Source organism: Sphingobacterium sp. BIGb0116, assembly GCF_024808035.1.
GTDB classification, from domain to species: Bacteria; Bacteroidota; Bacteroidia; order Sphingobacteriales; family Sphingobacteriaceae; genus Sphingobacterium; species Sphingobacterium paramultivorum.
On sequence record NZ_JANUDT010000003.1, the window covers coordinates 346,029 to 403,699 of the forward strand.

A 57,671-nucleotide genomic window follows, 5' to 3' on the forward strand; every position below is an offset into this window, starting at 1 on the left:
GTGCGTAATTCTATTTTTTGAATTTGCTCAGTTCTTAATTGGGATATATTCAGATTGTTAGCATTATAGGTTTTTGTTTTTTGTCGCAGAAATGTCTTTTTGCGTTATCACTTGACAAGTCAGACTACCACAAACTAAAGGATATCATTATATTAGACTGATATTATTGAAAAGTATGCTATCTATGAACAGGTTTTTCCAAAATTACAATACGGGGAAACGTATTATCCTTCACTTGTGTTTTTGGTTTTTGGTTTTGGGAATGCAATTCATTTCCTATCAGCGGATAGATATTGATAATTCCTGGATTTTGTTTGTAAAGGATGTATTTTCTTTGTTGACAATATTTTATGTGACAGCATATATCATCATCCCGCGATGGTTTATTCCAGGGAAGTTTGTGTTATGTATATTATGGTTGTTGTTTATTTACGCCTGGTGGTCGTTTCTAAGTTACTTTGCTGCACTATTAACGTTGAAATATCTAACACCAGATATTCGCCTGTCAAGCTATCTTGAAATAATATTAAGTCAAGGCATCTTTGGTGCTTTTCGCCTTTCTTCCATTAGCGATTATTTGTTGGATTTTATTTTTTTGGTGGCGCTGCCATTGACCGTAAAAATTGTACAGGCATTTATGTCTGTCAGAAATTCAAAAATGAAACTTGAATTGAAAAATTCAGCACTGGAATTGAACAATGTCCAGTTGGAACTTGCCTTTCTAAAATACCAGATTAACCCACATTTTTTACTTAACACACTTTATAGCATCTATGTGCTGGTATCCGATCATGATGAAAGAGGCGGCGAAAGTATGATGCGTTTAAGCAGTATTATGGTGTATTTACTGCATGAAAGTAATCAACCCAGGATAGAAATTAGCCGCGAATTTCAATTGCTAAAGGATTATGTTGAATTGGAAAAGTTACGCTATAGCGAGACCGTGCAGATCAAATTAAATCTGGCGGCTGAAGACGAAAACAGCATGATGGTTCCTTTGATCTTTTTTCCGTTTGTAGAAAATGCATTTAAACACGGCCCTCGGCTAAGTTCTTCGGCGGGATGGATATCCATAGACATTAAAGTGAGGGATGATAAGGTATATATGCACGTGGCTAATGCGTATAGAGAACTTTCAAAACCAGAAAATTATATCGGTGGATTAGGGATAGAAAATGTAAAAAAACGACTGGAACTTCATTATCCTTATAATCACAATTTGGAAATAAAGTCGCATGAGGGTGTATTTAGTGTTAATCTTGTTGTAACTTTACATTCGGAAACAGAGCCGTAGCACCAAAGCAGCGGGTTGCGAAGTACTTATGAATAGAATTAAAACTATCCTTATTGAAGATGAGCCTATTGCGAGAGGTCGCCTGGAGAAATTAGTTTCCAAGTTAGGCCTGATTGAAATATTGGGTGTATTCGAAAACCCATTGCAAGCAATTGACGTTTTAAGACAGCACGAGGTAGATCTCATTTTATCGGATATAGATATGCCTGAAATGGATGGAATTACCTTTCTCAAAGGACTTGCTCATCCACCATTTGTTGTTTTTATAACTGGGCATTATGAGTATGCGGTCGATGGATTTGAGCTGGATGTGATCGATTATATCTTAAAGCCACTCCTGACGGAAGAGCGCTTGATCAAGGCAATTGAAAAAGTTCAAAAGGCAATTTTGTTTTCTAGAAGGGGCCCACAAGGTGAAAGAAAGGCGATTAAGATAAAGGATCGGAACAAAACTATTTTTATAGATCCGGCGGATATTTTCTATCTAAAAGCCTGGGGGGATTACATTCAAATTTATACGTTAGAAGGTATGCAAACGTTGCTGTCTACCATGAAAGATATGGAAGCAGAACTACCTTGGGATATGTTTGCTCGTATGCATCGGTCCTATATTGTCAATATCAAACAGATCAAGGGTGTTGAGGCAAGTAAAGTCATTCTGAAAAATGGGACAGAACTCGGTATCGGTTTACAATATCGTAATCAACTTTTCGCGAAGATGGGACTTATATAATTTATCGGATTCATACGTTCTTTCTGTTTTCCAATTTGCATTTTATAATAGCCAAGCATAAAGTGGTAAACAGCAAGTTCATGTAAGCGTTGATCGGACATGAACAATCGGTTAATAAACATATGAATGTAGCTTGATAGTAACGATGTTCGGGCCGACTTGAATTCGTCTAGATCGGTATGGCTCCGTAAGGTGTTAAATATGTTGTATTGAAGTGCATTTAGTTTCTTCTGGGAGTTTTCCGTGTTGTCTAAAGGTTTGTCGAACCAGTCTTTTTTCTCTTTGAACTTCTTGTTGAGATGAATCCAAAGGTTTTTATTATTATCAAATTCTTGCTGATAAAGCGTATTCATCTGTAGGCAGAAATCTCTTTTTTCGATCAGCGTAAATTTTGCAGCTTCTAATAGCGACTCAATATTTTCGAAAGCCAGGCGCCATCGATCATTGTTTGAAGTACTTTGTTGAATAACCTTCAGTACCGTTTCGCTCTGTTGATAGAATAGCTCCTCACTAAGTTCCATACAAAATGGGGTATAGCGTTCAATCTCCCGTGTATAAGTGTCAAAGGATAGCGTTGATATCTGACCATCTTTAATAAACTGTTCTAATAGGGTATTAAGCGTGGATATAACGGAATAATACTGGCTTGGATCTGAAAGCTCAACTCTAAACCTAATGTGGGGCGATGGATCGTTGTACCGTATAAAAAACCATTTTTTTAGGACATTTTGCTGACTAATTGTCGCTACGATAATGGGGAAAACTTCCTTTAACAAGGTGTCTGCAAAATGTAAACCACAATAGATCTTGGCGTAAAGCCATTCACTGCCCAAAGGGAAGCATCTTTTTAGGTTATTGTCTTGCGGAGCTGATTCATTTGTGAAAGTCTCCTGTTGTGATTCTATTGGAATAATGATTTCGTTGGCAAAAATATGTCCATCTTTATCCCTGGCTACTGATGAATAGTCATTCAGGATATATTCGGTTAATATGGTCTCTCTTTTGCACATATGATCCAATACGATTTCTATGCAAAAAGGATTGTCTAAATCTATCAACAGTTCATTATCGCCGCTGCTGATGATGACCATTGCAGGGATTGCTAACTCCGCTTGTATATTTTTTATGAAAGCCTGAGGATTACTGGGGTATTTCGCTATTTTTTGAATTCGCCACTGGGCTCTAGACAAGATAATATTTTTGTAGCTTATTCTTGGGAGCCTCGGCTGCTCTTTCATAATCCCCCAATTCCAGGAAAGATCCAACCTATTATTTTGGAACTGAAAATCTGCGAGAAACTTGTAAATATTCATACCCTGTTCAAAATTGTGGGCCGTCGTCAAACGGGGGATAACCATTTTATTGAATTTCTTGGACCACAAGATTAGACGCTGTTCTTTAAGGAACAGGTATAAGTCATTGACATCAATTTGCTCTTGTTCTTCGTCGATTGTTGGGCTTAGGCAAATTGATGCCTTTCGCAGCGCAGGTCTATAAATTATATTACCAGCATTATTGTCTGGGTAATGACAAATCTCGGCAAGTATTGCATTGGGAAAATGCTGCTGCTCTTTGTTGGCCGATTCTTTTAATTTGTTATGCAATTCTTCATCCAAATGTGCAAATCTGGAAATTAAGTTTCCTGATGACGAACCACCAATAGTACCTAGATTGAAGAATAAATTTTCCTGACATGAACTTCTAAGGAGATTGCCGATGGCATAGAATGAAGAAGGGATAGTATGGACTGTTTGTTTACGCTGTTTAGCGATATGATTTAGATCTTTGCCGGTCAGCCGAATTTCGGTGAATTGATTTTTTACACTTTCTACAAATTTTTCAATGACCAGATCTTGATAATGGTGGTCCCCATATTTTTTTTCGCCCGTCGGAGTGATGTTTTTAACTTCCCCGAGTATTTCATCCGTTATATTGTAAACACCTTCTTGACGTCCGTAACCAATCCCAATATCGGGGTCTAGAGCTGTCGTTAGCGGGACCATTCTATCTTCATATTTACCAGAGAACGCAGCTCTAAACTGGTCAAAATCTGTTAACTTAGCCTGGCTGCAAAGTGGTAGTAAATCCTGAAATTGATCTCTTATGTGATTTAATGCGGTATCTGATAAGTTATTTTCGTCCATCCCCATGAGGAGGTCCCCCTGTAACGAATTGGTCATATCAAGGTCTGGAGCTAAAGGCTGCAATAATTTAAGGATGGCGTTTCGGATCTCAATGACAGATTGAGAACTATGAAGCCATTTTTTTACTGTTAATAAAGGATTTAAATAATTTTCCGCCTTATCCACTCTTTCAAGCGAGGTTATCAGGCTGTCCAGATAACCTCGGCCAATTACATTGGGCTGTAATTCAGACGATATGATTCCAAGGCTGATGAGGTTATTGACGAATAGGCTCGCATGCGTTGTTGATGCTCCAAGACCTTGCAGCAGATCGATTAATGATTGATAGTGGCTGGTTCTCTTATTGCGTTCAAAGTATTGGATGACTCGATCCAAAACTGGAGTAAGCCTTATGCGTTTCAGGATATGCTGTCCTTTCTTCCCATTTGCCACTTTTTGATAATATTTGTAATATTTACCATCTAAGTATAAGGTCGGATTGATACGATAATAGAGTTGACTGTAAATTCTTTTGTCTTTTGAAAGCTGTTCAATAATTCCTGTCAAAATGGTGGCATCCAGTTTTAATACAGCTTTATTCGCATTAGCCCTAATTAACGATACCTTTTTTTCGGAGACGGTAAGGTTCCCAAAAGATACCCCTGCGAATAACCCGAAAGGCGTACTTCTGGTGCTCATCCTAATCGCATATTTGAGTAGTGAAGCGATCATTTTTGAGCTGCTCTCTTTCTTATATTCAAGCCATTTTTGAACCTCTACAGAGAAGGCAGGGCTCGCCAAAAATAAGGCTTCTTTTAATTGCTCATCTTGAAACAAATGACGAAGTTTCTCTTCCATTTCATTTATCTCTTTTATCGTTAAAAGATCAACGGCAAATGCAGCTGGAAGTAGCGGCGTGCGCAGAAGAAAATAATCGGATAAGTGGAATAATGACATGAATTAGTAGGACTAGTATTGCATGACTTGTTTTATACAAGACTGAAACATTTCGGGCGAAATTGGTTTTTGCAGCGCAAAATGCTTTCTGTTTTTGATAAATTCCGGATAATGCCAGCGTGACACAGCGGACGTAATGATCAGGATAGGAATATCGGCGATCAATTCGGCAAGTGTATTAATATTGCCGCCGCTAACAATGAGATCGAGGAATAAGATGTCTGCAGATTTTAAATCATGACTAAATAATGCTGGATTTTCAATGTCTTCAACCATCTTTATCAATTGAAGATCTGGAAACATATGAATGTATTCAACTATCTTTTTTGTCGCCAGGGGTTCATCCTCAATGAGAATACATTTAAGCTTGGGTGAAATCATATACTCGGTTCTTTTTTTATTTAGTAGGCAATAAAGACGATTGCTGTAAAGGCGCCTACCAGAACGCCTTCACAGCATTATCCTCTTTTATATTACTTTTGAAGATGTAACTGTCTTAATAGTTACCAGTTCCATGTCATCAAAATCAAAAAATGAGATCGGTTCGACCACGCAGACAGTTTGTACATCCAATACAAAATCCTCCGCTAAAAAATTTTCAATGTTTTCCATAGTTTACGTTTAAATTGTAAGCAAATGTGCTTTCTACGGAAAAGAACAACGAAAAATATCGACAGAATTGAAAATGAATCGGACGAACTAAAGAATCTATTCGACGAAAAAATAGCGCCTGTTCCTATTTCTGTTCGCAGTGTATTAGACGCTGTTCGAATAGTCTGCCAGATTATAATTAGCATTGAAAGAAGGTCCATCGTATGCTGTTGGAAAATTCGACGAAACAGCATTTGAGTACGATGAAATAGCAGCTACTTCATTGTATGATTCCATCTGGTTCATTATTTTAGACCTATCTATTTTAGCAGCGAAAAACCATTTATTTAGCCATTAAAACCATATAGCGTAAATAGATAAACTAATGAGAGGGCTTGAGGTAAGTCCCTCCAAAAAAGCATCTGCCAAATAAAAAGGTGAGTAGTGTGGGCGCGTAAAACAATTGAGAATATGAATTTATCTAATGAAATGCACAGTTTTTTGAAAAGAGAAGGTTTACGGTTATTTAGAAAAAAAGTAAGCTGGCAGACCTCTGCGAAATATCAGATCTATGCAGATGGGAAAACAAAGATTGGTGTCGCATTTGACAGAATTCAAAATTTTATCGATGAAAATACCAATGCATCCGGCTGGAGTGGAATGGAAACGATTAAACTCGAAGAACGTGGTGATTATATTTGTTGAAGAAGTTGAAAGCTAAAGAAGAATTGAGTTAAACCTGTCGTATCGTATTATCGAATAAATATTACAAATCAATTCCCTAATTGTGTAATGATTTCGATGTTATTTGTGGCCAAATTTGTTGTGTAAAATAAAACAATCAGTTATGGCGACAGATATTTATAAAGATACGGTTTATCTACCTTTAGAAGATGTTGAAAGTGAACATTGTGCTTCAATTGTCGAAAAAGGACTAGCTCAGGTCAAAGGCTTGGCGAGCTATCGGGTGGAATTGAATAATCATAGAGCTGTTATCGTACCTAAAGATAGCGAAGCGGTCGTTAGCAGTGTAAAGACGATCAAAGATCTTGGTTATGGTGTTTCTACATTGACCAAGACATTTCCAGTTCTTGGGATGACTTGTGCCTCATGTGCCAGTAGCGCCGAAAGTATGGCGAAATATGAACAAGGGGTTGTTAATGCGTCTGTAAATTTTGCAACCGGAAACCTTACGGTTGAGTATTTGCCTAATATTACGGATCATTTAAAAATCCAGAAAGCAGTCCAGGCTGGTGGCTATGATTTATTAATCGAAGATGAATCTACACAGCAGGAAACTTTGGAGGCTATTCACGCAGCTAAATTTCACAAGCTTAAAATCAAAACACGATGGGCAGTATTGCTATCGCTTCCCGTAGTCGTGATTGGTATGTTCTTTATGGATATGCCGTACGCAAATCCTATTATGTGGCTGTTTTCTACACCTGTAGTTCTTTGGCTAGGCAAGGACTTTTTTGTCAATGCGTGGAAACAAGCGAAACACCGTTCGGCCAATATGGATACACTCGTTGCATTAAGCACTGGAATAGCCTACATATTTAGTGTATTTAATATGCTCTTTGCTGAATTTTGGCATCAACGTGGCTTGCATGCACATGTGTATTTTGAGGCCGCCTCTGTTGTCATTGCTTTTATTTTATTGGGTAAATTGCTGGAGGAAAAGGCCAAAGGCAACACCTCATCTGCCATTAAAAAGCTAATGGGGTTGCAGCCCAAGACGGTTATGGTCATTCAATCGGATGGGGTAGAGTGTCAGGTCCCTATAGAAGCCGTTAATACCGGCGATATCATTCTGGTAAAACCAGGAGAGAAGATCGCTGTCGATGGTGTTGTTATCAGTGGAAATTCCTATGTTGACGAAAGTATGTTAAGCGGGGAGCCGGTCCCGGTTTTAAAAACGGGAAATGAGCAGGTATTTGCAGGGACGATCAATCAGAAGGGCAGTTTTCAATTCAAAGCTACAAAAGTTGGTCGGGAAACAATGCTTGCACAGATCATTAAAATGGTACAGGATGCACAGGGAAGTAAGGCTCCTGTTCAAAAACTGGTCGATCGAATTGCTGGTGTATTCGTTCCTGTTGTCATTGGTATTGCTATTTTAACTTTTCTACTGTGGTTTACTTTAGGTGGAGAAAACCATCTGGTACAGGGTTTATTGGCGGCAGTAACGGTTTTAGTTATTGCTTGTCCTTGTGCACTAGGTTTAGCAACTCCTACAGCGATCATGGTTGGAGTGGGTAAGGGAGCTGAACAGGGCATTTTAATTAAGGATGCGGAAAGTCTGGAGCTGGCCAAAAAGGTAAGTGCAGTTGTTTTGGATAAAACCGGTACTATTACGGAAGGAAAACCTGTTGTCACTGACGTGTATTGGAAAAATAATGAAGATAATTTGAAAGGTATCCTGTTGAGCTTGGAGAAACAGTCAGAACATCCATTGGCAGAAGCTGTTGTAGGGTATTTTAATGATGTGAAAGTTACTCCAATATCCTTTATCGAAAGTATTACGGGGAAGGGTGTAAAGGGCAGTGAAGGAATCGAAACTTACTACGTAGGGAATCGGAGGTTGTTGGATGAAAATAGAATTACAATTTCGACAGAATTGATGGAACATGCTACTCAATGGGGAAATCAATCGAAAACAGTGATCTGGTTTGCCAATAGTCATACTGCATTAGCTGTAATTGCCATTGCGGACCGGATTAAGGAAACTTCTGTACGCGCTATCAAGGAGATGCAAGCAATGGGAATTGAACTATATATGCTGACTGGTGACAACGAGGCTACAGCCAGGGCCATCGCTGCGGAAACAGGTCTTCAGCATTACAAAGCTGAGGTATTGCCAGAGCACAAAGCCGATTTTGTTAAGGAATTACAGCAAAGGGGGCAGGTGGTCGCTATGGTTGGGGACGGTATTAATGATAGTACAGCCTTAGCAACAGCGGATGTCAGTATTGCAATGGGAAAAGGAAGTGATATTGCAATGGATGTAGCGAAAATGACAATTATTTCTTCTGATTTGACGAAGATACCCCAGGCAATTCGACTTTCGAAACAAACGGTCGCAACGATTAAGCAAAACTTGTTTTGGGCGTTTATTTATAATTTAATTGGGATTCCCCTCGCTGCAGGTATTCTGTATCCATTCAATGGCTTCCTTTTAAACCCGATGATAGCTGGAGCTGCAATGGCATTGAGCAGTGTAAGTGTCGTCAGTAATAGCTTGCGGCTTCGTTGGAAAAAATAGCTAACTATGGTTAAGCTGTAGACCTCGTTTTAAACGGTAAATATTGTAAAACAAAATAGAAAAACTATAAGTATAGCCGATTGATTAAAGGGATATTTGTATAGATAATTAAATAGATTAATAACATTAAAATTAAATAACATGGAAAGCAAAGAACTTCAATTCAAAACAAACCTTACTTGCGGGGGATGTGTATCCAAAGTAAGTGCAGATTTGGATAGTGTGGACGGTATCTGTGAATGGAATGTTGACACCACAAATGCAGACAAAATTCTGACTGTAAAATCTGAAGGTGTTTCGGAGGAAGAAATAATTGAAATTATCAAAAAGAAGGGTTTTAATGCAGTGACCTACTCCGCATAATTGTTCCATAAATCTATAGAAGCCTCACACCCTAAAAGTTGGACAAAACCTTTAGGGTGTTTTTATGAAGTATAATTATGAGACGAAACTGAGCTCAGTTTTATTAGTATTAAATTTGGGGTTTACCTTTTATCCATTTTAATTTTAGATTCCTGTTAATTAAAATGGATAAACATATCTTTAAAATTAAGTGTCATTTTAGAAAATTGGCGGATAATATCTTGTCCTATATTTCCATACACGGTTTCATTCTTGATCTTAGATTTTAATAGGCTTATCTTTTTAAGAGCGATGGGTTTATCGCCGATATGGAATGTATGTTGTATGACAAAGCCATCATATTCAACGTTACCACCTGCGCCACCCATGGCGACTTTGGTCGGTATACCATATTTTTCGATATACTGTTTGTAGGTTTCGTAAAATGGCGCATAAAGGATTGTTTTTTCCGCTCCTGTATCAAAGGTATAGTGCTTTCCATCAATGGCAATAAGGGGTGATAACCCATCTATTGCAAGATTTGAAGCCTTCTTTGCAACTGTAGGTCTCTTGGGTACAATAAAAACATCATCTTGTGTAAGCTGTACTTCTTGCATTGCTTCTATGACTGGGAAGCCTATTATGCCATTGATCTGATAGCCAATTTGTGGGATATAAAGTGCACTGTCTGGGAAAACCAGAAATATAGCATTCGATATGTTGATGTTACCAAGTTTTAATTGTTTACAGACTGCTAAATCGGCTTTGATAGCAATACCTGTAATTGCGTCTACATCAATATCTGCAGGGATAATATCCATATGAAGTCGTTTGGCCACGGACTCCGAAACTGTCGATAGGTTTGCTCCGGTGTCAAATATGAAACTTGCTGTATCACCGTTAACCTCTACTTTTAGATTCTTTAAGCCGGCTTTATCTTTCGTCATTTTAAGACGGGTATCGTCGTTGATTTGTATACGCTGCGGTCTTACATGATCAAGTGCCGACCAGATTTTTAGATTGTTTCGGAGATCCGCTCTTGTATCTGTTGACAGCAAGGGATCGAATTCGAGTAGGATTTTCTGCGTTGTCTGTTTTGCCCTAGCGTAATCCTTCAATTTGACAAAATTATCTTCCTGAATACGGCGTATTTTTAGTCGCAGTGTGTCTGGCAATTCTTCTGTTGCTGTGTTCAGCAATGCGATTTTTTTGTTTGAAGTGATGGGGCTGTTAAAGGCATTATCGAGTATTGCCAAAATAAAAAGTTGCTCATGGGCGTTTAAGAAAGTTTTATTTACCTTAAACAGGTCGCGGGCGGTGAAGAAATCTTTTGATGCTATTAGCTGATATAGCTTGTTGAATTTAGTTGAGGTGGATTGCCCGAAATTAAACTGGGGGGTGATGAATAACAGGAAATATGTTAACAAGTATTTTTTGAAATGATTTGCTGGGAGATTCATGATGTAGTCAATAAATTGTCTTTTGATCAATGATATGTTCACGCTTTTAAATGTCGGAAAAGTTCTTGTTATTTTTTTAATTTTATTATTACTTATTTTATTATTGATCAATGGTTTATGTTGTGGAGTTGTGTGCGATACTTGTGGTCTTGAATAATTAAGGTTAAATTAGCTAATGTTTTGAGAAATTTCTCCTAGGAGGATTGGATTGACGAGATCTCCGAATTCGGATTTAATCTTTTAACCCTTACTTTAAGAGAACGATTAGTGAACAGGATTTATTTTTAATAGAATAATTTAATGAAACAAAAGACGATGAATATTAGGTTTAATAGCGGGGTTATTTTTTTTGGTCTTGCGGCTTTATCAACCAGTTTATTTTTTGGCTGTGGAAACACAGGAACTAAAAAAGAGATCAAGGCCGAAAAGGTGGAGGAACCTGCTGCAGCTACTGTACCCACAACGCAGGAGTTATCTTTTAAGGATAAAGAGGGTAAGGTTCTTCAATTAAGTGCTTTAAAAGGTAAGGTCGTGTTTATCAATTTCTGGGCGACCTGGTGTCCTCCTTGTATTCATGAACTACCTTCTATTGACCAGCTTAGGCAATCACTTAAAGATAATAAGGATATCGTTTTCCTCATGGTGGATGTTGATGGCGACATGGAGAAGTCTTCAGCATTCATGGCGGAAAACAAGTATGATCTGCCCCTTTATATAGCAGAGGGTGAAATTCCTGCAGAATTCTTAGGGCAGTCCATCCCGACAACGGTGATCTTGGATAAAACTGGAAAGATCGTAGAGCGTTTGGAAGGAAGCCGTGACTATGGAACTCCTGAAATAAAAAAAGCATTGCAGGATATCGCGAGCGGCAGTTAAAGATCCATCGTTGTAATCGCTAGTTTCTATGGATGGAGAATAGAATTTGAAGAGAAAAAACAGTATTTTCGCGGTGTCAAGTTAATTTACAGCTATGTCCGAACTTCAAGAGCAGACTGCAGTCAGAACGACTTATTTTAGTATTGTAGGCAATGCATTACTAGCATTGTTAAAATGGCTAGCTGGTTTCTTTGGAAACTCCTATGCCTTGATTGCGGATGCAATTGAGTCAACAGCGGACATATTCTCTTCATTTTTAGTGCTTCTAGGTTTAAAATATGCGCAACGACCTGCCGACGACAATCACCCGTATGGTCATGGTCGGGTAGAACCCCTCATTACATTTATTGTCGTTGGTTTTCTCATCGTTTCTGCAACCATAATTGCTTATGAAAGTATTGAGAATATAGGAACGCCACATGACCTGCCAAAGCCTTGGACCCTATTTGTTCTTGGCGGGATCATTGTATGGAAAGAAATTTCTTATAGGATCGTTATGAAGAAAAGTAAAGAAACAAATAGTTCTTCACTTCGTGCAGACGCTTGGCACCATCGAAGCGATGCGATAACGTCAGTTGCAGCATTCATTGGGATATCTATTGCATTGTTGCTCGGAAAAGGATATGAAAATGCGGATGACTATGCGGCATTATTTGCTGCTGGATTTATACTGTATAACTGTTATCATATTTTCAGACCGGCGCTTGGCGAGATAATGGATGAAAATGTATACGATGAGGTCATTGATAATATCCGGGAAGAAGCATTAAAGGTAGATGGGATAAAAGCCACAGAAAAATGTTTTGTCCGCAAATCGGGGGCTAAATATCATGTCGATCTGCACGCTATTGTTGATAGTGAAATTACCGTAAGGGAAGGGCATGAGCTGGCGCATAAACTCAAAGACCATTTGGTTGCGCATATTCCTGATCTAGGTCATGTGATGATCCATATTGAACCGAACGAATGTCTTTGGGAAGCAAATTGAAATGGCAGCACATGTTACTTTGAACCGTGCCGCCATTTGATTTTTTAGAACCTTAGGTGTTTTCAGCTTCAAGCAATTCGATCTGCCATTTAATCTGATCCGCTTTAATAGGGTAATCGACATTATTTCTTAAGCTTTCATAAATGGCTTCAAACAGCTGATTGTAATCTCCTTTATGTGGCGTTACTAAAGACTCATGTTTTTGATTTGATGCGTCTATCGTAACAAGTTTCCCCTCTTGGCCGGCTGGCTCAAGGCCATAAGATGGATTGTCAGGTAACATACCATCTAGCAATTGCTGTTCTTGCACATCCGTCATATTCTTGATAAAACTCCCTTTTGTACCATGTAAAATAAAGGCGGGCTGCGGAGAGGCAACAAGTAGACTTCCCGTTAAATACACGTTCAGTCCAGCTGGATAATAGAGCTGGTAGTGAAAATAATCTGCAACTTTAGAATCCGGCCTGTTAATGGATGTTGTTTTGGTAAATTTAACCGGTTTTCCAAAAAGTGAGATTGCCTGATCAATAAGGTGAGGGCCTAGATCATAAGTAATGCCATTGGAAATATATTGCGTATCTTCCTTAAAGTATTTTTGCCCCAATTCCATTTTATAGCGATCAAATCTGAAATGCACTTCAATCAGCTTTCCTAATTCTCCGCTGTCGATTACCTTTTTAATGTCTAAAAAGTGACCATCATACCTTCTGTTTTGATAGAAAAATAATTGTTTACCTTGTTTTTGGCTGATGGCAAGAAGAGTATCGAATTGCGTAGCGTCATCAACGGCAGGTTTTTCTATCAATACATGTTTTCCTGCTTCTAGAGCCTCTTTGGCATATTGGAAATGTGTATAGTTTGGTGTATTCACAATGACCAGTTCGATGCTTTCATCCGCTAGTAATTCAGCGATGCTATTATAGCTTTTTATTGCCGGATAAAATTCATGTGCTGCTTTTTTCGACCGTTCTACAACAGCGCTGAGATTGAAATGTGGATTGGTATGTATAAATGGTGCGTGAAAAACACGTCCTGACATGCCAAAACTCAGTATTCCTGAGTTAATTTGAGTGTGTTTCATGTTGATTTAAATTAGTTTAGCGTTGTCTTGTTAGTTGTTAGACTTCAATATAAACTTTAATGCTACTGCGTGATATTCTTATTCCGTGTTTGATTCTCCAATGCGGTTTGCATATAAATGTGTTACGCCATCTTCTGTTGCCAAAAGACATACCGAACACAGCTGATAAAAAAGTGAATGTTCTACAACCCCTGTAATGAGTTTGATTTGTTTATTCAAATCAAAAATATCGGGCAGTTTAGAAAAATAAATATCTGCCAGGAAATTACCTCTCTCAGAAAGGAGAGGACCCGATTTTTGTCCAGATTTTCGTAATACAATGTCGGATATCGTTGTAGAATAACTTGATTTTAGTTTTTTAAGTACCGATAGCCAAGCTTCGGGTATAATTTCAACACATAGTGGGTACTTTGTGCTAAGTTTTTCGACCATCTTTGAGCCATCGACCAAGAGAATAAACTTCTGTGCCATATTCGCCATAATCTTCTCACCCGTGTGTACGCCGCCGCCACTTTTGAATGCATTTAAATGAATGTCCACCTGATCACAGCTGTCAAAATAATAGTCCAGGGTTGTTAGGATACTGTTATCAACACAAATAAGTCCATTCTCTTGGAGCAGCATTTTGGTTTCCAAAGAAGGCGATGTAAATTTTAAGCGGGATCTAAAGCTGATACTACTGGCGATTAATTCGATGAAATAAGCTATTGTTGATCCAACACCTAATCCAATGAGCTGATCGGGTTCTAATAGTTGAAGAGCAGCTTTGGCAGCTTCCTGTTTGAGATTGTTCATAAACGGTAAACTTATAAGATTGTAATACCTTGTGCGTCATAAGGCTGTAAAATGCGGTCAAAAGGATCCTTTTCTGTAATTAAATAACTGATATCAGAGACGGGGCATGTTAGGAAAGAAGCCAAGGTATCCAGCTTATTGCTTGTTGTGGCAGCAACGATGTTCATTGAATTTTTACATAGTACTCTTTTGACATCTGCTTCTTCGTGTGTTCTTGATGTAAGTCCGCGGTAGAGATCCAGGCTACATACACCTATGAAGCTGATATCCGCGTATATTTTTTCAAATGTAGCGATGGTTTGCTGTCCTTGCATAGTAAGTGATGATTTGCAGAAAGTGCCACCAGCAAAAATCAAGGTGATGTTTGGGAAGTTGGCAAGTATATTGGCTATTGGGAGGCTATGTGTGACAACAGTAAGGATTAGGCTATCGGGAATATTTCCAGCAATTGTCTGTGTTGTTGTGCCGCCATCGAAAAAGACAACTTGATGATTTTTCAATAGTGTGATCGATTTTTCTGCTATGGATTGTTTCTCCATAACATCAAGGTTGTTTCGGTCGTATATGTCGAATGGCATGTTTGACCGTAGCGTGGCGCCACCCCGAATAGCACGAAGCAAGCCGGCGTCGGATAACTCTTTAAGATCACGTCGGACGGTATGTTCAGAGACACCAAGTTCGGCCGCTAAGTCTGTCATCGCTAATTTTCTTTCCTTTTTGATTTTCACTAATATAAAATCGTGGCGTTCTTCTTTGGATATCATGCTATAAATATAATGGTTTTGTGCTATATGTTGCAATATTTGACCTTATATTTGTTGTTATGTTGCAATATATTGCAATATGATAAGTTGTTTATCGATAAATTGTTTATTAGTTTTTTGGGGATGGCTTCCAATTCAATTTTTGATGAACTTGTTTTTATGGCATTTATTTCTTTCAAATAGCGTTATATTTGTGAATGATCGGGGGTAGATTCACTCACCTTTCTGTTGTAACCAATTCTAATTTTCGCCTTTACAGGTTTGCATCTTAAGCATGGGAGATCAAATAAAACATGAATGTTATCGTTAAAATTGCAGGTTCTATTGTATTCGTCTTTTTATGTAGCTGTAGCGTGCAGCCTGGCGGAAAGCTTAAGAAAGAACAATGGGTATTAGGAGGCTTTGAGCGGTCCAAAGGTATCAATCCAATTATTGAGCCTGATACGAGTTCGGTATTTTATGATCCAATTCTGAAGAAGGAGATTCGATGGGAGGACAACGATACTTTTAATCCTGCTGCAGTGGTAAAGGGAGATAGTGTCTATGTCATTTATCGTGCAGAAGATCGGACAGGAAAGGCTATTGGCCACCGGACTTCTCGACTGGGATTAGCAGCTAGTGCTGACGGTATTCATTTTGAACGACAGAAAACACCGGTATTTTATCCAGCTTCTGATGAGCAGCAGGATAACGAGTGGCCCGGCGGGACGGAAGATCCCCGCTTATCACAGACGGAGGACGGGCGTTTTGTGCTATTTTATACCCAATGGAATCGGAAGGTGCCACGCTTAGGTTTAGCAATATCCACTGATCTGAAACACTGGACTAAGTATGGCCCCATTTTTAAAAAATCGAAAAACAGGCCCACTCTTGTTGATGAACCGCATAAATCAGCTTCTATTGTGACAGTAATGAAAGGTAACAGGCAGGTCATAGCTAAAATCAATGGGAAATATTGGTTGTACTGGGGGGAACATGGTGTGTATGGCGCCACATCTGATAATTTGATTGATTGGGAGCCCGTAACAGATAAAAAGGGGGAATTGATCGCTTTTATTTCGCCGAGGGATGGTTATTTTGATAGTTCATTGACGGAGTGCGGTCCCCCGGCGGTTTTGACTGATAAAGGAATTGTATTGCTGTACAATGGTAAGAATCACGCTGAGAAAGGAGATAAGCGTTTTAATAAAAATACTTATTCCGCTGGGCAGGGTTTATTTGATCCACGAGATCCGACAAGCGTATTGGCTCGAATGGATGTTCCGTTTTTGCGTCCCATGGAATCTTTCGAAAAAAGTGGGCAATATATCGATGGTACGGTTTTTATTGAGGGATTGGTCTTTTTTAAACAAAAATGGTTTTTATATTATGGCTGCGCTGACTCCAAAGTTGCTGTGGGTATTTATGATCCAGGGGATCCTTCTGTCATGGACCCCTTACCCTAATCGCTGTAGGTCTGTTTGTAGAGCATGAAAACAGTATTGAGTCTGAATTTTATATTAATTAAGGATTGATGGAGCAGTTTTGAAGGGAGACTGTATTGGTTAAATACGTAAAATTAAAAAAGGCAGATCATTTGATCTGCCTTTTGGGTAAGTAATCGGGTTCGAACCGACGACCCCTAGAACCACAATCTAGTGCTCTAACCAACTGAGCTATACCTACCGTGATTTTGATGATACAAAAGTACGATTAAACCCTATTCCCTCCAAATATTTGATTGAAAAAAAACAGTGTTTAATGCCAACTAGGTGAAGATTAGTTTATTAAATTTTAATAAAAAACATCGATACGGTTACGTTTCGATGTTGATATGCATTTCGCTTGTCTAAATTTGTCATTTGCTTCCGATCTTTAACAAAAAATGCGGTTCCTGCCATAGAAACCGCATTTTTTGTTAAAAGAAATATGATTAGATCATTTCTACACTTCTCTTCACGAAAGATGTTAGATCTGCTCCTGATAATAAACCTCTGGATAAGAGCGCTAAATCAAAAGCCTGTTTTGCTAGCTTTGAACCTTCTTCGTCCGATGACGATAAGATTCTTTTGATCAGCGGATGGTTGCCGTTGACAGTTACCTTATAATTATCGGGCAATGAACCATAAAAATTCATACCACCGCCTGTCTTGGCCATATCTTTCATTCGGCGCATAAATTCATCAATTGTTACCGACACAGGCAAATCGCCTTCATTTAACGCATCAACTTCAACTTTCATATCCTGACGGGAGATTGCTTTTTCAAAGACCGCTAACGCTTTTTTAGATTCTTCTTCCGAAAGGGCAAGTTCGACCTTTTCGTCTTTTTGGATCAATTTATCGATAACGTCAGCATCTACACGCTTCAGCTGTACCTTTTCACCGCCTTTTTGCTCCAAATAAGCTGCAAAGTGCGTATCCAGTGGTCCATCGAGCATCAAAACATCATACCCCTTATTTAATGCAGTTTGGATAAAGCCATCTTGTTGAGCAGCATCATGTGTGTATAAGTAAACAATGTTTCCATCTTTATCTACCTGAATATCTTTGACCTTTTCGTAATACTCCTTAATGGTGAAACTTTGGTTGCCTGTGTTTTTTACTAAACAGAAGTCATTTGCTTTTTCAGCAAATTTCTCATCGCTTAGCATACCGTATTTGATAAATAAACCGATATCTGTCCATTTCTCTTCAAATCCCTTACGATCAGTCTTAAATATTTCGTTCAATTTGTCGGCCACCTTTTTGGTGATATAACTGTTGATTTTTTTAACGTTACTGTCTGCCTGCAAAAACGAACGGGATACGTTTAATGGAATATCCGGCGAATCAATTACCCCATGAAGTAACATCAAGAATTCAGGAACAATATCTTTCACCTCGTCGGTGATGAACACTTGTCTAGAATAGAGCTTGATTTTATTGCGTTGGATCTCCAGTTCATTTTTAACTTTAGGGAAGTAGAGGATACCTGTTAGGTTGAATGGGTAATCTACATTGAGGTGAATCCAAAACAACGGTTCATCCATAGAGTAGGGATAGAGTTCGCGGTAGAAGGCTAGATAATCTTCGTCTTTTAATTCAGACGGCGATTTTGTCCAGGCCGGATTGGTATTGTTGATGATATTATCTACCTCTACAGATTTGTATTTTGGTTTTCCTTCTTCGTCTTCACCATCTGGTTCAGAATTTGTTTTGGTACCAAAACGAATTGAAACAGGAAGAAATTTAGCATACTTATCTAAAATATCCTGTAAGCGTGCCTGGCTTAAAAATTCAGTTGATTCTTCGTTAATATGCAAGATGACATCTGTTCCACGGGTGGTTCTTGTACCTGTAGAAATTTCGTAAGATGTACTACCATCGCAAGTCCAATGAGCAGGTTCTGCTCCATCCTGATAAGATAAGGATTGGATTTCTACCGTATCGGCTACCATAAATGCGGAATAGAAGCCTAAACCAAAGCGGCCAATGATTTCATTTGCATCATTTGCTTCTTTGAATTTTTCCATGAACTCTGTTGCTCCTGAGAAAGCGATCTGGTTGATGTATTTTTTTATCTCATCTGCAGTCATACCAATACCATTGTCAGAAATAGTGATGGTCTTGGCAGCTTCATCAAATTTTACGTCTACAATCAATTCACCTGTTTCACCTTGGTATTGACCCAAAGATGCCAGGCGTTTGATTTTTTGAGAAGCATCAACTGCATTAGATACCAGTTCACGCAAGAAAATTTCATTATCAGAATATAAGAACTTTTTGATTACGGGAAATATGTTCTCCGTGTGAATTGAAATACTACCTTTTTCTGGATTCATAATTTGTATGTCGCTATTTTTAATTTTATGATTTGTTTAAAACATACAATCAGTGTTCCAAATCGGCTTTATAGGACATGATGGCAGTAAACAGCCTATTTTGTCATAGGCACATTCGCTGAATTTACGGGCTCTTCAAGTAAACTGCCAGCGAGCGCAAGTCCCTAACATTAATTTAGGCCTGGGCTCTGTGGGAAATTGGCTACATGTGCATATTTGGGGCCAAGTCCAATAATGGCATCCTTCCACAACAATTCACCGTTACCTTCAAAAATGAGCTGATGGTGGTATTTGTTTTGTACAGCCCAGCTGTTTTCTTTTATTTCGCCGTCTAATTGACCGGCAGACCATCCAGAATATCCGATAAAGAATTTTAATTCGTCAGGTTTTATGCTATCCGTTTGTATGGCTTCGATAAGCTTCTCTTCATCGCCTCCAAAATAGATTCCAGGAGCCACTTCTTCGCCGCTCAACAGTAAATCAAAACGGCTATGGACAAAAAAAAGGCTTTCCTGAGCTACAGGGCCGCCGACGTAGATCGGGAAATTGCAATCCGGTATAGATTCCAATAATTGGCCTATGCGAACATTGGTTTGATTATTTAGAACAAATCCGAGTGAACCTTCCGTATTGTACTCACATAACAATATCACAGATCTGAGGAATCTGGGGTCTAGCATAAAAGGTTCGGAAATCAATAAACTTCCTTTTTGTGGGTCTAGTTCGGTAAACATATAGCGCGAATTTTAATTATTTATTGAATTTAATCTTTTTTATTTAATCTATGCGAGATTTGTGCCAAAATTAGGATTTTGTCAATTTCTACTAACTTTATAGAGAAAAAGCAATGATTTTAGTAAGTTTGTAGGATATAAAAACAGGTTTCTATGTCCATTCAACATAAAGATATTGCAGCAATCAGACAGGATTACGTATTAGGTAGCCTATCTGAATCGGATGTGGATCATGATCCAGTCCACCAGTTTAAAAAATGGTTTGACGAGGCTATTCACAGCGAGGTAATCGAGCCCAATGCCATGGTACTTTCAACGGTGTCTTCCCATCAATTGCCGTCCTCGCGAGTTGTTTTATTGAAGGACATCATAGCAGAGGGACTGGTCTTTTTTACAAACTATGAAAGCCGTAAAGGGGAAGACATGAAAGCTAATCCGCATGTTGCATTGTTGTTTTTTTGGCCTGAATTACAAAGACAGGTCCGGATCGAAGGTGTTATTGATTTTGTGAGTGAGACCGATTCGGATGAATATTTTCAATCGCGGCCAAAAGCAAGCCGTATCGGTGCGTTAGCATCCCCGCAGAGTCACGAAATCCCTAACCGCAGTTTTTTGGAAAACAGGGTAGAGGAACTCGAGAACCAATATATTGGAAACGATTCTGTACCGAGACCACCACATTGGGGTGGCTATCTATTGAAACCGATTTATTTCGAGTTTTGGCAAGGGCGTGCAAGTCGGCTACATGATCGTATGGTCTATAAAAAAGTGTCAGATTCCTGGAAGATTACGCGCATAGCTCCATAAATATGACATTTGACGAAATTAAATCGATGCTTGTTTCCAAATTTGGAACTCAAATTATTCTTAAAGAAGATCGGAATGGGCTGCAGCCAGCACTTTTTATTGATAAAGCAGATCTTGTAGCCGTTTGTTTATTTCTGAGGGATACAGAAGGCTTGTACTTTGATTTTTTAAGCAACCTAACTGCAGTGGATTATCAAATGCATTTTGCCATTGTTTACCATCTAAATTCCTTGCCTTATCAACACGGTTTGGTCTTAAAAGTTGAGTTGGCTGGTAATCGTTCGCTGAATGAACTACCTGAGATTCCTTCGCTTACTTCGGTGTGGCGCACTGCAGACTGGCATGAGCGCGAAGCATTTGACCTTATGGGGATATATTTTGAGGGACATCCGGACCTGAGAAGGATTTTGCTGCCTGACGATTGGGAAGGCTATCCTTTACGAAAGGATTATGAGGAAGCAGAAAAATATCATGGCATTCATATTAATTGATAAAAATGGCGAATCCAAAATATAAAGAGGCATTAATGCGCTATGAAAAACACCTCACAGAGATCTCAAGCCAGGAAATGGTGTTGAATATGGGACCTCAGCATCCTTCGACGCATGGTGTACTTCGGTTACAACTGATTACAGACGGAGAGATCGTGAAAGAGGTTGTTCCACACTTGGGTTATCTGCATCGTTGTTTTGATAAGCATGCTGAATCGTTGAATTATGCAAAAACAATTCCATTTACTGATCGCCTGGACTATCTGGCCTCGATGAACAATAGCCATGCTTTCGTAATGGGGGTTGAACGTATGCTTGGACTCGACAGTAAAATACCTAAGAGAATAGAGTACATTCGGGTTTTGGTCTGTGAGCTCAACCGGATAGCATCCCATCTTATAGCTATTGGTACATATGGTATTGATATCGGCGCAACAACGCCATTTCTGTGGTGTTTTAGGGATCGTGAACATATCATGAATATGTTGGAATGGGCCTCAGGTTCCCGGATGTTGTACAACTATATCTGGGTAGGAGGTTTATTTTATGATTTACCCGTTGGCTTTGAAGAGCGTTGTACGGAATTTATTGCCTATTTCAAGCCTAAATTGGTCGAACTTGATGAGATATTGACACAGAATCAAATATTTATTTCCCGTACAGCTAAAATAGGTGTACTTCCTGCTGATGTTGCCATAAATTATGGTGTATCGGGGCCTATGCTGCGTGCTTCGGGGATAAAATGGGATTTGAGAAGAATAGATGGCTATTCTGTTTACCCAGAAATTGATTTTGAGATACCTGTGGGAAAAGGTGAAATGGGGACACTTGGTGATTGCTGGGATCGTTATAAAGTTAGAGTAGATGAGGTCAAGGAATCTGTTCGCATTGTTGAGCAATGCCTTGAGCGATTACAGAAAGACTTTATACGCACAGCCGAATTTGATCCGCGAGCTTTGGTTCCGAAGAAAGTGAATTTGAAAGCGCAGGACTACTACGTCCGTGCTGAAAATCCGAAAGGAGAATTAGGGTTCTACTTTGTCACAAAAGATAAATCAGATATTCCATTACGTGTAAAATCAAGGGGGCCAAGTTTTAATAACCTTTCGGTGATTTCAGAACTCGGAAAAGGGGTGCTGATCGCTGATTTGATAGCGATCCTTGGGTCGATTGATATCGTTTTGGGGGAGGTGGATCGTTAGATTGCGGTAGTATGCATGTTTTATAAACGATTTAGCAAAATAAAATAGAGATTGTATTGAAAATGTTGCATGAAAACGCAAATAAATTTGTAAATGAAAGCAATTTTCATCATATTTGCAGTCTCATAATTTAAGTTTATAATTGGTTAATGAAAGCTCGTTACTCCCAAAGTAGCGGGCTTCTCTTTTTATAGGGTGTAACTTATTGATGCCGCTTATTTATGATGCCGGTGTGTTGGTTTGAGCTTGAAGGGTTTACTGTCTTTTCTCCCGAGTATTGTTGATTATCCTGTAGATTTCATCGAATTCCTGTATTAGAATTTAACGTAAATGATTACCTTTACTGGTCTTAAATATAAAAAAGTGACGGATAGTTTAGTTATCATTCCAACATATAATGAAAAGGAAAATATTGAAAAAATCATTCGCAAAGTTTTTTCCTTATCACACGCATTTGATATTTTAATTGTAGATGATGGTTCTCCCGATGGGACGGCTACAATCATCAAGAATTTACAGGTTAATGAATTTACTGGCCGTTTGTTTATCGAAGAGCGAACCGGGAAGCTGGGGTTAGGAACGGCATATATCCATGGATTTAAATGGGCACTATCCCGCGAACATTACCAATATATTTTCGAGATGGATGCTGATTTCAGCCACAATCCAGAGGATCTGCTTCGCTTACGGCAGGCTTGTGTGGACGGCGCAGACATGAGCATAGGTTCGCGTTATATCAAGGGCGTGAATGTTGTCAATTGGCCGATGAGCCGTGTGCTGATGTCCTATTTCGCTTCGGTATATGTTCGTTTTATAACTGGAATAAATATCCAGGATGCTACTGCGGGATTTGTTTGTTTCTCCAGGGAAGTCCTCAAGACAATCCCACTCGAAAAGATTAAGTTTGTAGGCTATGCTTTTCAGATTGAGATGAAATTCACCGCCATAAAATATGGCTTTAATGTGGTTGAAGTACCCATTATATTCACAGACCGGACCGAAGGTACATCAAAGATGAGCACAAGTATCTTTAAGGAAGCTTTTTTTGGAGTTATCCAATTGAAATTAGGAAGTATCGGAAAGCGCTACAAGAGAAATTAAATATTGCCACAATGAACGAGAATTTAGATCCAAATCCAGAACGTCTGAGCAATACAGATCGTGATATTGAACGGGCCTTGCGGCCTCAGGCTTTTGAAGATTTTACGGGACAGGCTAAAATATTAGAAAACCTCAATATTTTTGTGAAGGCAGCTAGGCTGAGAGGAGAGGCGCTGGATCACGTTTTGCTGCATGGCCCCCCAGGCTTAGGAAAGACGACCTTATCCCATATTATTGCTAATGAGATGGGGGTTGGTATCAAAATTACTTCGGGACCTGTATTGGATAAACCGGGTGATTTAGCAGGATTATTGACAAATCTTGAAGAAGGAGATGTCCTGTTTATCGATGAGATCCACCGTTTAAGCCCTTTAGTAGAGGAATATCTCTATTCGGCAATGGAAGATTTCAAAATTGACATTATGCTGGAAACGGGGCCAAACGCACGGTCTGTTCAGATTTCCCTGAACCCGTTTACCTTGATAGGGGCAACAACCCGCTCAGGTCTTTTGACAGCCCCCTTGCGTGCACGTTTTGGAATTAATTCACGCTTACAATATTATGATGCAAAACTGCTGACAACTATTGTGCTGCGCTCGGCTCATATCTTAAACACACCGATTTCTGATGAAGGCGCCTATGAGATTGCACGAAGGAGCAGAGGGACGCCCCGGATAGCCAATGCTTTACTGCGTCGTACACGGGATTTTGCACAGATAAAGGGCAATGGGAGCATCGATAAAGAAATAGCGAAGTATGCTTTGCATGCGCTTAATGTGGATGAAAATGGTTTAGACGAGATGGACAACAAAATCTTAACGACCATTATCGACAAATTCAAAGGTGGTCCTGTAGGATTAAAAACCATAGCCACAGCAGTTGGGGAGGATGAAGGTACGATTGAGGAAGTCTATGAACCCTTTCTGATTCAAGAAGGATATATTATGCGGACGTCAAGGGGACGCGAATGTACCGAGGCTGCTTATAAGCATTTGGGCCGTGTCAACCTCTCGAAAGGAAATACACTGTTTTAAGCACGAGTGAAAAGTATATTTTAATTTTTCTGCTGAATAATTTTATTAGTCCGGCTCAATAAGGCTGGACTAGGTTTTGTCCGTTGAAAATAGCTTATCTGGGCCTGCAACTCCTCATATACCCAAGGGTGCTTCTTTCGCAAGTTATTTAAGATGTCCAGGCAGTTGACCAGTACAGCGACAGGACATGTAGGTTCAATCATCCATTGGAAGGAATGCTCGATAATTTCTTCTTCTATCTCATTTTGAAGCGTATATTCTTTGTTTTTTTTCGACGTCAAAAATAGCAAAATTTTAGTGTAGCTTCTAAGGCAGCTCCAGTTCTTTTGTTTTTTTAAATTGTCCAAGAACTGTGGGAGAACAGATTTTAGCAACGTTGTATTCTTTAAAACGATGGTTTCAAATACCCAAGCGGCGCGAAAGGCAATCTTTTTGTCCTTCTCTAAGGAGATGTTCAGCAGATCGGCCAGGGTTATTCCTTGAAGAATATCCAAGGAAAAATCCGTTACCTCGAAAGATCTCAAGGTAACGGATAAAAATGCTAATTTTTCATCGTAGGTCATGTAACCGTTATTTTTGTGGTTTTTCTCGATTCATTTCAGTCATGTCAACTTCGTTCATCTTGGAATCACCCAACAGATATTGGCTAAAGTAATCGCCCATTTTCCAAAAGAAATACTCAGTCATATCGCCAAAGCCATGTCTTTGTCCAGGTAATAGCAGGAAATCAAATCTTTTGTTAGCCTTTATCAATGCGTCTACCATTCGAATGGAATTTGCCGGGTGTACATTATTGTCAATATCTCCGGTAGCGATAAGTAGTCTACCTTTTAGGTTTTTTGCGAGCTCCGTATTTTTATTGATTTGGTAGGAGAATGTTGTATCGCCTTTAGCGGATACTTTTTCTGTTACCCCATGATGGCGCTCACTCCACCAACGGTTGTAAATCTGATTTTCATGGTTTCCAGCACCAGATACCGCAACTTTAAAGAAATCAGGGTAAACAAGCATTGCGGCTGTAGACATAAATCCACCTCCGGAGTGGCCAGTTATACCAACGCGGTTAATGTCGATGTATTTATAACGATCTGCAAGCTGTTCTGCAGCGACTTTTTTATCTTCCAAACCATAGTCGCGCAAATTGCCATAACCATAGGTATGATACCATTGTGAACGTGAAGGATGTCCGCCACGGTTGCCGACTGTGATGACGATAAAGCCAAACTGCGCTAGCCTGTCGATTCTGTCCATACTTCTTCCAAAAGATTTATTGACAGCCTCGGTTTGGGGTCCGGGATATACATATTCCACAATGGGGTAAGTTCTGGTACTGTCAAAGTCAAATGGTTTATACATGACTCCATAAAGATCCGTGGTACCATCTCCGGCTTTTACTTTAAAAGGTTCCGGGAATTTGTACCCCGCAGCAAATAGTAAGGATAGATCTGCCTTTTCCAGTGTCATTACTTTCTGTCCATTGCTATTGTATAAGACAGATTCAGGAGTCGTGTTTACTCTAGAGGAATTATTGACAAAGTATCGGGAAGATTCGCTCATTTCCACTTGGTGATCAAAGTTTCCTGAGTTTAATAATTTAATTCCGGAGCCATTTGTATTTACACTGTACTGATGTAGATAATAGGGGTCCTCGTTTTTCTCACGCCCCGATGCTGTAAAGTATAGTGTACCTGAAGCAGGGTCTAAACCGGTAATTTCCTCCGTATGAAAGGCACCTTTTGTGATTTGATTAATCAATTTTCCATTCGTGTCGTAAAGGTAGTAGTGACCCCAGCCATCTCTTTCTGACCAATGGACTAATTGCTTTTTGTTTTCGATAAGGAATGGTTTTTGAACATCCAAATATACATTGGAACGCTCCTGGATAATATTGTTTACCGTACCATTTATATTGACCTTTAGGAGATCAATCCGTTTGAGGTCACGGCTAGCGCGTGAAATATAGAACTCGTCGTTATTGCCTAACCAGTAGTTGATAAAATAATCCTCTTTATAAGAATTTTTATCCGGAGTTTTTGTCCAGGTAGAGATGGTCTGATTTTTAAACGCGGCTATATTGATGCGGCGTGGAGTTTTTGCTGCTGCATCGAAGATATATAGTTCAGTTTCTGTCGAATCGACTTCGCCCGGCATTTGGTATTTATAAGTTTCAAGTGTTGGTCTAGATGAGCCAACATTATTGATTACCCATAAGGGTTTTAGAGAACGGTTGTCCTTTCTGGTCAAGGTAAAATAACGTCCATCCGGCGACCAGCTGACCCATACTCGTTTACGTTTCTGATCGTTGTCTTTGTCTTTGTCCTCACCTGTAGTAGTGCTGTATTCATCGCCGCCCCAAGCATAATATTGTACACCGTCTTTTGTTATCTGGTGCTCTACAATGGTGCTGTCTTTTTCATTCTTTACCGCTTTAATATAGTTGGATTTATCCATCCAATACAAGTTGTAATCTTTCGCAAAATAGACTGTATTGGTGTCAGGGGAGAATGTCGCCCACCCCAATGGTGATTTTACTTTTGTTGAGTCACTGATTTCAACGACAGACTGTGCTGCTAAGTCATATTCCAAATAAAATAGTTTCTTTTTGGTCGTATCGGACTTGTTCTTGAGCTTTTGTATTTCATCTTTGGATTTCACCGTATCTTTGGTACTCTGAACCTGGAACCTTAATTTTTTCTCATCTTTGGTAAATCGAAGCCCCTGTAATTCCAGATGCTGGGCATCTACAGGATTTTTAACGATTTTAGTAATCTGAGCGGCGATGTTTTCATTATTGAAAAGAAGTTCTTTCTTTTTCAGCGCAGGGTTTACAATGTACCAGTTTCTTCCCTGTGGACTTGCGTAATCATACCAAAAGCGATCGGAAAAATTGATCCAATTTGGTTTGATGCTAGTCGAAAAAATCATTTTCTTTAATTTTTCAGGGGAGAATTTTGCAGCCAACTGATAATTGGGCTTTATAGGCGCTTCCTTCGCCTGTTGTGCAGTGCTAACATAGGGCAATAAGCTCGCCGCTAAGATTAAGTAGTACTTATGCATTAATAATATAGATAATTGTATAATAATGGTTCCGAACGTAAAAATATCTATTATTAGGTTCTTTTGCGAATGATTCGTGTAATAATCCTATGATGGATAGAAGTTTTCATTGAAATTGACCAGAAAAAGTTCCTTTGTTGCCCGGGTAACCCCAGTGTATAGCCATCTTAAAAATTCAAGATCCAACATGTCATCGTTTATATAACCCTGGTCGACAAATACGATTGGCCACTGGCCGCCTTGTGCTTTATGGCAGGTAATTGCAAATGCAAATTTAATCTGAAGCGCATTATAATAAGGATCTTTTTTAATTGCTTCGAGTCTGTCCTTCTTATCCATGATGTCGGCATAATCCAAAGCAATCTCTTCGTAGAGTGCTTTTTGGGTTTCATAGGGCAGATTGGGACTGTCTGTATAAAGGCTGTCTAGGATAACGCGGCAGGTGATGGGTTCTATTTCATCAATGTCTACAAATTCAAGTGTGACATCTGCAAATCGAAATCCATGCTGACCGTGGATATTACTTACTTTTCGGACTTTCGCCATATCGCCATTTGCAATAAATCCATCGCCCATGTTGTTTTCCTGCAGCCAGAAGTAGTTGTTTTTTACAACCATAATATAATCTCCGCCAGTGAGCTCCTCGTCCCGGAACAAAATCCTGTTCCTTATATTCTGATTGTATAAATTTGCTGATCGATTAGAACGGCAGATAATCATTGTATTTTCGAGCCCATATTTGTCATATGCATAGTTTATTCCCTCGATTAACCGTTCACCTGTCATCCTGTAAAGGTCTTTAAAACCATTTGTTATGAATTTTGGAAAGGGGAAGTCATTTTGATCTTCCTCTGCCGAGGCTATCTCTTCGCGTATTTTGGTTGCATTATACAATATACCGGAGTCTTTGGATTGGCGGACAACCGTGGTTAGCTCAAAAGGATAAACGCAAAGATGGAATTCACTTTCGAGATAGCTTGGGTTTAAGGCAGGACTATCCAAGAGTCCCACTGGAGGTAATTGAGCCGTATCTCCAACAAATAATAGGGTACAGTTCTTCCCTGATTGCACATAACGGATCAAGTCGTCCAAAAGGCTTGCCGAAAATGCATTCACAGACGCATTGGAGATCATTGAGGCTTCATCGATGATAAATAAAGTGTCTTCATGCAGGTTCTCCGCCAAGGTGAAATCCAGCTGGAATGAAACAGCAGATTTTTTACGGTATATTTTCTTGTGGATCGTCAGTGCCTTGCGTCCCGAATAATAGGTGATCACTTTTGCAGCCCTTCCTGTTGGCGCGAGCAGAACAGCTTTTTTTCGCAATGCAGGTAGCACTTTAACTAGCGCAGAAATTAACGTTGTTTTTCCCGTACCCGCGTATCCTTTAAGTACAAAGCAGGATTGCTTGTCAAAAGCGAGTAGAAATTCTTGCAATAATTCGAAAGCCTCCAACTGCTGTTCGGTGGCTTGCCAAGGGAATTGCTGTATTAACAGATTTTTGATGAACACCCTCAAAGTTATTTAAAAGGTTTGTCTTATCCTCTAGAAAAAGCTATTTTTGCTCTAAGAAGTTTTAATTTTTACAATTCAGCGAATGAATTATATTTCAAAACAATTTAATATTCATTATTTACCGGAATACAATCTTTTGGTCAAGGCTGGCTTTCAGAAGGATGTCTTGGCGGTGGTTGATAAAAAGTCGATCGTACCGATTTTGATCGAGTATCCGTCTGAGGAGCCAATTTTGGATGCCACACGAATTATGAGCCTTCCGTTTCGGTTTGTCCGCGTTGTGATACCACATCAAACTTTTACATTTATTCCAAAAGAATTTTTTCTGAGCGAAAACATCAGCGATTACCTACAGTTTTTAGGTACAACTGATCTTGAAAATACATTTAGCTATTCTTTAGATAATCTTAATTTAGTTGCTGTATATCAGTTTGATGGACTTTTATTGAATAGATGGAAGCGGTTGTTTCCTGATGCTGTTATACTTCCAGAATTTGCGGTTGTACTTGACCGTGCACAGGAGCGTGTATCCATTAGGGGGAGTGTGTTGGGGCTTCATTTTGTAGCTGACAATACAGTTGATTTTTATCTGTTTAAAAATGGTGTTTTCCAGCTTTATAATAGTTTTGAAATTCATAATCTAGATGATATCAGCTACTATGTGCTTAATATTTTAACACAATTCAATCTAGGGGACTCCATCAATAAAGTGCTCCTTTCAGGAGAAATTCCAAATGAATCCTATTATAAACGTATCTCTACTTATGCGGGTGATATCGAAATATTGGATTTGAAGACAAAAGTCGTATTGGCAGATAGCGAGATCGAGTCAAATTTGGCCCCATATAATGTATTGTTTGATTCTATACTATGCGAATAATCGGAGGTCGTTTAGGTGGTTTAAGGCTGAACCCACCGACCAATTTACCTGTGAGGCCAACCACGGATATCGCTAAGGAAGCGCTGTTTAATATTTTACAGAATCGACTGGATTTTGATCGTTTAAAGTGTCTGGATCTTTTTGCAGGAACAGGGAATATTAGTTTTGAGCTCGCATCACGGGATGTGGAATCAGTAGATGCAATAGATCTTCATTTCAAATGCGTGCAATATATTAATGATACGGCCGGGAAGATGAAACTGGAGCAAATTAAAGCAAGGAAAGCCGATGTATTTAAGTTTATTGCCAGCTGTAAGAATACTTATGATTTTATTTTTGCAGACCCACCTTATGATATTCCCAAATTGCCACAATTGCCAAAATTAATTTTTGAACAAGAATTGTTACATGAACATGGGCTTCTTGTTGTTGAGCATCCGTCAACAAGACAGATGGAAGATCATCCAAATTTTATAGAAACTAGAAAATACGGGTATTCATCATTTTCCTTTTACGCTAAGACTATCTAATATGAAAATTGCTGTTTTTCCGGGCTCTTTTGATCCCTTTACTTTAGCTCATCAAGATCTTGTTGAGAGAGCAATGCCGCTATTTGATAAAATTATTATTGCCGTGGGCTATAACGCCAATAAAAAAGGAATGTTAGATCACGACGAGCGGGTAGATTCAATTAGCCGTGTTTTTAAGGACGTAAGTAGGGTTGAGGTGCATAAATATAAAGGTCTTACAGTAGATTTCTGTAAGCAAGTTAAAGCGCGTTTTATATTGCGTGGGCTCCGAAATACTAATGATTTTGAATTTGAAAACGCTGTTGCTCAAAATAATTTATTGCTCAATAATGATGTTGAAAGCTATTTTTTAATGAGTAGATCTGGAAAGGCTCATATTTCTTCATCCATTGTTAGAGACGTATGGTTTAATGGAGGAGATATCAGTACAATGGTGCCTGTTTCCATTCTATCTTTGTTGAATGAAAAGATAAGATAAGTCACCTGAGTAAAGTCAACGAGGTATTAACAAAAATGGCTAACAGAATATTATTTTGTTAGCCATTTTTTATATTTGAAAAACAAGAACTTATATTCGTTATCTAACTAATATGTTTTCTTAAATTAAGGTCATTTCACTTTCTTGTATGCTGTGTGGCCAAATATTATTTGGTAATGCAATTGAAGTGTTTTTAATACTATTATTTTCAGTGTGTTAAATTGTTTTTCCCTTGTTTTTAGTCTAGTAAGAGCTTGCTTTGTCCAAGAGAAAACACTCTTCCGGTGTCAGCTTAATTTCTACAGCTCTGCTGAGCTCCTCGAGCTGTTGGATACTGGTTGCACTTACAATAGGCGCCGTAACTGAGGGCCTGTGTAAATTCCAGGCTAAGGCAATAGCTGACATACTAGCTTGTTGTGTGTGTGCTATCTCAGCCAACACATCTAAAATGCGCAGGCCGCGCGCGTTAAACCTGTCTTTTAATGCATCGTAACGCTTAGTCTCTTTGATGTCATCAATAGAGCGGTATTTGCCCGACAGGAAGCCACTGGCAAGTGAATAGTAACTGATTACGCCCAGATGATTATCAACGGCCAATTGTTCATACTGCTCTTCGTATTTCATACGGTCGTAAAGGTTATATTCAGGCTGGATAGCGATATAATATGGTAAATTGTGGTCTTCGGCTATTTGGAGGGATTCTGAAATACGTTCTGGACTTAGGTTTGAAGCACCGATCCATTTTATTTTTCCAGTCTGGATCAGGTGATGATAAGCCTCCAGTGTTTCATCGATTCCAGTTGTCAGATCATCGTGATGAGATTGATAAAGATCGATTGTGTCTACGTTCAACCGAAGGAGGGAATCTTCCACAGATTTAATAATATACTCTTTTTTAAGATTAGGTTTACTATTGTCTATTCGACGTCCGCCGACTTTTGTTGCAATCTGAATTTTATCGCGAATATCTCTTTTGCTGATCCATTTGCCAATAATTGTTTCTGATTCGGACCCACTGTGCCCCGGGACCCAATGTGAATAGTTGTTGGATGTATCAATAAGACTGAATCCCATATCGATAAAAGCATCTAACAGGGCGAAAGACTGTTTCTCATCGACGGTCCAGCCAAATACATTTCCACCAAAGACAAGAGGTTTGAATTCAATTTCACTGTTTCCGAGTTTTACTTTTTCCATGATCATTTGATTGTTTCCTGATTAAAATTACGTAAAAAAGGCCATTTTCAATCAATTGATAGGGCAGTGAAAAGTTTTTTTAAAATTTTCTCATTCATTTTCAGTGAGTTTTAAAAATGCGCGTTATGGTGATTTGGAATAATAAAAACTTTGCTTACTTTTGCATCATCCCAAACGGATATGCCCGGATGGCGGAATTGGTAGACGCGCTGGTCTCAAACACCAGTGGGAAACCGTGCCGGTTCGACTCCGGCTCCGGGTACTAAAGCTTCTCAATAGAGAAGCTTTTTTTATTTACTTACTTCTTACTTACTTGCTCACTGCTTTTTATGCTTAGCTTAAGGTCATTTCCAAAACTAATGGCCTCATTCTTCTGCTTTTCAGCTTTCTCCATTAAAATGTATTAGAAATAAAAAACACCATAATACAGGGTATTATGGTGTTACATGAATATGTGGTTTGATTAGTTTTTTGCCAAGACCATCTCTGGTTCTTCTTTTCCGCCATGACAGGTTTTACAGGAAATAGCTTTGGCAGGCGAGCTATCCCAGCTACGATTAAAATACTTTTTGTTTATCTTTTGGGTCATCTTAATCATCGCTCGTCCAATTTCTTTTTTGTGGTTATCGTCACTTGCAAAATCCATTTTTTTAGGATCCTCTTTCGATGGTGCGTGACAGAAACCACATTTTACGCCCAAAGCGACATTAAATTCCTTCATCGTAGAAATCAATTCATCGTGGGAGATATTCTTGGGAAGAACTTTTAGATTGGTCGGTTTTGGTTCTTCTTTAGGTTTTTCCTGTTGGAAGCTAAATGCACTCAAAGCAAGGGCGATAGCAAACACCGATGCAATTGCACCTAATTTATTTATTTTTTTCATTTCTCTTTTCCTTTATGCTTACCTAAATATAGGGAGAAAGCGATAATTTTCAAACAGAAAATGAAGTTAATATGACAATTTAGATTGATTATTATTTACGTACTGCATCCGTAACGTTCCAGCTTTGACTATTGGACTGGTAGTTAATTGTCAGCATTTTCCCCTCAATCGTCACGTTTTTTAAGCCGGTGGTGTCGGAAGAGACCCAGGTACTATCATTTGTTTTATTTAATACAAAGTCTGTAATATTCGGAATGCCTGTATAAAATTCAATTTTATAGGTGTTTCCGCTCACTTGTAAAACACGTATCAAACGATTATCCCGATCCACATCCAATGAATTATCCTTATATTGAACACGGCCTATAAAACTGCCGGAAGCCCCTGCAGATCCGTCCCCTGTGTTATCTTTTTTTGCACATGAGGTGATTAGAATAATAGATAAACTGAGCGCAGCTAAGGGGATGAACAATTTCATGTGTGTAATTTTTTGTGCTAAAATAAGCTTTTTTGGCCAAAATCTCAATTGATCAAACCAGAAATGATGTTAATAGTCAATGCAACGACAAACGTATTTAAAGCAAAGGAGAGGAGGCCGTGAAATAATGCTACTCTTCTTATTTTTTTTGAAGAGACTCCCACATCAGATACTTGAAAGGTACAGCCCATTACAAATGAAAAATAAGCAAAATCCAAATAATCTGGCTGATCATCTCCTGGAAACTCCAGTCCAGTTCCACCTGCATTATGTTCGTAGTATAGGCGTGCGTAATGAAAGGTATATATGGTATGAACCAATATCCATGAGGCCAACATGGCTAGCATACAAATAATGATAATGTAAGCATCATTCAGCTGTTTATCCTTACTTGATATGATAATCATTAATACTGAAATAAAACAGCCTATGGTCACTAAAATAATAAAAAGGGATACGAAGAGACGACTACCATCTTCTTGCTGTGCTTTTCGAGCAATTGTAGAAATAGGTGTGGTGTAGAATATATACCAAGATATAAAAACGTAGGAAAGACAAAAACCAAACCAGCACAACATTAAATTGAGCAAGGGGATGGTTTTAATGGGAGAGATGAAGTAGATCAATAAAAAAATACAGACCGAAATCAGTGCCCTATGAATGGATTGCATTCGATGTAGGTAATAGTTTATTTTTCCCATTTCACGTTCTATTAACAATCAAACTGTTCTTCTGCATCAAAAATCAGTGGGTTGCCATGATTTGAAAGCAACAGCAATAGCGCCTCTTCCTCATAATTTCTTGGATTGGAAAAAATAAAATCGAGAGCGCCATCCCGGTCAATATCTCCAACAAATAATGTCTTCATAAACACATGGTCATATTGATCTACCTGGAAAAGTGTCTTTTCTTTATTTCCATTAGTTGCACTATAGTTGAGTCTATAATTGGCAACCTCATGAAATACTTTCTCGTGACCATTTTCGTCAGTTTGCACTTCAGTGGATTTAATATCTCCTAGTGCTTTAAGGTTTACTTTTTGGTTCTTAAAAGTATACTGGACGGATTCTTTTGGCCAAATCTCGGACTGATTTATTTTAACATGTTCTATAAGACCGGGCTTAAGGCCGCTAAATTTCAGGAATAACAAAGAATTTCTTCGTGATTCGACACTTTTAGAAGGCACTTGAGCACAATCATCAAAACCATCTTTAATTACATAATCCGCCTTTGCCAAATAGTATTGGCCATTTTCTTCGTAAATATCATACCAATCTTTATTTAAGACAGCCGTTGGATCTTCCTTTTCCCAGATACGGTAACTACGAACAAGGAAAATCTGACCTTTTGAAGGATCTGCTTTTGGGTAAATAGAAGATGTTGTGTCTTCGACAGTCGATATCGTTAGACTGTCTGATACATTTTTTGTATCAGGTCGATCTTGCTGTTGTTTTGTTGTATGGTTGGTGCATGCCTGCAGGGAGAGCAAACCCAATATTAGGCTGAGGGGGAAAAAAACATTCATATACGGTGAATTTTGTTTAAATATATAAAATTCACCGTATATAAAGTAGCTTGGATCCTTAAGTGAGTATTTCTTTCAACAATGACAACGAGTGGAGACACTTTTCATCATCAAAGATATAGGAAGTGGCCATGATCTCGTCCACTTTGTGATCGTTTACGAATTTTTCTATTTCTGGAAGAATTTTAGTGCCATCGCCAATAAATGCACAGGAAGCCATACTTTGCACGGCTTGCTCTATAGCTGGAATGCCTTTATAGATAACTTCTTGAGTAGGTTCTGAAAGTGGCCTTCTGGTATTTGTCACAATACCAGCAAATAGATTATAGAAACTGGTTGCCAAAAAATTGGCTTCTTCGGTACTATCGGCAGCAATAACATTGACACAAGAGATGAAATATGGCTTTTCCAATGCATTAGAAGGAACAAAATTTTGATGATAGATCATGCTTGCTGAGGCAAACTGAGCTGGAGCAAAATGCGTTGCAAAAGCATAGGGAAGACCTAGACTAGCGGCTAAATAGGCACTATCGGTACTTGACCCGAGGATATAAAGTGGAATATCCAGTCCTTCTCCCGGAAAGGCACGTACTTTTGCGTCATAGTTGTCTGCACTGAAGTAGCGCTGTAAGTCTTTTACCTCTTGTGGAAATTGAAAGGCTGTATTCAAGTTGTTTCTACGTAAAGCCATTGCGGTCAATTGATCAGTGCCTGGTGCACGTCCTAAACCTAGGTCAATACGCCCTGGAAATAAGGTTTCTAAGGTTCCAAATTGCTCTGCGATGACTAAAGGAGCGTGATTTGGCAACATGATCCCACCAGAACCCACGCGAATAGAACTGGTATTTGATGCGATATGTTGTATTAGGAGTGAAGTTGCTGAACTGGCAATATATTCCATATTATGATGTTCGGCCATCCATATTCTTTTAAAATCTAATTTTTCTACATGTCGGGCAATTTTTACGGTGCGAGCCAACGCGCTCGCTGTATGCTCCCCTTTTTTGATCGGAGCTAAATCCAATGCTGATAATGCTATTTTATCCATACATTAAAATTACGGAGAAGATTTTCGACAATTGTAATGAAAATGTCTATTCTAGTATTCGCTGTGTATGTATGACACTAAATTGATCATTTAGGGTTGTCGTAAAAAAAGAAAAGGAGTCCCCAGCATCCTTGATTTTAAATTTCTTTTTAATCTCTTCTGTTTTGAGCGGGAAATTTTTGGCAATGATCCCTGATTGCAATGATTTCTTGTTTTTCTTGAAATCAGAAAAGGATTCTACCTGTTTTACGATAAATGTTTTACCAGGAAAGTTTTCGATCTTTTGATCGGAAGTGTAGAGATGCGTGTTTTTATGAAGTTTTTTAATGTCAAATAATTGGCCAACCGTTTTAAAGGCGCCAGCTTTGGAGAGAGCAACATCTGGTTCATATAAATAGGATAGTGGTTCGCTATATTCATTTACGAGAGCGCGCTCACTTTCATAGGTGAAGGAGATAACTTGTTGCTGTCCGTGATATAATCTGACGGCATGAATGACGGCGTCACCTTCATGATCTTTTTCTTGCACGAAAATAAGCTCTTTGCAGTCATTTTGTGAGGATACAACATAAACATCTTTCACATGTCTCAGCTGTTGTATGGCAGAAGAGATATCCAATAGTGGTGCAAGTTTGCTGATGATGGTGTTGCTGCGCTGAAAAAAGTCATCCTGCAATTGCACTAAATTAGGTTCACATTCATCCAATAAAAAGACCTTTTTGTTTTGAACTCTTCTCGAAGGATCTAAATAGATGTAATCAAATTGTTTGATTGGATCATTGAGAATATAATCGACACCGTTAGCGGCAATGATCTGAAGGTTATCCGCTTTTAATAAAGCGGCATTATGCTTTGTGATCGCTGCCAAATCAGGATTTAGCTCGCAAGACGTAACCTGTGCAGCCTGTTTTGAGAAATAAAAGCTATCTACGCCAAAGCCACTGGTGGCATCAATTAAGCTTGTACCTTTTTTAATCAGTGAACTTTTGAATACTGCCGTTGTTTCCGAAGAACATTGCTCCAAGTTAAGCTTGGCAGGAAAATAGATTCCTGGCGTTTCCGCCCATAAGGGAATTTTTGTGCTAGCCCGTTGTCTTCCGTCGAGTTGTGCGGCAAGCTCGGAAGACGATATTCCTTCAAAAGGAGATTTTTTTAATGCAATTTTAGTAGGGGACTCAAGTGCGTTTTTTTCTAAAAACTGTTGAATCTCCTCTTGAAGGATCAATGTATTCATTTATATTTTCTTTACGAGAAGCTGACAGGTATATGTATCCTTTAATTCACTAATAACTTGCTTATCAACCAAAACGCGATCAATTGTTTCTTGATTGTAATAACGAATTGTAATAAGCTCGAGTCCGGATTCATATTTGACTTTGAATCTTTGCTCCAGCTCATTGATTAAGTCCACCAGATTTTTTCCAGTATCATCTACTGCAACGGTGAAATTGATAGCTGTGTTGTGCATCATATTGATTTTGATACGATGCTCGTAGAATAGATTGAAGATATCTCTTAAATTATCTTCCACGATAAAAGAGAAGTCCCTTGGAGAGATGGAAATAAAAATTTGATTTACCTTGAATATGAAAGAAGGAACAGGTAAGGTTTGATTCGTACTTTTTATCATAGTACCCGGAGAATCGGGGTCGACAAAGGAACGTACGTTCAATGCGATTTTCTTATTCTGTAATGGTTTGATGGTTTTAGGGTGAATGACCGTTGCACCATAATAGGTAAGTTCGATGGCATCCGTATAGGATAACTCGGGAATTAGCTCGGTTTTCTCAAACCATTTTGGATCGGCATTAAGTACACCCGGAACGTCTTTCCAAATCGTTACATTTTCGGCATTTAGGCAGGAAGCAAAGATCGCAGCCGAATAATCGGAGCCTTCACGACCCAAAGTAGTTGTGAAATTTTCAGAGGTAGAGCCCAAAAAACCTTGCGTAATCACGATATATTCGTCAAGTATTGCAGGCAGCTCCGTGCGAATTTTTTCTTCAGTTTTATTCCAGTCTACAACTGCTTCGCGATACGTATTGTCTGTGAATATATAATCACGCGCATCGAGCCATTTTACCTTTTCACCGATAAAAGCAACATAAGCTGCCACGATCTTTGTCGAGATAAGTTCACCCATCGATACAATTTGATCGAAAAGATAGTCATATGAATCTTGAGGTTCCTCCTCTAAAATCCACTCGATCTCCACAAAGCAGTTAGAAATTTCATCAAATATAGGGTGTTCAGCCTCAGGAAATAATTCTCGAAGGATATGAAAGTGAAATTCTTTGGCCTCTTCCAATGTCTGAAATTGGTTGCCAGTATTGTTAAAATATTCTTTGGTCAATTTTTCTAGAAGGTTTGTTGTCTTTCCCATCGCTGATATGACAACTAACAAGGCTTCGCCCTTGTGTTTTGAAATAATCCGCGCTGAATTTCTGACACTTTCTGCATCCTTTACTGATGCGCCCCCAAATTTAAAAACCTGCATTTATTTATTAGTTTAGTTGATTGCTAATTGATACTATTTATATAATGTAATCCTTTGTCCGAAATCAAATGTTTGAATGTCGTGTAGGGAATACGTAATTCTGTATTTCCCTCCGCATAGGATTTGATCTCATATACGTTATAATAAAATAGAATATCGTCCTTTTCAAACGTAAAATTATCTGCGAGCGAAAACCTACCATCTTCAAAAAAATACTTTCCACTTAAAGAATCGTCCGTGCTTAACCCTTCTTGTTTGCGGAAATATTGCTCAGCGATTTTGACAAATTTATCTTTATTCTCTTTCTGAATAATGTCATCAATCATAATCTGTTTGTTTGACTGTCTATCGAAGTTTGAATAAAGGGTAAAGTGGTCACCATGTGCACCGCCCGTGTATTCGTCCTGCTTTGTCCTTAGTCCCAGAAAAACAGGAGTATTGGCAATCACATCGACCTGTAGGTCCCGGTTCCAGGTTGAAGTGGATTTGCCGTTATTATCCTCCACATATTCATTGTAAGAATTAATAAAACGACGGGCGGCCTCCTGCATACTTGTGTCGCCTTCGAGATGAACAATAGTGGTGATAAGTTCATTAATATTATCTTCTTGAAAAATAGGGTATTTTGCGCGAAAATACGTTGTATCCAGTCGATCATCTTCTTTTAGAAAATAATTGCTATGCTCATCTATGCTTTTTTGACTATAGGAGAGTGTGTCTGTGGGCTGTGTCGCTATAGCGGCCTTTTTGTGGTCATTGCAAGCGGACAGCAAACAGCTGATAACTAATACTATTAAAGAAAAGTAAAATCGCATTGAATAGATTATCTCTGTTATTTAATAAGTGATTGACACATTGATCCATTCGGCATCAAAGTTTGCTTTATATTTTTCATAAAACTTTATAGCGGGCTCATTCCAATCGAGGACTTGCCATACCATGCCATGGAATCCACATTGTTTACCGTAAGCTAAAGTTTTATCAAAAAGCAGTTTTCCTATCCCCAGACCTCGCATTCTTTCGGTGACAATCAGATCCTCCAAATAGAGTCTTCTGCCTTTCCACGTCGAATATCGGACATAATATAATGAAATTCCGACAATTTCGCTATCCACTTCAGCAACAAATGCGCCCCAAACGGGATTCTTTCCAAAGCCTGCATCTTTAAATTCTTCAAGTGATACTGTGACTTCGTCTGGTGCTTTTTCAAAAATAGCCAATTCTTTAATCAGCTCGAGCATTTGTGGGCAATCATTGTCAATTGCCTCTCGTATGGTTGCTTTAATCATTGTTTTTGAAGTGCTTGATTACTCTTTTACCAAATATTGTGCTTCCGATGCGTACCATTGTTGAACCTTCTTCAATCGCCAGCTTATAGTCTGAAGACATCCCCATGGAGAGAATATTGAAATACTCTTCCTTCCGATAAAAACTTGCCTTAATCCCATCGAATAACATTTTTAACTCATAGAATTCAGCTTTAATGACTTTTTCTTTATCCGTATTGGATGCTATGCCCATTAAGCCACAAATTCGAATATTTTTTAATTCTAGAAACTCGTCGTCGCGAAGAAGCTCAACTAGCTCAGCATGGTCGAAACCAAATTTTGTTTCTTCTTCTGCAATATATACCTGCAACAAACAGTCGATTGTACGCTTCGCTTTCTGAGCATGTTTGTTAATCTCTTTTAATAATTTTAATGAATCAACTGACGCAATTAAGCTGATGAATGGTGTAATATATTTAACCTTATTTGTTTGAAGGTGACCAATCATATGCCACTGAATATCTTTAGGTAAAAGCTCTGCTTTTTCAACTAATTCTTGAACATGATTTTCACCAAAGATACGTTGTCCTGCCTCATAGGCTTCCATAATGTCCGAATTGGATTTTGTTTTTGAAACTGCTACAAGTTGTACCCCAACAGCCTCGGTTTCCAATCTTAACGTTTCTAAATTATTAGCAATACTCATTTCCGATATAGTTTTGATGATGTAAAAAGTGCCAAATGTCGGTGCTTTTTGTAAATTTGTACAAAACTACGAAATGCTACGATTAATACTGAATCTACTTGCAGTGATTTTTTTATTTGGTTCTTGTGTCGGAACTGGGGGGAAAGATATTATCTCTCAAAGTAAGTTTGTGGATGCATTGACAGAAATTCAGCTGACAGACTCTTATCTTAATATTTTACCCATTGATAGTGCACGTAAAGTGATGTTGCCATTGTATCAAGTGACCTTTGATAAATATGGATTGGATTCGATTTCTTTTCGAAAGAATTTAGACTATTATGGTAAGGATGCTGAAGTGATGTCTGCGATTTATAAAAAAGTGGAGGATAATTTAACGAAGGAGAATAAGATTTACGCAGATATAGAACGTAAAAAACAAGATTCAATTCGAACGCGCGATTCAATACAGAATATGCGTATTCAAGATAGCACCAATCGCGTTATGCGTGCACAGCAGGCTTATCAGGAACGAATTGCAGCCCTTATCCATTATCTGCCAAATAAGACGAAATTCAACTTTAGAGAAGCTTCTTCCTTGTTTAATACAAGCTTTCAGACAAAGACTGGTATAAGCTTGAACGGCTATCTCATGAACCAATTGTCGGTTGGTAATTCAAATTTACCAATTGAATCACCTTCTCCACAGAAAGATACAGCTTCCAAACTGAAAACACCTGGTACTTCAGTCAAGGATACTGTTGTGACACAAAAGCGTGTGGAGCCACAATTACCAACAAATGAATTGGAAAAAAGACCAATTCTTACGCCGCCGCAACATATCAAGCCGCCGACGAAACTTTAACCATCAAAGAATATAATTTCTATGGTATATCCAATAAATGCAATTGATAAACTCGGATTTTCCGAGATAAAAGATAAAATAAAACAAAAATGCTTAAGCGAGTCGGGGCGTGAGCTAGTTGAAAAAATTCAACCTCAAACCCGGTTTGACCAAATCGACCGATTTTTAAGACAGACCAGCGAGTTTAAGGATCTTCTAATGAATGATGGCGCATTTCCAGTTGAAAATTTCTTTCCGCTTAGATCCATTATTGAGAAGGCTCGGGTTGAGGGAGCATTTTTATTCGAGGATGAATTCTTTCGGGTGTTATTATCCCTCAAGACTGTTTACGCGATTATTCGTTATTTTAATGAACGGGAAGGACTCTATCCCAATCTAGAAATATTGTTTGAACATTTACCGATCGAAAAGGGGATTATTCGCGATATCGAAATGGTCATTGATGAACGTGGAAAGCTTAAAAATAATGCTTCCCGATTACTATTGGAAATAACCCAACAGATTCAACGAGCAGAACAGGAGGCACTTAAACGTATCAATAGTATCTTTAAGAGCGCACAGGACAGTGGCTGGACAGCGGACGGGAATCTGACGATACGGGATGGAAGGCTCTGTATTCCTATTCTTGCGGAAAATAAAAGAAAGCTCAAAGGTTTGATTCATGATGAGTCAGCTACGGGACAAACAGCTTATATAGAACCTGAAGAAGTATTTCAGTTAAACAATAAGATTAGGGATTTAGAGTTTGAACGTAGACGTGAGGTCATCCGTATTTTAGTGGAGCTAACGGACAAGGTCCGACCACATATTCCGCTATTGCTTTCCTATCATAGCCTATTGACCAAAGTAGATTTTGTGCGCGCGAAAGCACTTTTTGCCTTGGATATTGAGGCGGAGATGCCCGAGTTATCGAAGGAGGCCGAGATTAATTTGGTCAATGGTCGACACCCGCTTCTATTGCTGAATCAGCATCATACTGTTGTTCCGTTGAATATTCAAATCGATAATATTCAACGCATTATTGTTGTCTCAGGGCCAAATGCGGGAGGGAAATCTGTATGTATGAAAACGGTTGGTCTGTTGCAAATCATGGTGCAATCGGGCTTATTAATACCAGCGGAACCGACAAGTAAAGTCGGTGTTTTTAAGCAAATATTTGCAGATATAGGCGATGATCAATCCATTGAGAGTGATTTAAGTACCTACAGTGCACATCTGTCCAAGATGAAATATTTTACAGAATTTGCAAACGGGCGTACTTTGGTACTGATCGATGAGTTTGGAACAGGTACTGACCCTTTGTTTGGCGGACCTATTGCTGAGGCTGTATTGGAATCACTTAGCAAAAAACAAATTAGGGGAGTTGTGACAACACACTATTCAAATCTTAAAGTATTTGCTAGTAACACGACGGGTTTGGAAAATGCTTCAATGTTATTTGACAATCGCGAAATGAAACCGATGTATATCCTTCAAATTGGCAAGCCAGGAAGCTCTTATGCTTTCGAAATCGCGCAGAAAATAGGGTTAAGTAAGGATATTTTGGAATCTGCTAAAAGTAAAATTGGTGTTCAACAGAAGAAGGTAGATACACTATTGATCGATCTTGAACGAGAAAAGAAAGAGGTGTTTGATACAAAAGTTGCTATTAATAAGCGCGAGAAGGAACTGGAGTCAATTAAATCGGAGTATTTGGAATTGCAAAGTTATTTGGAAGAAAATAAGCGCGTGATTTTGAAGAAGGCGAAAGAGGAAGCACAGCAGATTATTAAAAGTTCGAATAAGTTAATCGAAAATACGGTAGCACAGATCAAATCTGCAAAAGCGGACAAAGAGAAAACACGTGAGTTGCGCAGCAATTTGGATCAGGCACTTCAAGCTGTTCTCCCCAAAGAGCAAAAACCAGCAAAGCAAATCGTCAAAGAGAAAATGCCTGAATCCACCGTATTAAATATTGGGGATTGGGTACAGATTATAGATAATGGTGCTGAAGCGCAGATTGTCGAAATTGCAAAGAACAATCTTATTCTTGCCATGGGTGAATTGCGTACTGTTCAAAAGCGAAAGAATGTGCTTAAACTCGAAGGTCGGGAAGGGAAGAAGTCTGCAAAAAGCCTATCAAAATCACTATCTTCTGGTAGTGTAGCTGATTTTAAACCAGAACTTGATTTAAGAGGCATGCGCACAGAAGACGCACTGAATGAATTAGAACGTGTTCTGGATCGGGCTGTCATGATAGGTTATCCATCCTTAAAAATTATTCATGGTAAAGGTGATGGTATTTTGCGCAAATTTATTCGCGACTACCTTCGTAAATATAGCCATGTAAGCCGTTTTGAGGACGAGCATCAGGATCGTGGGGGCGACGGTATAACTTACGCTTATCTATAGCCTAAATTGCATGGAGCTCCGAACATTCGCAGCTCCATGTTTCATCTTTCTGCAAAGTTTAGTATGGAGAATATTATTAACTTTTTGACTAGTGAGCCTCTGTTAAACGCTGTCACTTCAATTTTGTGTGGCAGTTTAATTGGTTTTGAACGTGAGTATAGGAATAAATCTGCTGGATTTCGAACGGTAGTGCTTATTTGTTTCGGTTCGGCGATGTTTACTATTGCCTCCTGTTTGTTTATTGGAAATAGTACGGATCGCGTTGCTGCAAATATTGTGACTGGTATAGGCTTTATTGGCGCAGGTGTGATCTTTAAAGGTAAGCTATCTGTTAGCGGTCTCACAACAGCGGCCGTTATTTGGGCGACAGCTGGTATTGGCATGTTTGCCGGATTGGGGCAATTGGTTTATGCCATTTCCTTTGCTGTCTTTATGGTGGTAATACTCGCACTTTTTCAGCGGATCGAAATTCTTCTGGCTCGTTATTACCTAATCCGTTCTCTACACGTGAAATTTAGTTCCAATGAGTTTTATCACTTACATGAGTTTGAACAGTTGGCATTGGATTTTAAGATTAAAGCTACCAGGCGTATTATTGAAAAGATCAATGGTAAGTTGGAGGTAATGTATGATATTTCTGGCAAAATGAACGATCTAGATCGTTTTAACCAACAATTGGCAGGTTCATTAGTTATAGATGAGTTTTACTATAACAAATAAACAGATCTATAACTAATCTCAGCATAGCTTAGGTCGTTTCTTTACCTCCAAAAGTAATCAAAACCATACCTGAAATAATGACAAACATACCCAATACTTGCTGCCAGCTCAATGGAATTTTAAAATATAGCGCCATCGCTAACTGGACGGTCAAAAATGTACCGCCAGAACATAAGGCAATTACGATAGGTTGAGAGACATTTTTAAATAACTGTACAAGAAACCAACTTGCCGATAAAAGAATAATGTTTCCAATAATTAAAGTTGTCCATTTATACTTTGGATGTATCCCGCCAAGTTTAAACAGGATAGATGAAATAATTTGGCAGGCCCAAAATGCCACAAAATAGATATAGTTCAGCATGGATTTTTTATTCGTATCTACTGTAAGCACTGTTAAAAGATTGGCGCATCGATGCGAATTGATCGATCACACTTTTTAGAAATTCTTCGTCGAGTAAATCAAAGACCCCATTTACACCGCCAATTATATCCATTTCTGCAATTTTATAGGATTGTTCTAAGTTTCCTTGCTCGAATTTAATAATGAATTTTTGATTCATACCAAAAATTGAAATCTTGCAATCGGGATGGGGGAGTTCAGCTATTAATCTCATGTAAATTTCGTGTTTTTTAAAATTAGCATAAAAATATAAAAAAACGCCCAAATGCAATGCATTTGAGCGCTCAGGATTATGATATGATTAGAAAAAGGCGTGTTATACGATACCTTGTGCTTTCATCGCGTTAGCGACTTTTATAAAACCACCAATATTGGCACCTTTCAAATAATTAACGAATCCACTGTCTTGCCCATATTTCAAACAAGTTTCGTGAATGCTTTCCATAATAGTTTTTAAGCGGTTGTCAACTTCTTCTGTACACCATTGTGTACGGATTGAGTTTTGAGACATTTCCAGGCCACTGACAGCAACACCACCAGCATTCGCAGCTTTACCAGGAGCAAAACTGATTTTTGCGTCTAGAAAAACTTTAATAGCTTCTGCAGTAGAAGGCATATTAGCACCTTCAGCTACGCAGATACAACCATTTGCTACAAGCGCTTTAGCATCCGATTCTTCTAATTCATTTTGTGTTGCACATGGTAATGCGATATCACATTTAAATTGCCAAGGCTTTTGACCAGGTAAGAACTGGGCATTCGGATAACGTGCAGGATATTGATCGAGGTTTCTTCCCAAAGTAGCCCCAAATGCCATTTTTTCAGCATCAAAACCATCAGGATCATAAAGTGTACCCAAACTATTTGAAACTGTAATTACTTTGGCGCCAAGTTGAACGGCTTTTTCAACAGCGTAAAAGGCTACGTTGCCAGCACCAGATACTGTCGCTACTTTACCTTGTAAAGATTTTCCTTGATATTTGAATATACAGTCAACAAAATATAGAAGCCCATAACCAGTAGCTTCAGGACGAATATATGATCCACCCCATAATTCACCTTTACCCGTTAGAACCCCTGTAAAATTGTTTTGAAGTCGTTTAAATTGACCAAATAAGAAGCCAATTTCACGTCCACCAACGCCAATATCTCCCGCAGGAACATCTGTATCTGCGCCAATATGACGATAAAGTTCAGTCATAAAGCTTTGACAAAAACGCATAATTTCATTATCTGTTTTACCTTTAGGATCAAAATCAGAGCCCCCTTTACCACCACCAATTGGCAGTCCTGTTAAGCTGTTTTTAAATACTTGCTCAAAAGCGAGGAATTTTAAAATACTTTGGTTAACAGAAGGAGCGAAGCGGAGACCGCCTTTATATGGACCGATTGAACTGTTCATTTGAACTCGATAACCACGATTTACCTGTACCTGGTGGTTATCATCCAACCAAGTTACACGGAAGGATATAATCCGCTCTGGTTCAGTCAGTCTTTCAAGAATCTTTTGGTCGAAAAATTCAGGATGGTTTTCGGTAATATAAGGAAATAAATCCTCGGTAACTTCTTTTACAGCTTGTAAGAATTCTGGTTCATTTGGATTGCGTTTCTCAACGATTGAGATGAACTCGTTAAAATTTTTTGACATGTTTTAATTAGTAAAATTTCCCTTTGGCTGGCACTAATTTATGTATTTTTTAATGAAAAACCAATATTTGTTAATTATTTACAAATATTAATCTGTTTTAATGAAATTTCATATTTTATATTTTTCGTTTAAAATCGATGATTCGTTGGTGAAATGTGTGTGTAGTGATGTATTAACTGTATTTTGTTCGATTTTTGTTATTGAAAAACGAAAATAATTCTATTTTGATAAAATACTTTAAAATGAGGTCTATAATTATAAAATATCTAACATCTAATGCTTTTTACTGATTATTTGGCAAATATTCAGCTTAGTTTTAATCCGGATGCCTACGCCCTCTTTGTACATTATTTGTTTATAATTTATATTATGTTAAATATCTTAAATCGGGACCTGCCCTGTTAGTTAAACTTCGTAAAAAAAGGAACTCAGACAATGTCTGAGTTCCTTGAAAAATATTTAGGTTGAATATTTACGTTTAAAAAATATTAATCGACAGCTTGAATCATTAAAGCTCCAACGGTTAGATTTGTCCGTGGATCAATAACAATGGCTTGAGAATTTGCAGCATTTTCCTGCTGCAAATCAAATACTAGATTCTCAGCGGATTTAATGGCTATTCGACCAATATCATTGAGTTTGATCGGGTCGCTATATATTTTTTCCTGTGTATTGATATCAAATTTATACAACACATCTACTATCTTAACTTTGGTTAATTTACTGTGGCTTTGGACAAGATAAACTTGTTCTGTATCCAAAGGTTTATTGTCGAACCAACATAAATTTGCTTGAATATTACGCTCAAACTTCGGTGGATGTTCTACACTCGCAATGGTATCGCCACGACTAATATCAACATCATCACTGAGGTGTACAATGACAGATTGTCCGTTTTCAGCCCGTTGAAGTTGTTGTCCGTTTAATTCAATCGCTTGAATTGTGCTATATGTTTCTGCTGGATAAACAATGACCTGGTCACCAACCGTTAAGCCCTCTCCTAGTACGCGGCCTGCATAACCTCTATAATCGTGCAAATCTTCTGTTTGTGGTCTTACAACCCATTGGACGGGAAACCGCCAACTGGCTGCTTCCTGTTCGTGAATTTCTACATTTTCCAGGTAATCCAATAAAGATTCGCCTGCATACCAGCTCATTCTTTCGGACTTATGGACAATATTGTCTCCTTTTAAGGCTGAAACAGGTATGAAATCAATATCCTTAAGTCCGAGATTAGTTGCTAAAGTTAAATAATCGGCTTTGATCTGTTCGAAAACAGAAGCGCTATAATCGACCATATCCATCTTGTTAATGCAGACCAAAACTTGTTTCATGGCCAATAATTTAGCAATGAAAGAATGGCGTTTTGTTTGCTCTATTACGCCTTTTCTAGCGTCAACCAAAATGATTATAAGATCGGAATTGGAAGCGCCAGTTACCATGTTTCTGGTGTATTGGATATGTCCTGGAGCATCGGCTATAATATATTTTCGCTGTTCAGTCTGGAAATATTTATATGCTACATCGATTGTTATCCCTTGTTCGCGTTCAGCTTTAAGTCCATCAGTCAATATGGCCAAGTCTACTGTCCCGTCGTCATTTTTCCGGTTGGCACGTTGTATAGCTTCCAATTGGTCATCCAAAATGGAGTTTGTGTCGTATAGTAATCGGCCAATCAAGGTACTTTTACCATCATCTACAGAACCGGCCGTTATAAATTTCAATATATTCATTGTTGTCAATATCAGGTGTTTGATTTGAATTAAAAGTATCCTTGTTTTTTACGTTCTTCCATAGCTGCTTCAGATACTTTGTCGTCCATTCTGGCGCCACGTTCACTTACCGTTGAGGCCTTGATTTCAGCGATAATATCATCTAGCTCAGTTGCCGTTGAATCTACCGCTGCTGTACAAGTCATGTCACCCACAGTTCTGAAACGTACAGATTTACGTTCTATATTATCCTCTGCATCGATATTTAAGAATGAGGCGGCAGCCATCAATTGCCCATTGCGGGTAATAACCTCCCGTTCATGGCTGAAATAGATAGATGGCAATGCGATCTGTTCGCGTTTAATATAATTCCAAACATCGAGCTCGGTCCAATTTGAAATGGGAAACACGCGGACATTTTCACCCTTATTTATTTTGCCATTAAAGATGCTCCAAAGCTCAGGTCTTTGGCGTTTGGGATCCCATTGTCCAAATTCGTCACGCACTGAGAAGATTCTTTCCTTGGCACGGGCTTTTTCTTCGTCCCTACGTGCGCCACCGATACAAGCGTCAAAACCATGTTTTGAGATTGTATCGAGTAAGGTAACTGTCTGCAAGGCATTTCGACTTGCATTTTTTCCCTTTTGTTCAACAACTTTCCCTTGATCAATGCTGTCTTGAACATAACCAACAATAAGTTTTTCTCCTATATCTTCAATCAGAGAATCCCTGAAAGTGATTGTTTCGGGAAAATTGTGACCAGTGTCAATGTGAACTAATGGGAAAGGAAATTTACCCGGTCTAAATGCTTTTTTTGCCAAGTGAACAAGTGTAATCGAGTCCTTACCACCAGAGAATAATAGCGCTGGTTTTTCAAATTGTCCGGCTACCTCTCTTAAAATATATATTGCTTCCGCTTCTAAATGATCTAAATAGTCCATTCTCTGAAATAATAAAATTTGATTTAATGAATTTGGGTTTCTGCTTCGCTATTTTATGATTTAACACCGTGCAAACCACATTCTTTTTTACTTTGATCTTCCCACCACCATCTACCAGCGCGGAAGTCCTCTCCTTCTTGTACCGCTCTTGTACAAGGTTGACAACCGATACTTGGGAAACCCTTGTCGTGCAGCACATTGTAAGGGATATATTGTTCTTTACAATATTTTTTTACTTCCTCAAAAGTCCAGTCAAATAAAGGATGGATTTTGATGATTTGGTTTGCTTCATCGTATTCGATAAAGTCCATATCGTGGCGATTGATGGATTGATCTGATCGGATGCCCGTTATCCAAATTTTTTTTCCTTTAATCGCACGTTGTAAAGGTTCAATTTTCCTTATCCTACAACATTCCTTTCGATTCTCAACCGACTCATAGAAGGAGTTTGGGCCTTTTCTGCTGATAAAATCTTCCAACAATGTTGTATCAGCAGTATAGGTTTTGATGTGCAAATGATAGCGCTCCAAGGTACGGTTCCACAGGGAATAGGTTTCTTTGAACAGTCGTCCAGTATCCAGCGTGAATATTTCGATATTGATATTATTTTTACCGACCCATTCCGTGATTACTTGATCTTCAATACCGAAAGAGGTCGAAAAAACTACCTCATTAGGAAATAAGGAGGCTATTGTTTGTAAGAGCTCCACTCCTTTTTTTTTGCCAATAATTTCTTTAATTTCCTTAACGTTCATAACGTAATATATTTTTGGTATGCTCGTTCAACTGCTTTACTTTGTATTCGAAATCTCCTCTAAGCTGCTCTCGATAAGTACTCATGAGCGACAGTGTTTCGTCAATTTCCTCCGGTAGCAGGTCATTTAATAGTTCCTTCACCCTTTTGGCAATCGTTGGTGATTTACCATTGGTGGAAATGGCTATTTTCAGGTTGCCTTTTTTTACAATGGATCCGAGATAGAAGTCGCATAATTCGGGTTTGTCCGCGGCATTAAATAGTATGTTATTTTGCCTTGTTAAATTACGCAACTGCTCGTTAAGCTCAATGTTATTGGTTGCTGCAATGACAAGTTGTTTGTCCGTAAGGTCATCTGGTGCAAAAGGACGAATGTTGAGCTGAATTTGTGCGTAATTTTGCAATAGTTCCTCAAATTCTGGGATGATTTCCCTAGTCACAATGGTCAGTTTTAAGCTTTCATCATTGGATATTAAAGCCTGAAATTTTTCCAATGCAACTTTCCCGCCTCCAACAAGTAAGGTGTCAATTTGATTTAGTTTGACGAATATTGGAAATAGCTGGTTCATATCTATAAAGCTAAAGCTTTTTCTTTAATGTGTTGGAATGAACGATGCTTAGCAACGACCTCGCCGATTACAATAATCGCCGGTACGCCGACCCTTTTCTCTGTTGATTCGTCAAGAATATTATCGATAGTACCCAGTACAACCTTTTCATTAGGCAATGAACCATTTTGAATTAAGGCTATTGGTAAATTGTGCAGATTTCTTTGACGGTAAATTTCCACGATCTCTGCCAATTTTCCATAGCCCATCAAGACAACGACAGTGGCCTTGGATTCTGCCGCCAGATAAAGATCTGTTGACAGTGAGCCGTCTGATTTGGAACCTGTAATGACCCAAAAGCTCTCACTGATTCCCCGGTAAGTTAATGGAAGTTGTTGTAGTCCGGTAAGCCCAATTGCGGAGGAAATACCCGGCACAACTGCCGTTTCAATACCATATTGTTGTACGTAATCAATTTCTTCTCCACCACGGCCAAAAACAAATGGATCACCACCTTTTAGACGGACAACATGGCCATAGTTTAAGGCATAATCCACCAAAAGGCGATTAATTTCATCCTGTGAAGTAGAGAGTTGTTCTGCTCGTTTTCCAACGTATATCTTGATGCATTCAGCCTGTGCGTAATCCAGTAATTCTTCATTCACCAAGGCATCGTATAAAATGACATCTGCTTTTTCTATTGCTTTGATGCCCTTTAGGCTGATCAGATCCGGGTCACCCGGACCTGCTCCGACTAATGTTACTTTTGCTTTTATTGACATACCTATTCCCTCCTATACCAATACTGGTTTTAAATTTTTACGTTGATAGACTCCATTGATAAACTTCGTTGCTTCCTGAAGGTAGTTGATTGCAAAATGCTCCGTTGGTTCATTTTTACTAATCTGTAAGACTAATTCCGGAAACGTTTGGTCAAAATTATATTCACCTGTTTCCACGAAATGTGTTTGGAATTCGTTTATTACGATATTTTGTGTGCTTGCGCTAACTCCCTTATCCAATAATAGGGCTTTTGCTGCTTGTACAAAGGCATTATAGGCATGATAAATTGCATCCGAGAATTTGGATTCTTGAAATGTTTCATTTGCCCATTGCAACTTTTCTTCCGCCTCATAGATCAATGTGGCAACCAAGTCAATAACGACACCCGCACACTCGCCAACCCCGATTGCCGTTTGGAAAGTTCCTTCATGCCCCCAGTCGACAAATTCGTCTTCAGCGAGATTGGTCAGATCCGATAGCGGTTTTAAAAGATTATAAAAGTAATTCTTACTTTGTCTGTCGTAGTAAGCATGGAAATTTTCATTTGCTTCCGCATTTTTTTTATAATCATTTAGCACCCATTCTACAACATGTAAGACTCTTTTTGTTGGTACTTTGATAATACGCTCTGCAACACGCCCTTCACCATTGCCAATTGTTCCACCGCCAAGCATAACTTGTGCTGCAGGAACCACTTTGCCTTCCGCTTTGACTGAACTACCATGAAAGCCAATATGTGCCAGACCATGTTGGCCGCAAGAATTCATACAGCCCGAAATTTTGATTTTTAAATCACGATTAAAGACAAAATCTTGATGAAATTCAGCGATATAAGATTCAATAACCCGGGCCATTTCGGTACTGTTTGAGATGCCTAGATTACAGGTGTCCGTACCAGGGCAAGTTGTTACATCTGCTGTACTATCAAAACCGACCTGAGCTAGATCCAAAGATTTAAGTAATTGATAAATATGTGGCAGTGACTTTTCTGTTGCGTATTTTAGCAGTAAGCTTTGGTTTTGCGTGATACGGATATCGTCAGCGACCAAATTGTTCAGACCAGCAACCAACGCACGTGCTTTATCTGTACCAATATCACCCGTGGATACCCGTACATAGACACCATAATATCCGTCTTGTTTTTGTCCGAATGTATTGGTGCCCTTCCAGACCTGATAGTTTAGGTCGCTATCTAGATCAATAGCTGATAACTGGCTGTCGTCTGGTGGTAATGGCTGTTCGATTTTGGTTCGGTCGATCGGATAGCTTTTCACCTTCGTCGCAATTTTTTCGGCTTCAATTAAATTTAGCACTTCTTCTAACCCTAATTTCTGAATAAGGTATTTGAATCGAGCTTTATTGCGGTTATTTCTTTCGCCATAACGATCAAAGACACGAAGTGTAGCTTCTATATAGGGGATCAGTTCATCCTCTGGTAGAAACTCGCTTGTTACTGATGCTAAGAAAGGCTGAGATCCCAATCCCCCACCCAATAGCACTTTAAAACCCCTAGTTTCCACACCATTGACAACTTTTATTTTTGGAATAAAACCAAGGTCATGAATATAGGAAAACGCCGTGTCTTCATCACTGGCGGAAAATGACATTTTGAATTTTCGTCCCATTTCCGCACATACTGGATTACGTAAAAAATATTCAAAGGTAGCCTGAGCATATGGCGAAACATCAAAAGGTTCCTTTGGATCGATTCCTGAACTTGGAGAAGCGGTGACATTACGGACTGTATTCCCACAAGCTTCACGTAATGTAATATCGTCTTCAGCCAATTTGGACCAAAGTTCCGGTGTACGGTCAAGGCTAACGTAATGAATCTGTATATCTTGACGTGTGGTCAGGTGCAGGTTGCGGCTTGCGTATTCGTCTGATATCGCTGCAATTTTGTTCAATTGCTTAAACGTAACCTTTCCAAATGGAAGTTTTATACGAACCATTTGAACTCCAGGTTGTCTTTGTCCATATACCCCCCTAGCCAAACGCAAGGATCTAAATTTCTCGTCGGCAATTTTGCCCTCATGGAACAATCGAATCTTTTTTTCAAGTTCGATAATTTCCTTTTCCACGATTGGGTTTTCTAATTCTGTGCGGAAGCTTTGCATATAACAAATAAAATCTATTGATTTAGTATTCTTTTCTCAGGGTCAAATGTAAAAATATTTTTTTAATATTCTATAATATCTACCAAATTAATATATATTTGCCCTATAAAATTTAATATACAAAACCTGTAGACTTTTAGGTGTAATGATAAGAAAGTGTTTTATAGTTCTGATTTTAAGCTATGTAATCGTATTTAAAATGACTTCCTGTGCGCCGAAAGTTAAAAATGGTTACAGCAAGGAACATGGTTTTGAAGGTAATATTTCTTTGTCCGGTGCATTTGCCCTTTATCCTTTGGCACTGGTTTGGAGTGAAGATTTTAAAAAAATACACCCCAATGTTCGCTTCAATATTTCAGCTGGAGGTGCTGGAAAAGGAATTGCAGATGTTCTTACAGGGATGGTTGATATTGGGATGGTATCTAGAGATCTACATGAGCAGGAAATAAAAAAAGGGGCTGTTCCAATTATTGTTGCAAAAGACGCCGTTATCTGTACGATCAATCCTGACAACCCTAATTATCCTACTATTTTGAAGCGTGGTTTGAGTCGCGAAGAATTGCTGAATATTTTTGTGAATCGAAAGTTTAAGACCTGGAAAGAAATTGATTCTCAGTTTACGGCGGATCCTATCAACGTGTATGTGCGTTCGGATGCTGCTGGAGCAGCTGAAACATGGGCCAAATTTTTTGGTCATAAGCAGGAAGATCTGCAAGGTATTGGCATTTTTGGTGATCCCGGGATTGCCCAAGCTATTAAGGATGATATCAATGGGATTGGATTCAATAACATTAATTACGTTTATAATCTAAAAACTAACAAGGTCTTTGACCGTATTGCTGTTGTTCCTTTGGATCTGAATAAAAATGGACATGTTGAAGATAATGAGCAGTTTTATGGTACACTATCTAATTTGACAGAGGCCGTTGCTACAGGGAAATACCCTGCTCCACCTTCAAGAGAGTTAACCTTTGTAACGCGTAATAAGACCGAATCCCTTCTGTTGAAGGAGTTTATTTCTTTTGTGCGCCAGAAACAGGCGCAATCGCAGCTCCTTGAAAATGGTTATGTCCCACTAAATGAAACACTGATAAAAGAAGAACTTAATAAGTTATAGCATGCTAAATACTCGTCTCGTTAAAGATATATTGGTCAAGCGATCCACTTTGCTCCTCTTACTGATTTCACTTTCAGTTGTGGTGATTATTGCGGTTGGTTTAACCATAAAATCGATTCCGTTATTTGAATACAGTAATATCTTTCAACTGTTAACCGATAAGGTTTGGTCACCAATGAAAGGGTCGTTTGGCTTTTTGCCTTTTATTGCAGGCACGCTTGCCGTTACCTTGATTTCTCTTATTATTGCGATTCCACTTTGTATACTGACTGCTGTTTACTTAACTGAATATGCTTCGGATGCTTTAAAGAATATGATGCTTCCTTTGGTCAATATCTTGGCTGCAATACCACCTGTACTTTATGGAGTCTGGGGTGTCTTGTTTATTGTACCCTTGATTCAGTTGTATATAGCGCCGATCTTTGGTGTTGTAACCTCTGGATATTCTGTGCTTGCTGGCGGTATTGTATTAGCGGTGATGATCTTTCCCATCATGATCTCCATCATGGTTGAGGTACTTCAGACCATTCCCTATGACTTAAAGGCGGCCTCGCTATCTTTAGGTGCGACAAAATGGGATACCATCAAACATGTTATTCTGAAAAAAGCTAGGCCGGGTATTGTTGCTGCCATTGTTTTGTCAACATCTAGAGCCTTTGGTGAAACAATAGCGGTATTGATGGTCTGTGGCAATGTTGCAAAGGTGCCGACTTCGGTATTTGATGCGGGATATCCAATTCCAGCATTAATAGCCAATAATTTTGGGGAAATGATGTCAATTCCGCTTTATGAATCTGCATTAATGTTCTCAGCGTTGCTGCTGTTCGTGATCATATTTGTTTTTAATTTAATATCTCGTCTTATATTGAGACGACTGGAAGGAGCTCAGCATGGATAATACGAAAAGACGGCTATTGAGTGAAAAGGTAGCCAAAGGTTTTATGCATCTCTCTGGGATAACTGTCACTGCTTCCCTATTTTTTATCGTAGGAACTATCTTGTATAAGGGGCTTCCTTATCTCAGTTGGGCGATGGTTAGTCAGTTGCCAAAAGGTGGATTTTATATTGGAAAGGAAGGTGGGATTTTGAATGCGATTTTGGGTTCTCTTTATTTAGCAGGTGTGGCAACAGCCCTGTCTGCAATTATAGGAATTCCGATTTCGTTGTACCTTAATGTTTATTTGGGAGCGAAATCAAAAGTGACTCAACTTTCTAAATTGTTGTTTGATGTATTGTATGGTGTTCCTTCTATTGTTTATGGGGCTGTTGGTTTTGGAATTATGGTTTATTTAGGTATTCGAGCATCGCTATTGGGGGGTATCATTACAGTGACACTGCTAACGATTCCAATTGTGGTTCGTACTGTGGACGAATTGATCAAAACCATTCCTGAAGACCTAAAGAATGTTACTCTTTCCCTAGGGACAACACGCTGGGAATTGGCTAAGGTCATGCTAAGGAGTGTCCGAACAGGGCTTCTTACTGCAATTTTGTTGGCTTTTGGGCGTGCTATTGGTGATGTTGCAGGCGTTTTATTGACAACAGGTTTTAGTGATAATCTTCCAAAATATATTGATGAACCGGCAGCAACGTTGCCATTGGCCATATTTTTTCAGTTAAGTAGTCCTATTCCTGAAGTTCAGGGGCGCGCTTATGCTTCAGCTTTAGTTTTAACAATCATTATTTTAATTATTGTAGTATGCACTCATATCCTTCAATCGAAACAAAAAAATCGTCGATAACAAATCCCTTGATCAATCCACATATTGAAATCAAGGATCTTAACGTTTATATTGACGGGCGACATATACTCAAAAATATCAACCTCGCGCTACCAAACAATAGTGTCACATCTATTATTGGTCCTTCAGGTTGTGGGAAAACAACGCTTTTGAAGACGCTTAATAGATTGGTAGACGATACTAAAGGTGTTGAAATAACGGGTTCGGTTCTCGTTAATGGTGAGGATATTTATGGTAGAAATGCTGAAGTAACGCATATTCGTAAGAAAATGGGACTTTTGTCCCAAAAACCTTATCCGCTACCAATGTCGATCTATGACAATGTGGCTTATGGTCCTCGTATACATGGTACTCGAAGCAAAAAGGAGTTGGACATAATTGTGGAAACACAATTGCGAAATGTGGCTCTATGGGACGAAGTCAAGGATCGCCTCGGACATTCGGCTAGCGGATTGTCCATTGGTCAGCAACAAAGGCTTTGTCTTGCAAGAGGTTTGGCTGTAGAACCTGAGATTATCCTTGGGGATGAATCGACATCTGCATTAGATCCACTTTCTACTGCTAAAATTGAGGAATTATTAATTGAATTGAAGAAAGATTATACCATTGTATTGGTGACGCACATCTTGCGACAGGCAAGACGCGTGTCTGATTATGTCCTTTTTGTTTACGGGGGCGAGATCCTTGAGTTTGGCCCAACAGAGCAGGTTCTGTTAAATCCTCAAAATGAAATAACAAAACAATATGTAAAAGGGTTTATTTCCTAGGTGTAGCAAATGTGCAGGCGGGATCGTTCTAATTAAGATTTAAATAACTTAATTATGAAAAGTAGCTGTTTTATTGCCATACCATTGGTCCTGTCAAGTTTTTTTATTTCCTGTAGTAAAGATGTCGCTTATTCTTCTGAATTTGATAAGAGTTATGAAGCTTATCAAAAATATAAAAAGGAGAATGCAAATTCTTATCAATATACTGTTACCAGCTCTTCCTGGACAGGAAGTAATAGTACGACCACAATAACAGTTTTTAACGGTCAGGTAGAACATAGATCATATGAAGCCAAAACACACCTCGAAGATGGCAAAGTGCAGACTTATGCTAAATGGACCGAAAACAAGACTGAATTAAATACGCACGACGAAGGCTATGAAGCTTCTACGCTGGATCAAGTTTATGAGAGAGCAAAGAAGGATTGGCTGATAAAAAGAAGAGACTCAAAGATCTATTTTGAAGCCAAAAACAATGGTCTAATTTCTTCTGCGGGCTATGTTCCCGATAATTGTCAAGACGATTGCTTTGTTGGGATAAACATCAGTAAAATCAGCATGCCACCGATATCGTTTCCATAAAATCAGTTTATAAACCTCGTTTAAGGAATTATGCGGGACCATTCTAGTTAAAATATGAATAATCCCGCATTTTATTTTACCATAGTATCAGATAGATTCT

57 protein-coding genes and 2 tRNA genes are annotated in these 57,671 nt (G+C 38.7%); 25 read left to right on the forward strand and 34 right to left on the reverse strand.

Annotated features, from left to right (window positions below):
* Positions 1 to 184 precede the first annotated feature (184 nt).
* Both M2419_RS10350 and M2419_RS10355 read left to right on the forward strand, forming a co-directional pair.
* Entirely contained in the window at positions 185 to 1,294 is a 1,110-nt protein-coding gene (locus tag M2419_RS10350; protein ID WP_182332080.1) for a sensor histidine kinase, read from the forward strand.
* Positions 1,295 to 1,322: 28 nt separating this feature from the next.
* On the forward strand, positions 1,323 to 2,027 hold the full coding sequence (locus M2419_RS10355) for a LytTR family DNA-binding domain-containing protein (RefSeq protein ID WP_153848666.1): 705 nt from the start codon (positions 1,323 to 1,325) through the stop codon (positions 2,025 to 2,027).
* Here the strand turns inward: M2419_RS10355 and M2419_RS10360 are convergent.
* The 4 genes from M2419_RS10360 to M2419_RS10375 form a co-directional block, all read right to left on the reverse strand.
* On the reverse strand, positions 1,997 to 5,107 hold the full coding sequence (locus tag M2419_RS10360) for a lantibiotic dehydratase (protein ID WP_259254938.1): 3,111 nt from the start codon (positions 5,105 to 5,107) through the stop codon (positions 1,997 to 1,999). The two genes, M2419_RS10355 and M2419_RS10360, sit on opposite strands and share 31 nt — an antisense overlap.
* 12 nt (positions 5,108 to 5,119) lie before the next feature.
* A complete protein-coding gene (locus tag M2419_RS10365) occupies positions 5,120 to 5,488 on the reverse strand; it encodes a hypothetical protein (protein ID WP_153848664.1) in 369 nt (122 codons plus the stop codon).
* Between the two features lie 87 nt (positions 5,489 to 5,575).
* Positions 5,576 to 5,719, reverse strand: a complete 144-nt coding sequence (locus tag M2419_RS10370) for a hypothetical protein (protein ID WP_153848663.1) — start codon at positions 5,717 to 5,719, stop codon at positions 5,576 to 5,578.
* Between the two features lie 144 nt (positions 5,720 to 5,863).
* Positions 5,864 to 5,995, reverse strand: a complete 132-nt coding sequence (locus M2419_RS10375; protein WP_259254939.1) for a hypothetical protein — start codon at positions 5,993 to 5,995, stop codon at positions 5,864 to 5,866.
* Positions 5,996 to 6,169: 174 nt separating this feature from the next.
* On the opposite strand from M2419_RS10375, the gene M2419_RS10380 reads away from it, so the two are divergent.
* From M2419_RS10380 to M2419_RS10390, 3 genes are all read left to right on the forward strand, one after another.
* Positions 6,170 to 6,403, forward strand: coding sequence for a hypothetical protein (locus tag M2419_RS10380; protein ID WP_259254940.1), 234 nt, complete (start codon positions 6,170 to 6,172; stop codon positions 6,401 to 6,403).
* A 142-nt stretch (positions 6,404 to 6,545) separates the two neighbouring features.
* Positions 6,546 to 8,963, forward strand: a complete 2,418-nt coding sequence (locus tag M2419_RS10385; protein ID WP_153848662.1) for a heavy metal translocating P-type ATPase — start codon at positions 6,546 to 6,548, stop codon at positions 8,961 to 8,963.
* A 141-nt stretch (positions 8,964 to 9,104) separates the two neighbouring features.
* Entirely contained in the window at positions 9,105 to 9,326 is a 222-nt protein-coding gene (locus M2419_RS10390; RefSeq protein WP_075992582.1) for a heavy-metal-associated domain-containing protein, read from the forward strand.
* Positions 9,327 to 9,481: 155 nt separating this feature from the next.
* On the opposite strand, the gene M2419_RS10395 is transcribed toward M2419_RS10390, so the two are convergent.
* Positions 9,482 to 10,807: a retropepsin-like aspartic protease gene (locus M2419_RS10395; RefSeq protein WP_153848661.1), complete on the reverse strand. Its 1,326-nt coding sequence runs from the start codon at positions 10,805 to 10,807 to the stop codon at positions 9,482 to 9,484.
* A 273-nt stretch (positions 10,808 to 11,080) separates the two neighbouring features.
* On the opposite strand from M2419_RS10395, the gene M2419_RS10400 reads away from it, so the two are divergent.
* Both M2419_RS10400 and M2419_RS10405 read left to right on the forward strand, forming a co-directional pair.
* Positions 11,081 to 11,641, forward strand: a complete 561-nt coding sequence (locus M2419_RS10400) for a TlpA disulfide reductase family protein (RefSeq protein WP_153848521.1) — start codon at positions 11,081 to 11,083, stop codon at positions 11,639 to 11,641.
* 94 nt (positions 11,642 to 11,735) lie between these two features.
* Positions 11,736 to 12,629, forward strand: coding sequence for a cation diffusion facilitator family transporter (locus tag M2419_RS10405; protein ID WP_153848520.1), 894 nt, complete (start codon positions 11,736 to 11,738; stop codon positions 12,627 to 12,629).
* A gap of 52 nt (positions 12,630 to 12,681) precedes the next feature.
* Here the strand turns inward: M2419_RS10405 and M2419_RS10410 are convergent, their stop codons facing one another.
* The 3 genes from M2419_RS10410 to M2419_RS10420 form a co-directional block, all read right to left on the reverse strand.
* Positions 12,682 to 13,710 (reverse strand): Gfo/Idh/MocA family oxidoreductase, encoded by a 1,029-nt coding sequence (locus M2419_RS10410; protein ID WP_182332074.1) that lies wholly within the window; start codon positions 13,708 to 13,710, stop codon positions 12,682 to 12,684.
* A 78-nt stretch (positions 13,711 to 13,788) separates the two neighbouring features.
* A complete protein-coding gene (gene rpiA, locus M2419_RS10415) occupies positions 13,789 to 14,505 on the reverse strand; it encodes a ribose 5-phosphate isomerase A (RefSeq protein ID WP_182332072.1) in 717 nt (238 codons plus the stop codon).
* Positions 14,506 to 14,516: 11 nt separating this feature from the next.
* A complete protein-coding gene (locus M2419_RS10420) occupies positions 14,517 to 15,269 on the reverse strand; it encodes a DeoR/GlpR family DNA-binding transcription regulator (protein ID WP_259254942.1) in 753 nt (250 codons plus the stop codon).
* A gap of 293 nt (positions 15,270 to 15,562) precedes the next feature.
* Here M2419_RS10420 and M2419_RS10425 point away from each other — a divergent pair, with 293 nt between their 5' ends.
* Positions 15,563 to 16,714, forward strand: a complete 1,152-nt coding sequence (locus M2419_RS10425; RefSeq protein ID WP_182332070.1) for a glycoside hydrolase family 130 protein — start codon at positions 15,563 to 15,565, stop codon at positions 16,712 to 16,714.
* 146 nt (positions 16,715 to 16,860) lie between these two features.
* Here M2419_RS10425 and M2419_RS10430 read toward each other — a convergent pair.
* From M2419_RS10430 to M2419_RS10440, 3 genes are all read right to left on the reverse strand, one after another.
* Positions 16,861 to 16,934, reverse strand: a tRNA-His gene (locus M2419_RS10430).
* A 247-nt stretch (positions 16,935 to 17,181) separates the two neighbouring features.
* Positions 17,182 to 19,071, reverse strand: a complete 1,890-nt coding sequence (htpG, locus tag M2419_RS10435) for a molecular chaperone HtpG (RefSeq protein WP_153848515.1) — start codon at positions 19,069 to 19,071, stop codon at positions 17,182 to 17,184.
* A 170-nt stretch (positions 19,072 to 19,241) separates the two neighbouring features.
* On the reverse strand, positions 19,242 to 19,805 hold the full coding sequence (locus tag M2419_RS10440; protein ID WP_075992590.1) for a YqgE/AlgH family protein: 564 nt from the start codon (positions 19,803 to 19,805) through the stop codon (positions 19,242 to 19,244).
* Positions 19,806 to 19,958: 153 nt separating this feature from the next.
* Here M2419_RS10440 and pdxH point away from each other — a divergent pair, with 153 nt between their 5' ends.
* From pdxH to ruvB, 5 genes are all read left to right on the forward strand, one after another.
* Entirely contained in the window at positions 19,959 to 20,612 is a 654-nt protein-coding gene (pdxH, locus tag M2419_RS10445) for a pyridoxamine 5'-phosphate oxidase (RefSeq protein WP_153848513.1), read from the forward strand.
* Between the two features lie 2 nt (positions 20,613 to 20,614).
* Positions 20,615 to 21,103, forward strand: a complete 489-nt coding sequence (locus tag M2419_RS10450) for an NADH-quinone oxidoreductase subunit C (RefSeq protein WP_159726750.1) — start codon at positions 20,615 to 20,617, stop codon at positions 21,101 to 21,103.
* 35 nt (positions 21,104 to 21,138) lie between these two features.
* Positions 21,139 to 22,305 carry an NADH-quinone oxidoreductase subunit D gene (locus tag M2419_RS10455; RefSeq protein ID WP_153848524.1) on the forward strand — a complete coding sequence of 389 codons (1,167 nt, stop codon included), beginning with the start codon at positions 21,139 to 21,141 and terminating at the stop codon, positions 22,303 to 22,305.
* A 363-nt stretch (positions 22,306 to 22,668) separates the two neighbouring features.
* Positions 22,669 to 23,406: a polyprenol monophosphomannose synthase gene (locus tag M2419_RS10460; protein WP_153848523.1), complete on the forward strand. Its 738-nt coding sequence runs from the start codon at positions 22,669 to 22,671 to the stop codon at positions 23,404 to 23,406.
* Positions 23,407 to 23,417: 11 nt separating this feature from the next.
* Positions 23,418 to 24,440, forward strand: coding sequence for a Holliday junction branch migration DNA helicase RuvB (gene ruvB, locus M2419_RS10465; protein ID WP_153848511.1), 1,023 nt, complete (start codon positions 23,418 to 23,420; stop codon positions 24,438 to 24,440).
* Between the two features lie 20 nt (positions 24,441 to 24,460).
* Here the strand turns inward: ruvB and M2419_RS10470 are convergent, their stop codons facing one another.
* The 3 genes from M2419_RS10470 to M2419_RS10480 form a co-directional block, all read right to left on the reverse strand.
* Positions 24,461 to 25,003: a hypothetical protein gene (locus M2419_RS10470; RefSeq protein ID WP_153848510.1), complete on the reverse strand. Its 543-nt coding sequence runs from the start codon at positions 25,001 to 25,003 to the stop codon at positions 24,461 to 24,463.
* 7 nt (positions 25,004 to 25,010) lie between these two features.
* A complete protein-coding gene (locus M2419_RS10475; protein WP_159726748.1) occupies positions 25,011 to 27,497 on the reverse strand; it encodes a DPP IV N-terminal domain-containing protein in 2,487 nt (828 codons plus the stop codon).
* Positions 27,498 to 27,584: 87 nt separating this feature from the next.
* Positions 27,585 to 29,009, reverse strand: a complete 1,425-nt coding sequence (locus M2419_RS10480) for an ATP-dependent RecD-like DNA helicase (protein WP_159726746.1) — start codon at positions 29,007 to 29,009, stop codon at positions 27,585 to 27,587.
* 85 nt (positions 29,010 to 29,094) lie between these two features.
* Here M2419_RS10480 and M2419_RS10485 point away from each other — a divergent pair, with 85 nt between their 5' ends.
* From M2419_RS10485 to coaD, 3 genes are read left to right on the forward strand one after another with little or no spacing between them, the layout of a single operon-like run.
* Positions 29,095 to 29,892 carry a DUF3822 family protein gene (locus M2419_RS10485; RefSeq protein ID WP_153848507.1) on the forward strand — a complete coding sequence of 266 codons (798 nt, stop codon included), beginning with the start codon at positions 29,095 to 29,097 and terminating at the stop codon, positions 29,890 to 29,892.
* Complete coding sequence (rsmD, locus tag M2419_RS10490) at positions 29,883 to 30,422, forward strand: 16S rRNA (guanine(966)-N(2))-methyltransferase RsmD (RefSeq protein WP_153848506.1); 540 nt, start codon at positions 29,883 to 29,885, stop codon at positions 30,420 to 30,422. Before M2419_RS10485 ends, rsmD begins: the two co-directional genes overlap by 10 nt.
* Position 30,423: 1 nt before the next feature.
* Positions 30,424 to 30,900, forward strand: a complete 477-nt coding sequence (gene coaD, locus M2419_RS10495; RefSeq protein WP_159726744.1) for a pantetheine-phosphate adenylyltransferase — start codon at positions 30,424 to 30,426, stop codon at positions 30,898 to 30,900.
* A 243-nt stretch (positions 30,901 to 31,143) separates the two neighbouring features.
* On the opposite strand, the gene M2419_RS10500 is transcribed toward coaD, so the two are convergent.
* The gene (locus M2419_RS10500; RefSeq protein ID WP_159726742.1) at positions 31,144 to 32,097 is read right to left on the reverse strand and encodes an aldo/keto reductase; all 954 of its coding nucleotides are present in this window, start codon (positions 32,095 to 32,097) and stop codon (positions 31,144 to 31,146) included.
* A 182-nt stretch (positions 32,098 to 32,279) separates the two neighbouring features.
* Between M2419_RS10500 and M2419_RS10505 the strand changes: the two genes are divergently transcribed.
* Positions 32,280 to 32,359 (forward strand) — tRNA-Leu (locus M2419_RS10505).
* Between the two features lie 201 nt (positions 32,360 to 32,560).
* Here the strand turns inward: M2419_RS10505 and M2419_RS10510 are convergent.
* The 10 genes from M2419_RS10510 to M2419_RS10555 all read right to left on the reverse strand — a co-directional run bounded on the left by M2419_RS10510 (position 32,561) and on the right by M2419_RS10555 (position 40,502).
* Positions 32,561 to 32,980: a c-type cytochrome gene (locus M2419_RS10510; protein WP_075992600.1), complete on the reverse strand. Its 420-nt coding sequence runs from the start codon at positions 32,978 to 32,980 to the stop codon at positions 32,561 to 32,563.
* Between the two features lie 91 nt (positions 32,981 to 33,071).
* Complete coding sequence (locus M2419_RS10515; protein ID WP_259254943.1) at positions 33,072 to 33,458, reverse strand: hypothetical protein; 387 nt, start codon at positions 33,456 to 33,458, stop codon at positions 33,072 to 33,074.
* Positions 33,459 to 33,502: 44 nt separating this feature from the next.
* Positions 33,503 to 34,159 (reverse strand): DUF1345 domain-containing protein, encoded by a 657-nt coding sequence (locus M2419_RS10520; RefSeq protein ID WP_153848503.1) that lies wholly within the window; start codon positions 34,157 to 34,159, stop codon positions 33,503 to 33,505.
* A gap of 11 nt (positions 34,160 to 34,170) precedes the next feature.
* On the reverse strand, positions 34,171 to 34,983 hold the full coding sequence (locus M2419_RS10525; RefSeq protein WP_153848502.1) for a hypothetical protein: 813 nt from the start codon (positions 34,981 to 34,983) through the stop codon (positions 34,171 to 34,173).
* A 58-nt stretch (positions 34,984 to 35,041) separates the two neighbouring features.
* Entirely contained in the window at positions 35,042 to 36,031 is a 990-nt protein-coding gene (locus M2419_RS10530; RefSeq protein WP_153848501.1) for an LLM class flavin-dependent oxidoreductase, read from the reverse strand.
* Positions 36,032 to 36,077: 46 nt separating this feature from the next.
* Positions 36,078 to 37,265: a THUMP-like domain-containing protein gene (locus M2419_RS10535; RefSeq protein ID WP_182332066.1), complete on the reverse strand. Its 1,188-nt coding sequence runs from the start codon at positions 37,263 to 37,265 to the stop codon at positions 36,078 to 36,080.
* Entirely contained in the window at positions 37,266 to 38,528 is a 1,263-nt protein-coding gene (locus tag M2419_RS10540) for an aspartate kinase (RefSeq protein ID WP_259254944.1), read from the reverse strand.
* 23 nt (positions 38,529 to 38,551) lie between these two features.
* Positions 38,552 to 39,343: a DUF3298 and DUF4163 domain-containing protein gene (locus M2419_RS10545; RefSeq protein WP_259254945.1), complete on the reverse strand. Its 792-nt coding sequence runs from the start codon at positions 39,341 to 39,343 to the stop codon at positions 38,552 to 38,554.
* Between the two features lie 21 nt (positions 39,344 to 39,364).
* Positions 39,365 to 39,817, reverse strand: coding sequence for a GNAT family N-acetyltransferase (locus M2419_RS10550; RefSeq protein WP_153848497.1), 453 nt, complete (start codon positions 39,815 to 39,817; stop codon positions 39,365 to 39,367).
* Positions 39,810 to 40,502 carry a YggS family pyridoxal phosphate-dependent enzyme gene (locus M2419_RS10555; RefSeq protein ID WP_153848496.1) on the reverse strand — a complete coding sequence of 231 codons (693 nt, stop codon included), beginning with the start codon at positions 40,500 to 40,502 and terminating at the stop codon, positions 39,810 to 39,812. The genes M2419_RS10550 and M2419_RS10555 overlap by 8 nt, the downstream gene beginning before the upstream one ends.
* A 73-nt stretch (positions 40,503 to 40,575) precedes the next feature.
* Here M2419_RS10555 and M2419_RS10560 point away from each other — a divergent pair, with 73 nt between their 5' ends.
* From M2419_RS10560 to M2419_RS10570, 3 genes are all read left to right on the forward strand, one after another.
* Positions 40,576 to 41,346, forward strand: coding sequence for a DUF4296 domain-containing protein (locus M2419_RS10560; RefSeq protein WP_153848495.1), 771 nt, complete (start codon positions 40,576 to 40,578; stop codon positions 41,344 to 41,346).
* A gap of 21 nt (positions 41,347 to 41,367) precedes the next feature.
* Positions 41,368 to 43,737 carry an endonuclease MutS2 gene (locus M2419_RS10565; protein ID WP_159726735.1) on the forward strand — a complete coding sequence of 790 codons (2,370 nt, stop codon included), beginning with the start codon at positions 41,368 to 41,370 and terminating at the stop codon, positions 43,735 to 43,737.
* A 63-nt stretch (positions 43,738 to 43,800) separates the two neighbouring features.
* Positions 43,801 to 44,457, forward strand: a complete 657-nt coding sequence (locus M2419_RS10570; RefSeq protein WP_159726732.1) for an MgtC/SapB family protein — start codon at positions 43,801 to 43,803, stop codon at positions 44,455 to 44,457.
* Positions 44,458 to 44,485: 28 nt separating this feature from the next.
* Here M2419_RS10570 and M2419_RS10575 read toward each other — a convergent pair whose 3' ends face one another.
* The 9 genes from M2419_RS10575 to M2419_RS10615 form a co-directional block, all read right to left on the reverse strand.
* Positions 44,486 to 44,821: a hypothetical protein gene (locus M2419_RS10575; protein ID WP_227550360.1), complete on the reverse strand. Its 336-nt coding sequence runs from the start codon at positions 44,819 to 44,821 to the stop codon at positions 44,486 to 44,488.
* Positions 44,822 to 44,828: 7 nt separating this feature from the next.
* Positions 44,829 to 45,074, reverse strand: coding sequence for a hypothetical protein (locus M2419_RS10580; RefSeq protein WP_153848492.1), 246 nt, complete (start codon positions 45,072 to 45,074; stop codon positions 44,829 to 44,831).
* A 102-nt stretch (positions 45,075 to 45,176) separates the two neighbouring features.
* Complete coding sequence (gene gdhA / locus M2419_RS10585) at positions 45,177 to 46,508, reverse strand: NADP-specific glutamate dehydrogenase (protein WP_153848491.1); 1,332 nt, start codon at positions 46,506 to 46,508, stop codon at positions 45,177 to 45,179.
* A gap of 488 nt (positions 46,509 to 46,996) precedes the next feature.
* Positions 46,997 to 48,241 (reverse strand): sulfate adenylyltransferase subunit 1, encoded by a 1,245-nt coding sequence (locus tag M2419_RS10590; protein ID WP_153848824.1) that lies wholly within the window; start codon positions 48,239 to 48,241, stop codon positions 46,997 to 46,999.
* A 29-nt stretch (positions 48,242 to 48,270) separates the two neighbouring features.
* Entirely contained in the window at positions 48,271 to 49,161 is an 891-nt protein-coding gene (gene cysD, locus M2419_RS10595; protein ID WP_088161554.1) for a sulfate adenylyltransferase subunit CysD, read from the reverse strand.
* 53 nt (positions 49,162 to 49,214) lie between these two features.
* Complete coding sequence (locus M2419_RS10600) at positions 49,215 to 49,916, reverse strand: phosphoadenylyl-sulfate reductase (RefSeq protein ID WP_159726730.1); 702 nt, start codon at positions 49,914 to 49,916, stop codon at positions 49,215 to 49,217.
* Positions 49,906 to 50,484, reverse strand: coding sequence for a bifunctional precorrin-2 dehydrogenase/sirohydrochlorin ferrochelatase (locus M2419_RS10605; RefSeq protein ID WP_153848822.1), 579 nt, complete (start codon positions 50,482 to 50,484; stop codon positions 49,906 to 49,908). The genes M2419_RS10600 and M2419_RS10605 overlap by 11 nt, the downstream gene beginning before the upstream one ends.
* A 2-nt stretch (positions 50,485 to 50,486) precedes the next feature.
* Entirely contained in the window at positions 50,487 to 51,245 is a 759-nt protein-coding gene (gene cobA, locus M2419_RS10610; RefSeq protein WP_120336169.1) for a uroporphyrinogen-III C-methyltransferase, read from the reverse strand.
* A gap of 12 nt (positions 51,246 to 51,257) precedes the next feature.
* Positions 51,258 to 53,363, reverse strand: coding sequence for a HEPN domain-containing protein (locus M2419_RS10615; protein ID WP_259254947.1), 2,106 nt, complete (start codon positions 53,361 to 53,363; stop codon positions 51,258 to 51,260).
* Between the two features lie 199 nt (positions 53,364 to 53,562).
* Between M2419_RS10615 and M2419_RS10620 the strand changes: the two genes are divergently transcribed.
* Genes M2419_RS10620 through M2419_RS10640 form a run of 5 tightly spaced genes read left to right on the forward strand, consistent with a single transcriptional unit; the run spans position 53,563 to position 57,571 of the window.
* A complete protein-coding gene (locus tag M2419_RS10620; protein ID WP_259254948.1) occupies positions 53,563 to 54,480 on the forward strand; it encodes a PstS family phosphate ABC transporter substrate-binding protein in 918 nt (305 codons plus the stop codon).
* Between the two features lies 1 nt (position 54,481).
* On the forward strand, positions 54,482 to 55,378 hold the full coding sequence (gene pstC, locus M2419_RS10625; RefSeq protein WP_153848818.1) for a phosphate ABC transporter permease subunit PstC: 897 nt from the start codon (positions 54,482 to 54,484) through the stop codon (positions 55,376 to 55,378).
* On the forward strand, positions 55,371 to 56,222 hold the full coding sequence (locus tag M2419_RS10630; RefSeq protein WP_159726724.1) for a PstA family ABC transporter permease: 852 nt from the start codon (positions 55,371 to 55,373) through the stop codon (positions 56,220 to 56,222). The genes pstC and M2419_RS10630 overlap by 8 nt, the downstream gene beginning before the upstream one ends.
* Complete coding sequence (locus M2419_RS10635) at positions 56,180 to 56,989, forward strand: phosphate ABC transporter ATP-binding protein (RefSeq protein ID WP_153848816.1); 810 nt, start codon at positions 56,180 to 56,182, stop codon at positions 56,987 to 56,989. The genes M2419_RS10630 and M2419_RS10635 overlap by 43 nt, the downstream gene beginning before the upstream one ends.
* A 54-nt stretch (positions 56,990 to 57,043) precedes the next feature.
* A complete protein-coding gene (locus M2419_RS10640; RefSeq protein WP_153848815.1) occupies positions 57,044 to 57,571 on the forward strand; it encodes a hypothetical protein in 528 nt (175 codons plus the stop codon).
* Positions 57,572 to 57,671 lie beyond the last annotated feature (100 nt).

Bases quoted from the DNA above. Each gene is read 5' to 3' on its own strand.
- M2419_RS10350 (WP_182332080.1), top strand. From the start codon at position 185: ATGAACAGGTTTTTCCAAAATTACAATACGGGGAAACGTATTATCCTT.
- M2419_RS10355 (WP_153848666.1), top strand. From the start codon at position 1,323: ATGAATAGAATTAAAACTATCCTTATTGAAGATGAGCCTATTGCGAGA.
- M2419_RS10360 (WP_259254938.1), bottom strand. From the start codon at position 5,107: ATGTCATTATTCCACTTATCCGATTATTTTCTTCTGCGCACGCCGCTA.
- M2419_RS10365 (WP_153848664.1), bottom strand. From the start codon at position 5,488: ATGATTTCACCCAAGCTTAAATGTATTCTCATTGAGGATGAACCCCTG.
- M2419_RS10370 (WP_153848663.1), bottom strand. From the start codon at position 5,719: ATGGAAAACATTGAAAATTTTTTAGCGGAGGATTTTGTATTGGATGTA.
- M2419_RS10375 (WP_259254939.1), bottom strand. From the start codon at position 5,995: ATGGAATCATACAATGAAGTAGCTGCTATTTCATCGTACTCAAATGCT.
- M2419_RS10380 (WP_259254940.1), top strand. From the start codon at position 6,170: ATGAATTTATCTAATGAAATGCACAGTTTTTTGAAAAGAGAAGGTTTA.
- M2419_RS10385 (WP_153848662.1), top strand. From the start codon at position 6,546: ATGGCGACAGATATTTATAAAGATACGGTTTATCTACCTTTAGAAGAT.
- M2419_RS10390 (WP_075992582.1), top strand. From the start codon at position 9,105: ATGGAAAGCAAAGAACTTCAATTCAAAACAAACCTTACTTGCGGGGGA.
- M2419_RS10400 (WP_153848521.1), top strand. From the start codon at position 11,081: ATGAATATTAGGTTTAATAGCGGGGTTATTTTTTTTGGTCTTGCGGCT.
- M2419_RS10405 (WP_153848520.1), top strand. From the start codon at position 11,736: ATGTCCGAACTTCAAGAGCAGACTGCAGTCAGAACGACTTATTTTAGT.
- M2419_RS10410 (WP_182332074.1), bottom strand. From the start codon at position 13,710: ATGAAACACACTCAAATTAACTCAGGAATACTGAGTTTTGGCATGTCA.
- rpiA (WP_182332072.1), bottom strand. From the start codon at position 14,505: ATGAACAATCTCAAACAGGAAGCTGCCAAAGCTGCTCTTCAACTATTA.
- M2419_RS10420 (WP_259254942.1), bottom strand. From the start codon at position 15,269: ATGATATCCAAAGAAGAACGCCACGATTTTATATTAGTGAAAATCAAA.
- M2419_RS10425 (WP_182332070.1), top strand. From the start codon at position 15,563: ATGAATGTTATCGTTAAAATTGCAGGTTCTATTGTATTCGTCTTTTTA.
- htpG (WP_153848515.1), bottom strand. From the start codon at position 19,071: ATGAATCCAGAAAAAGGTAGTATTTCAATTCACACGGAGAACATATTT.
- M2419_RS10440 (WP_075992590.1), bottom strand. From the start codon at position 19,805: ATGTTTACCGAACTAGACCCACAAAAAGGAAGTTTATTGATTTCCGAA.
- pdxH (WP_153848513.1), top strand. From the start codon at position 19,959: ATGTCCATTCAACATAAAGATATTGCAGCAATCAGACAGGATTACGTA.
- M2419_RS10450 (WP_159726750.1), top strand. From the start codon at position 20,615: ATGACATTTGACGAAATTAAATCGATGCTTGTTTCCAAATTTGGAACT.
- M2419_RS10455 (WP_153848524.1), top strand. From the start codon at position 21,139: ATGCGCTATGAAAAACACCTCACAGAGATCTCAAGCCAGGAAATGGTG.
- ruvB (WP_153848511.1), top strand. From the start codon at position 23,418: ATGAACGAGAATTTAGATCCAAATCCAGAACGTCTGAGCAATACAGAT.
- M2419_RS10470 (WP_153848510.1), bottom strand. From the start codon at position 25,003: ATGACCTACGATGAAAAATTAGCATTTTTATCCGTTACCTTGAGATCT.
- M2419_RS10475 (WP_159726748.1), bottom strand. From the start codon at position 27,497: ATGCATAAGTACTACTTAATCTTAGCGGCGAGCTTATTGCCCTATGTT.
- M2419_RS10485 (WP_153848507.1), top strand. From the start codon at position 29,095: ATGAATTATATTTCAAAACAATTTAATATTCATTATTTACCGGAATAC.
- rsmD (WP_153848506.1), top strand. From the start codon at position 29,883: ATGCGAATAATCGGAGGTCGTTTAGGTGGTTTAAGGCTGAACCCACCG.
- coaD (WP_159726744.1), top strand. From the start codon at position 30,424: ATGAAAATTGCTGTTTTTCCGGGCTCTTTTGATCCCTTTACTTTAGCT.
- M2419_RS10500 (WP_159726742.1), bottom strand. From the start codon at position 32,097: ATGGAAAAAGTAAAACTCGGAAACAGTGAAATTGAATTCAAACCTCTT.
- M2419_RS10510 (WP_075992600.1), bottom strand. From the start codon at position 32,980: ATGAAAAAAATAAATAAATTAGGTGCAATTGCATCGGTGTTTGCTATC.
- M2419_RS10515 (WP_259254943.1), bottom strand. From the start codon at position 33,458: ATGAAATTGTTCATCCCCTTAGCTGCGCTCAGTTTATCTATTATTCTA.
- M2419_RS10520 (WP_153848503.1), bottom strand. From the start codon at position 34,159: ATGGGAAAAATAAACTATTACCTACATCGAATGCAATCCATTCATAGG.
- M2419_RS10525 (WP_153848502.1), bottom strand. From the start codon at position 34,983: ATGAATGTTTTTTTCCCCCTCAGCCTAATATTGGGTTTGCTCTCCCTG.
- M2419_RS10530 (WP_153848501.1), bottom strand. From the start codon at position 36,031: ATGGATAAAATAGCATTATCAGCATTGGATTTAGCTCCGATCAAAAAA.
- M2419_RS10535 (WP_182332066.1), bottom strand. From the start codon at position 37,265: ATGAATACATTGATCCTTCAAGAGGAGATTCAACAGTTTTTAGAAAAA.
- M2419_RS10540 (WP_259254944.1), bottom strand. From the start codon at position 38,528: ATGCAGGTTTTTAAATTTGGGGGCGCATCAGTAAAGGATGCAGAAAGT.
- M2419_RS10545 (WP_259254945.1), bottom strand. From the start codon at position 39,343: ATGCGATTTTACTTTTCTTTAATAGTATTAGTTATCAGCTGTTTGCTG.
- M2419_RS10550 (WP_153848497.1), bottom strand. From the start codon at position 39,817: ATGATTAAAGCAACCATACGAGAGGCAATTGACAATGATTGCCCACAA.
- M2419_RS10555 (WP_153848496.1), bottom strand. From the start codon at position 40,502: ATGAGTATTGCTAATAATTTAGAAACGTTAAGATTGGAAACCGAGGCT.
- M2419_RS10560 (WP_153848495.1), top strand. From the start codon at position 40,576: ATGCTACGATTAATACTGAATCTACTTGCAGTGATTTTTTTATTTGGT.
- M2419_RS10565 (WP_159726735.1), top strand. From the start codon at position 41,368: ATGGTATATCCAATAAATGCAATTGATAAACTCGGATTTTCCGAGATA.
- M2419_RS10570 (WP_159726732.1), top strand. From the start codon at position 43,801: ATGGAGAATATTATTAACTTTTTGACTAGTGAGCCTCTGTTAAACGCT.
- M2419_RS10575 (WP_227550360.1), bottom strand. From the start codon at position 44,821: ATGCTGAACTATATCTATTTTGTGGCATTTTGGGCCTGCCAAATTATT.
- M2419_RS10580 (WP_153848492.1), bottom strand. From the start codon at position 45,074: ATGAGATTAATAGCTGAACTCCCCCATCCCGATTGCAAGATTTCAATT.
- gdhA (WP_153848491.1), bottom strand. From the start codon at position 46,508: ATGTCAAAAAATTTTAACGAGTTCATCTCAATCGTTGAGAAACGCAAT.
- M2419_RS10590 (WP_153848824.1), bottom strand. From the start codon at position 48,241: ATGAATATATTGAAATTTATAACGGCCGGTTCTGTAGATGATGGTAAA.
- cysD (WP_088161554.1), bottom strand. From the start codon at position 49,161: ATGGACTATTTAGATCATTTAGAAGCGGAAGCAATATATATTTTAAGA.
- M2419_RS10600 (WP_159726730.1), bottom strand. From the start codon at position 49,916: ATGAACGTTAAGGAAATTAAAGAAATTATTGGCAAAAAAAAAGGAGTG.
- M2419_RS10605 (WP_153848822.1), bottom strand. From the start codon at position 50,484: ATGAACCAGCTATTTCCAATATTCGTCAAACTAAATCAAATTGACACC.
- cobA (WP_120336169.1), bottom strand. From the start codon at position 51,245: ATGTCAATAAAAGCAAAAGTAACATTAGTCGGAGCAGGTCCGGGTGAC.
- M2419_RS10615 (WP_259254947.1), bottom strand. From the start codon at position 53,363: ATGCAAAGCTTCCGCACAGAATTAGAAAACCCAATCGTGGAAAAGGAA.
- M2419_RS10620 (WP_259254948.1), top strand. From the start codon at position 53,563: ATGACTTCCTGTGCGCCGAAAGTTAAAAATGGTTACAGCAAGGAACAT.
- pstC (WP_153848818.1), top strand. From the start codon at position 54,482: ATGCTAAATACTCGTCTCGTTAAAGATATATTGGTCAAGCGATCCACT.
- M2419_RS10630 (WP_159726724.1), top strand. From the start codon at position 55,371: ATGGATAATACGAAAAGACGGCTATTGAGTGAAAAGGTAGCCAAAGGT.
- M2419_RS10635 (WP_153848816.1), top strand. From the start codon at position 56,180: ATGCACTCATATCCTTCAATCGAAACAAAAAAATCGTCGATAACAAAT.
- M2419_RS10640 (WP_153848815.1), top strand. From the start codon at position 57,044: ATGAAAAGTAGCTGTTTTATTGCCATACCATTGGTCCTGTCAAGTTTT.